Source organism: Actinoplanes sp. NPDC026619 (assembly GCF_040638295.1).
Classification (GTDB): Bacteria; Actinomycetota; Actinomycetes; order Mycobacteriales; family Micromonosporaceae; genus Actinoplanes.
Genome location: NZ_JBEZYA010000041.1, coordinates 1 through 57,671, shown reverse-complemented (window position 1 = coordinate 57,671; position 57,671 = coordinate 1). Strand labels below are relative to the sequence as shown.

At 68.2% G+C, this 57,671-nt stretch carries 46 protein-coding genes and 5 tRNA genes (1 of these 51 running past the window's edge); 33 read left to right on the top strand and 18 right to left on the bottom strand.

Translation table 11 applies throughout. The annotated features are described in order from the left end of the window. Positions 1-532: the 5' end (the start) of a hypothetical protein gene (locus tag AB0E90_RS47155; RefSeq protein ID WP_360419474.1), read on the bottom strand. 611 nt of this gene lie to the left of the window's left edge; the window shows 532 of its 1,143 coding nt (coding positions 1-532); it begins with the start codon at positions 530-532; its stop codon lies beyond the left edge, outside the window. A gap of 112 nt (positions 533-644) precedes the next feature. Here AB0E90_RS47155 and AB0E90_RS47150 point away from each other — a divergent pair, with 112 nt between their 5' ends. After that, positions 645-1,175: a hypothetical protein gene (locus tag AB0E90_RS47150; protein ID WP_360419472.1), complete on the top strand. Its 531-nt coding sequence runs from the start codon at positions 645-647 to the stop codon at positions 1,173-1,175. A 101-nt stretch (positions 1,176-1,276) separates the two neighbouring features. Further along, the gene (locus tag AB0E90_RS47145; protein ID WP_360419470.1) at positions 1,277-2,611 is read left to right on the top strand and encodes a lipase family protein; all 1,335 of its coding nucleotides are present in this window, start codon (positions 1,277-1,279) and stop codon (positions 2,609-2,611) included. Positions 2,612-2,870: 259 nt separating this feature from the next. On the opposite strand, the gene AB0E90_RS47140 is transcribed toward AB0E90_RS47145, so the two are convergent. The 4 genes from AB0E90_RS47140 to AB0E90_RS47125 all read right to left on the bottom strand — a co-directional run bounded on the left by AB0E90_RS47140 (position 2,871) and on the right by AB0E90_RS47125 (position 8,059). Further along, positions 2,871-5,339: an FtsX-like permease family protein gene (locus AB0E90_RS47140; protein ID WP_360419468.1), complete on the bottom strand. Its 2,469-nt coding sequence runs from the start codon at positions 5,337-5,339 to the stop codon at positions 2,871-2,873. Then, complete coding sequence (locus tag AB0E90_RS47135) at positions 5,336-6,097, bottom strand: ABC transporter ATP-binding protein (protein WP_360419466.1); 762 nt, start codon at positions 6,095-6,097, stop codon at positions 5,336-5,338. Before AB0E90_RS47135 ends, AB0E90_RS47140 begins: the two co-directional genes overlap by 4 nt. A 106-nt stretch (positions 6,098-6,203) precedes the next feature. Then, entirely contained in the window at positions 6,204-6,848 is a 645-nt protein-coding gene (locus AB0E90_RS47130) for a response regulator transcription factor (protein WP_360419464.1), read from the bottom strand. Further along, positions 6,836-8,059 carry a sensor histidine kinase gene (locus AB0E90_RS47125; RefSeq protein WP_360419462.1) on the bottom strand — a complete coding sequence of 408 codons (1,224 nt, stop codon included), beginning with the start codon at positions 8,057-8,059 and terminating at the stop codon, positions 6,836-6,838. Before AB0E90_RS47125 ends, AB0E90_RS47130 begins: the two co-directional genes overlap by 13 nt. Positions 8,060-8,226: 167 nt before the next feature. On the opposite strand from AB0E90_RS47125, the gene AB0E90_RS47120 reads away from it, so the two are divergent. The 8 genes from AB0E90_RS47120 (at position 8,227) to AB0E90_RS47085 (ending at position 11,464) form a co-directional block, all read left to right on the top strand. After that, entirely contained in the window at positions 8,227-8,451 is a 225-nt protein-coding gene (locus tag AB0E90_RS47120; RefSeq protein WP_360419460.1) for a hypothetical protein, read from the top strand. Positions 8,452-8,597: 146 nt separating this feature from the next. Continuing rightward, a complete protein-coding gene (locus tag AB0E90_RS47115; protein ID WP_360419458.1) occupies positions 8,598-8,924 on the top strand; it encodes a hypothetical protein in 327 nt (108 codons plus the stop codon). Between the two features lie 247 nt (positions 8,925-9,171). Continuing rightward, entirely contained in the window at positions 9,172-10,821 is a 1,650-nt protein-coding gene (locus tag AB0E90_RS47110; RefSeq protein ID WP_360419456.1) for a hypothetical protein, read from the top strand. A gap of 225 nt (positions 10,822-11,046) precedes the next feature. Continuing rightward, positions 11,047-11,120, top strand: a tRNA-Glu gene (locus AB0E90_RS47105). Between the two features lie 6 nt (positions 11,121-11,126). Next, positions 11,127-11,199: transfer RNA gene (locus AB0E90_RS47100), tRNA-Leu, on the top strand. 5 nt (positions 11,200-11,204) lie between these two features. Further along, positions 11,205-11,278: transfer RNA gene (locus tag AB0E90_RS47095), tRNA-Leu, on the top strand. 9 nt (positions 11,279-11,287) lie between these two features. Beyond that, a tRNA-Ser gene (locus AB0E90_RS47090) sits at positions 11,288-11,377 on the top strand. 4 nt (positions 11,378-11,381) lie between these two features. Further along, positions 11,382-11,464 (top strand) — tRNA-Tyr (locus AB0E90_RS47085). 56 nt (positions 11,465-11,520) lie between these two features. On the opposite strand, the gene AB0E90_RS47080 is transcribed toward AB0E90_RS47085, so the two are convergent. Next, positions 11,521-12,177 carry a collagen-like protein gene (locus AB0E90_RS47080; RefSeq protein WP_360419454.1) on the bottom strand — a complete coding sequence of 219 codons (657 nt, stop codon included), beginning with the start codon at positions 12,175-12,177 and terminating at the stop codon, positions 11,521-11,523. 652 nt (positions 12,178-12,829) lie between these two features. On the opposite strand from AB0E90_RS47080, the gene AB0E90_RS47075 reads away from it, so the two are divergent. Then, entirely contained in the window at positions 12,830-16,675 is a 3,846-nt protein-coding gene (locus AB0E90_RS47075; protein WP_360419452.1) for a helix-turn-helix domain-containing protein, read from the top strand. On the opposite strand, the gene AB0E90_RS47070 is transcribed toward AB0E90_RS47075, so the two are convergent. Beyond that, on the bottom strand, positions 16,654-17,505 hold the full coding sequence (locus AB0E90_RS47070) for a hypothetical protein (RefSeq protein WP_360419450.1): 852 nt from the start codon (positions 17,503-17,505) through the stop codon (positions 16,654-16,656). The two genes, AB0E90_RS47075 and AB0E90_RS47070, sit on opposite strands and share 22 nt — an antisense overlap. A gap of 274 nt (positions 17,506-17,779) precedes the next feature. Between AB0E90_RS47070 and AB0E90_RS47065 the strand changes: the two genes are divergently transcribed. Together AB0E90_RS47065 and AB0E90_RS47060 are read left to right on the top strand one after the other, a co-directional pair. Further along, positions 17,780-18,241: a carbohydrate ABC transporter permease gene (locus AB0E90_RS47065; protein WP_360419448.1), complete on the top strand. Its 462-nt coding sequence runs from the start codon at positions 17,780-17,782 to the stop codon at positions 18,239-18,241. Between the two features lie 146 nt (positions 18,242-18,387). Then, positions 18,388-20,250 (top strand): primary-amine oxidase, encoded by a 1,863-nt coding sequence (locus AB0E90_RS47060; protein ID WP_360419446.1) that lies wholly within the window; start codon positions 18,388-18,390, stop codon positions 20,248-20,250. Between the two features lie 18 nt (positions 20,251-20,268). Here AB0E90_RS47060 and AB0E90_RS47055 read toward each other — a convergent pair whose 3' ends face one another. Further along, complete coding sequence (locus AB0E90_RS47055; RefSeq protein ID WP_360419444.1) at positions 20,269-21,549, bottom strand: ThuA domain-containing protein; 1,281 nt, start codon at positions 21,547-21,549, stop codon at positions 20,269-20,271. Between the two features lie 196 nt (positions 21,550-21,745). On the opposite strand from AB0E90_RS47055, the gene AB0E90_RS47050 reads away from it, so the two are divergent. Both AB0E90_RS47050 and AB0E90_RS47045 read left to right on the top strand, forming a co-directional pair. Beyond that, positions 21,746-23,215 (top strand): glycoside hydrolase family 30 beta sandwich domain-containing protein, encoded by a 1,470-nt coding sequence (locus AB0E90_RS47050; RefSeq protein WP_360419441.1) that lies wholly within the window; start codon positions 21,746-21,748, stop codon positions 23,213-23,215. Between the two features lie 54 nt (positions 23,216-23,269). Then, positions 23,270-24,337 carry an acyltransferase gene (locus AB0E90_RS47045; protein WP_360419439.1) on the top strand — a complete coding sequence of 356 codons (1,068 nt, stop codon included), beginning with the start codon at positions 23,270-23,272 and terminating at the stop codon, positions 24,335-24,337. On the opposite strand, the gene AB0E90_RS47040 is transcribed toward AB0E90_RS47045, so the two are convergent. Further along, positions 24,312-25,001, bottom strand: a complete 690-nt coding sequence (locus AB0E90_RS47040) for an SDR family oxidoreductase (RefSeq protein ID WP_360419437.1) — start codon at positions 24,999-25,001, stop codon at positions 24,312-24,314. The genes AB0E90_RS47045 and AB0E90_RS47040 overlap by 26 nt on opposite strands. Positions 25,002-25,061: 60 nt before the next feature. Between AB0E90_RS47040 and AB0E90_RS47035 the strand changes: the two genes are divergently transcribed. Beyond that, on the top strand, positions 25,062-25,427 hold the full coding sequence (locus AB0E90_RS47035; protein WP_360419435.1) for a MerR family transcriptional regulator: 366 nt from the start codon (positions 25,062-25,064) through the stop codon (positions 25,425-25,427). On the opposite strand, the gene AB0E90_RS47030 is transcribed toward AB0E90_RS47035, so the two are convergent. Genes AB0E90_RS47030 through AB0E90_RS47015 form a run of 4 tightly spaced genes read right to left on the bottom strand, consistent with a single transcriptional unit; the run spans position 25,415 to position 33,111 of the window. Beyond that, entirely contained in the window at positions 25,415-25,744 is a 330-nt protein-coding gene (locus AB0E90_RS47030) for a cupin domain-containing protein (protein WP_360419433.1), read from the bottom strand. The two genes, AB0E90_RS47035 and AB0E90_RS47030, sit on opposite strands and share 13 nt — an antisense overlap. Then, the gene (locus AB0E90_RS47025; protein WP_360419431.1) at positions 25,722-30,551 is read right to left on the bottom strand and encodes a DNA repair ATPase; all 4,830 of its coding nucleotides are present in this window, start codon (positions 30,549-30,551) and stop codon (positions 25,722-25,724) included. The genes AB0E90_RS47030 and AB0E90_RS47025 overlap by 23 nt, the downstream gene beginning before the upstream one ends. After that, positions 30,548-32,545 carry a flotillin family protein gene (locus AB0E90_RS47020; protein ID WP_360419429.1) on the bottom strand — a complete coding sequence of 666 codons (1,998 nt, stop codon included), beginning with the start codon at positions 32,543-32,545 and terminating at the stop codon, positions 30,548-30,550. The genes AB0E90_RS47025 and AB0E90_RS47020 overlap by 4 nt, the downstream gene beginning before the upstream one ends. Further along, on the bottom strand, positions 32,545-33,111 hold the full coding sequence (locus AB0E90_RS47015; protein ID WP_360419427.1) for a hypothetical protein: 567 nt from the start codon (positions 33,109-33,111) through the stop codon (positions 32,545-32,547). The genes AB0E90_RS47020 and AB0E90_RS47015 overlap by 1 nt, the downstream gene beginning before the upstream one ends. Positions 33,112-33,284: 173 nt before the next feature. Between AB0E90_RS47015 and AB0E90_RS47010 the strand changes: the two genes are divergently transcribed. Together AB0E90_RS47010 and AB0E90_RS47005 are read left to right on the top strand one after the other, a co-directional pair. Next, the gene (locus AB0E90_RS47010) at positions 33,285-34,481 is read left to right on the top strand and encodes an acyltransferase (protein WP_360419425.1); all 1,197 of its coding nucleotides are present in this window, start codon (positions 33,285-33,287) and stop codon (positions 34,479-34,481) included. Beyond that, positions 34,474-35,436, top strand: a complete 963-nt coding sequence (locus AB0E90_RS47005) for an SGNH hydrolase domain-containing protein (RefSeq protein WP_360419423.1) — start codon at positions 34,474-34,476, stop codon at positions 35,434-35,436. Before AB0E90_RS47010 ends, AB0E90_RS47005 begins: the two co-directional genes overlap by 8 nt. A 37-nt stretch (positions 35,437-35,473) precedes the next feature. Here the strand turns inward: AB0E90_RS47005 and AB0E90_RS47000 are convergent, their stop codons facing one another. Both AB0E90_RS47000 and AB0E90_RS46995 read right to left on the bottom strand, forming a co-directional pair. After that, positions 35,474-36,010, bottom strand: coding sequence for a DUF3618 domain-containing protein (locus AB0E90_RS47000; protein ID WP_360419421.1), 537 nt, complete (start codon positions 36,008-36,010; stop codon positions 35,474-35,476). Further along, positions 36,007-36,414 carry a phage holin family protein gene (locus AB0E90_RS46995; RefSeq protein ID WP_360419418.1) on the bottom strand — a complete coding sequence of 136 codons (408 nt, stop codon included), beginning with the start codon at positions 36,412-36,414 and terminating at the stop codon, positions 36,007-36,009. Before AB0E90_RS46995 ends, AB0E90_RS47000 begins: the two co-directional genes overlap by 4 nt. Positions 36,415-36,636: 222 nt before the next feature. Between AB0E90_RS46995 and AB0E90_RS46990 the strand changes: the two genes are divergently transcribed. After that, positions 36,637-38,574: a carbohydrate-binding domain-containing protein gene (locus AB0E90_RS46990; protein WP_360419416.1), complete on the top strand. Its 1,938-nt coding sequence runs from the start codon at positions 36,637-36,639 to the stop codon at positions 38,572-38,574. A 45-nt stretch (positions 38,575-38,619) separates the two neighbouring features. Here AB0E90_RS46990 and AB0E90_RS46985 read toward each other — a convergent pair whose 3' ends face one another. Beyond that, positions 38,620-39,210 (bottom strand): DNA mismatch repair protein MutL, encoded by a 591-nt coding sequence (locus AB0E90_RS46985; protein WP_360419414.1) that lies wholly within the window; start codon positions 39,208-39,210, stop codon positions 38,620-38,622. 36 nt (positions 39,211-39,246) lie between these two features. Between AB0E90_RS46985 and AB0E90_RS46980 the strand changes: the two genes are divergently transcribed. From AB0E90_RS46980 to AB0E90_RS46955, 6 genes are all read left to right on the top strand, one after another. Beyond that, positions 39,247-39,933, top strand: coding sequence for a response regulator transcription factor (locus AB0E90_RS46980; RefSeq protein WP_360419412.1), 687 nt, complete (start codon positions 39,247-39,249; stop codon positions 39,931-39,933). After that, on the top strand, positions 39,930-41,198 hold the full coding sequence (locus AB0E90_RS46975) for a HAMP domain-containing sensor histidine kinase (RefSeq protein WP_360419410.1): 1,269 nt from the start codon (positions 39,930-39,932) through the stop codon (positions 41,196-41,198). Before AB0E90_RS46980 ends, AB0E90_RS46975 begins: the two co-directional genes overlap by 4 nt. Positions 41,199-41,253: 55 nt before the next feature. Then, entirely contained in the window at positions 41,254-42,042 is a 789-nt protein-coding gene (locus AB0E90_RS46970) for a lytic polysaccharide monooxygenase (protein ID WP_360419493.1), read from the top strand. Beyond that, positions 42,027-42,629, top strand: a complete 603-nt coding sequence (locus AB0E90_RS46965; protein ID WP_360419408.1) for a DUF305 domain-containing protein — start codon at positions 42,027-42,029, stop codon at positions 42,627-42,629. Before AB0E90_RS46970 ends, AB0E90_RS46965 begins: the two co-directional genes overlap by 16 nt. A 131-nt stretch (positions 42,630-42,760) precedes the next feature. Beyond that, positions 42,761-43,891, top strand: coding sequence for a PQQ-binding-like beta-propeller repeat protein (locus AB0E90_RS46960; RefSeq protein WP_360419406.1), 1,131 nt, complete (start codon positions 42,761-42,763; stop codon positions 43,889-43,891). Positions 43,892-43,974: 83 nt separating this feature from the next. Continuing rightward, positions 43,975-45,351 (top strand): helix-turn-helix transcriptional regulator, encoded by a 1,377-nt coding sequence (locus tag AB0E90_RS46955; protein ID WP_360419404.1) that lies wholly within the window; start codon positions 43,975-43,977, stop codon positions 45,349-45,351. On the opposite strand, the gene AB0E90_RS46950 is transcribed toward AB0E90_RS46955, so the two are convergent. Next, positions 45,348-45,911, bottom strand: a complete 564-nt coding sequence (locus AB0E90_RS46950; protein WP_360419403.1) for an NUDIX hydrolase — start codon at positions 45,909-45,911, stop codon at positions 45,348-45,350. The two genes, AB0E90_RS46955 and AB0E90_RS46950, sit on opposite strands and share 4 nt — an antisense overlap. Positions 45,912-46,327: 416 nt before the next feature. On the opposite strand from AB0E90_RS46950, the gene AB0E90_RS46945 reads away from it, so the two are divergent. The 8 genes from AB0E90_RS46945 to AB0E90_RS46910 all read left to right on the top strand — a co-directional run bounded on the left by AB0E90_RS46945 (position 46,328) and on the right by AB0E90_RS46910 (position 55,744). Then, positions 46,328-46,567 (top strand): hypothetical protein, encoded by a 240-nt coding sequence (locus AB0E90_RS46945; protein ID WP_360419401.1) that lies wholly within the window; start codon positions 46,328-46,330, stop codon positions 46,565-46,567. A 453-nt stretch (positions 46,568-47,020) separates the two neighbouring features. Next, positions 47,021-48,109 carry a DNA cytosine methyltransferase gene (locus tag AB0E90_RS46940; protein ID WP_360419399.1) on the top strand — a complete coding sequence of 363 codons (1,089 nt, stop codon included), beginning with the start codon at positions 47,021-47,023 and terminating at the stop codon, positions 48,107-48,109. 41 nt (positions 48,110-48,150) lie between these two features. Continuing rightward, on the top strand, positions 48,151-50,727 hold the full coding sequence (locus tag AB0E90_RS46935) for a Z1 domain-containing protein (protein WP_360419398.1): 2,577 nt from the start codon (positions 48,151-48,153) through the stop codon (positions 50,725-50,727). After that, the gene (locus AB0E90_RS46930; RefSeq protein ID WP_360419396.1) at positions 50,724-51,728 is read left to right on the top strand and encodes a PD-(D/E)XK motif protein; all 1,005 of its coding nucleotides are present in this window, start codon (positions 50,724-50,726) and stop codon (positions 51,726-51,728) included. Before AB0E90_RS46935 ends, AB0E90_RS46930 begins: the two co-directional genes overlap by 4 nt. Then, complete coding sequence (locus tag AB0E90_RS46925) at positions 51,725-53,566, top strand: hypothetical protein (RefSeq protein ID WP_360419394.1); 1,842 nt, start codon at positions 51,725-51,727, stop codon at positions 53,564-53,566. The genes AB0E90_RS46930 and AB0E90_RS46925 overlap by 4 nt, the downstream gene beginning before the upstream one ends. Further along, positions 53,563-54,474, top strand: a complete 912-nt coding sequence (locus AB0E90_RS46920) for a hypothetical protein (RefSeq protein ID WP_360419392.1) — start codon at positions 53,563-53,565, stop codon at positions 54,472-54,474. Before AB0E90_RS46925 ends, AB0E90_RS46920 begins: the two co-directional genes overlap by 4 nt. Then, positions 54,471-55,259, top strand: coding sequence for a DUF6339 family protein (locus AB0E90_RS46915; protein WP_360419390.1), 789 nt, complete (start codon positions 54,471-54,473; stop codon positions 55,257-55,259). Before AB0E90_RS46920 ends, AB0E90_RS46915 begins: the two co-directional genes overlap by 4 nt. Then, positions 55,256-55,744, top strand: coding sequence for a very short patch repair endonuclease (locus AB0E90_RS46910; protein ID WP_360419388.1), 489 nt, complete (start codon positions 55,256-55,258; stop codon positions 55,742-55,744). Before AB0E90_RS46915 ends, AB0E90_RS46910 begins: the two co-directional genes overlap by 4 nt. 401 nt (positions 55,745-56,145) lie before the next feature. On the opposite strand, the gene AB0E90_RS46905 is transcribed toward AB0E90_RS46910, so the two are convergent. Next, entirely contained in the window at positions 56,146-57,540 is a 1,395-nt protein-coding gene (locus tag AB0E90_RS46905) for a hypothetical protein (RefSeq protein WP_360419386.1), read from the bottom strand. Positions 57,541-57,671 lie beyond the last annotated feature (131 nt).

Sequence of the window (57,671 nt, the reverse complement as noted above, 5' to 3'; positions counted from 1 at the left end):
CCTGAAGCGGGGTGGTCGCGTAGTAGACCGTGGCGGGGTCGGTGCCCAGCTGCCCGAGCCGGTTGAAGCCCCAGCACCAGAGCGTGCCGTCGGTGCGGACGGCGCAGGTGTGGCTGTCGCCGGCGCTGACACTGGCCCAGGTCGTTGCGGTGCCGACCTGCACCGGTGCGGTCCGCCGGGTGGTGCTGCCGTCGCCGAGCTGACCTCTGGTGTTGCTGCCCCAGCACCACAGGGTCCCGCCGGTGCGGATCGCGCAGTTGTAGCTGGTGCCGGCATCGATGCCGGTCCAGGTGGTGGCGGTGCCGGCTTGCACCGGAGTGGTTCGGCTCGTGGTGGTGCCGTCGCCGAGCTGACCGCTGCCGTTGCTGCCCCAGCACCACAGCGTGCCGTCGGTGCGGATGGCGCAACTGTGTGCGTAGCCCGCGGCGACGGTGGCGGTCGCGGGCGGGGCCGCAGCGGCGGGGGCGGCCGTCGCAGCCAGGGAGAGTGCGGCGACCGCCGCGCCGATGAATGTGCGCCAGGCAAAGCTCATGGGGATGCTCCTCAGTCGGCGCGTTCGGTGGGAGGCGCCGCGATGCGAGCGTATGGGAGCGCTCCCACAAACTCAAGAATGTGAATATGCTGCGCTCTCCTACACTGCGGCTGTGCGTACCGTGACCGTGCAGGCGTCCGACGGTGTGACCTGGCGCGTGCGGGTGGTGTGGGAGCCGCGCTGGCGGGCGCTCGCCCGGCGTTTCGGCGGCTGGCGCCGGCGCCGCAAGGGCGATGACGGCGGCCCGGACCTGGGCGGGCTCGATCTGTCCAGCGGCGGCCACCACGGCGGGGGTGGCGGGGGTGGCTGGTCCGATCTCGGCGACGACATCGCGGTGCTGATCGCGGTCGTCATCGGCCTGATCGTCTTCGGGTTCGTCTTCTGGTGGCTGCTGCTGCCACTTCTGCTTCTCGTGCTGGACGTCGTGGTCGTCATCGTGCTGCTGATCGTCGGCGTGGTGGCCCGGGTGCTCTTCCGGCGCCCCTGGATCGTCGAGGCGACCGGCGGTTCGCCGGGCTCGCCGGTGACGGCCGAAGTGGTCGGCTGGCGGGCGGCGCTGCGCACCCGGGACGAGATGGCCGAGAAGCTGCGCCTGGGCTACCGGCCGGAAGACCTCGGTCTGACCGCTGTGAAACTTGCCTGAAACATAGTGATAGATCGAGCCCCTAGAATGTCTCATTTACCCTGGTTACCGTCCGGTAACTGCGGCTCCACCGCCGCAGGTAGAGCCGACGGAGGCCGGACATGGCCGTACGTATCCGTATCCCTGCCGCACTGTTCGCCGCATCGCTGATCGGCGTGAGTGTCGCCCCACTTCCCGCGCAGGCCGCCGCTGACGTCGTCACGTCCCGCGGCGTCACCATTCCCGCCTTCTACACGCCGCCGGCGACGTTGCCGGCCGCCAACGGCGCTCTGGTCCGCAGCGAACCTCTCCCGCTCGCCCTGTCGCTGCCGGGCATCGACTCCACCCTGCCGGGCACCGCGACCCGGATCATGTACCGGTCGACCGATTCGGACGGTCAGCCGGTCGCCGTGACCGGCGCCTACATCGAGCCGGCCGCCGCCTGGCGAGGGCCGGGCCCGCGCCCGCTCGTCGTCCTCGCGCCCGGCACGATGGGCCAGGGCGATCAGTGCTCCACCTCACTGGCTCTGCAGTACGGCCTGGTCCTGGGCGCGGACCAGGGCCAGACGACGGTGTCGATCGGGTACGAGGTGCTGGCGATGTACCAGCTGCTCGCCAAGGGCCTCGCGGTGGTCCAGACCGACTACGCCGGCCTGGGGACGACCGACCGGCTGCACACCTACGTCAACCGCGTCGACGAGGCGCACGCCGTGCTGGACGCGGCGCGGGCGGTCAAGGCGCTGGCCAACACGTCGGTCACTGCCAAGTCGGCCGTCGGGTTCTACGGCTACAGCCAGGGCGGCGGCGCGGTCGCCGCGGCCGCGGAACTGCAGTCGTCCTACGCACCCGACGTCCCGCTGAAGGCCACCTACTCGGGTGCGCCGCCGGCCAACCTGGCCGAGGTCACCGCCGGGATCGACGGCACCGAGCTGGTGGGCGCCCTGGGCTGGTCGGTGAACGGCTTCGCCCAGTCGGAACCGGACCTGAAGCCGCTGGTCGACCGCTACCTCAGCGACGCCGGCCAGGCAGCGCTGAAGGACCTGTCCACAATGTGCGTCGGTGACGCGATCTTCGGCTACGCCGGGCAGCGCACCACGGCCTGGACGAAGACCGGCCAGTCCCTGGCCGACATCATCAAGGCCGAGCCCGCCCTGCGAGCCTTCATCGACGACCAGCTCATCGGCGCCCGCAAGCCGACCGGAGTGGTCCGCGTGGCCACCGGCATAAGCGACAACCTCGTGCCACACGCCCAAGCGCGCACGATGGCAGTCGACTGGTGCCGCCTCGGCGGCAACGTCGTCTACGCCCCAATCCTCCTGCCCAGCGTCGGCGACCCCCTGCTGAACCACTTCGGACCCCTGCTGACCGACCAGGGCACAGCCGTGGGCTGGCTGAACGACCGCCTGGCCGGCTGGCCAACGATCTCCAACTGCGCAACCATGCCCCTCCAACCGTGACCGACAGCGGGGGCCCGCCGAGAGACTGCCGCTAGGGCCCTGCGTTTTCCCCGGCGCGCGGAGCCCGCGCGTCTCCCGGCACCCGAGGGTGGCGCGCGTCTCCCGGCGCGCGGAGCCCCGCGCGTCTCCCGGCGCGCGAGGGTGGCGCTGAGAACCGGGCGCGGGGCCGCGTGTCTACCGGCGCGCGAGGGCCGCATGGAGAGAACGGTCGAGTGGGCCGCGCGCCGGACGGCACGCGGCCCACTCGCGGTGGGGCGGCTTACTCCTTGATGCCGATGTTGTCGATCGGTGGGACGCGGAGGAGGCGCCGCACCGGCCAGATCGTGGTGACCAGGGCCAGCAGCGTCACTCCGCCCAGCACGGCGACCCAGCCCAGCGGCGGGACGTAGGGGATCGGACTTCCGGTCAGCGCCCGCACGATAGAACCCAGGGTGAGCGCCGCGATCGTCGCGCCGATCAGGACGGCCGTGCCCAGCAGGCCCGCCTGCTCGGCATTCACCATCCGGCGGATCTGCCGCCGGGTGACGCCGACCAGCTGCAGCAGGGCGAGTTCACGGCGGCGGGCCAGCGCGGCCATCACCATCGTCGTGGCCGCGGCCAGCGCCGAATATCCGACCATGACGCCGATCAGCATCTTGTTGAGCCAGGCGCCGATCGCGACGTCGGTGCTGATCTGTTTGGTGCGGGCAGCGGCGTCGATCGTGACGCTGCCCGGGTGCGCGGAGTTCCAGGCGGCCAGCGAGGCATCGGCGCCCGGGCCGGTGCGCACCAGCACCTCGTCGTCGGCGTTGCGCGGCAGATGCCCGGCCACGGTCGCCTTGGCCAGCGTGACATCGCCGAAGCCGAGACCCCGGCGATAGATCGCCACCACCCGCAGCTTGGCCGGGCTGCCGTCGCCGAGCCAAAGCTCGACCTGGTCACCGACGTGCCAGCCGGCCGACGAAGCTTGCATCGCGGACACTGCCACCGTGTCGGCGCGCAGGTCGGCGAGGTTGCCGTCGGTCACCCCGAGGTCCATCGTCGAGGCGAGGCCGGCCGGATCGACGGCCTGCGCTCCGGCGGTCTGGACGCCGTCGAAGGACGTCACGACCACTGACGTGTGGCGCAGGCCGGTGGCCGCCTGCACCCCGCCGAGCTCGCGGATCTCCGCCGCCGCGTCTCCGCCGGTCGGGATGATGACCCGGTCGGCCAGCGTGCCCGCCCTGCTCTGCGTGGTCGTCTGACGTTCCAGGTTGTTTTGCAGGAACCACACCGAGCCGCCGAAGCCGACCGACAGCACGAGCGCCGTCAGCACGGTGGCCATGCCCTGGGCGTTGGCTCGCAGGTTCTTCGCTGCCAGATATCCGCTGACCCGCCAGAGCCGGGACAGCATCGGGGTGAGCAGCCGGGCAGCGAACGCGTTGATCCAGGGCGCGAGCAGCGACACCGCGAGCACGAAGAGGTAAAGCATGCCGGTCGCGCCGGCGAGTGCCGCGGTGGCGCCGCTCATCGTGGCCGCGAATCCGCCGGCCGTCCCCGCACCGATCAGCGTGACCAGGCCGAACCCCAGCCGAACCTTGCCGCTGCGCTTCGGCTCGACCGCGATCTCGCCGAGCGCCTCGATCGGCTTGATCCGGGTGACCCGGCGCCCGGCGAGCAGAGCGGCGATCACCGCCACCAGCACCGCCACGCCGACTGCGGCCAGGCAGGCGATCCAGCCGGCGGCCATCGGGAAGCCGGCCGGGATGAACCCCCGGTCGATGAGCTCGCCATGCACCCAGCGGGCCGCGATCAGCCCGGTGGGCACGCCGAGAACCGCGGCGATCAGACTCAGCAGCGCGGTCTCGGCCATCAGCATCCGCCGCAGCTGGCCGGGGGTGGCCGCGACCGCCCGTAGCAGGGCCAGGTCGCGCCGGCGGTGCCGGACGGACAGCCCGATCGTGCCGGCCACCACGAAGACGATCAGCAAGATCACGTAGCCCCCGAACGCCGACCCGGCCTCGACCAGCAGACTTCGGGCGACCAGGCTCGCGGACTGCTCGGCCTCGCCGCGGTCCTTCCCCGCATAGATCGTGGCGCCCGCCGCCACCTGCCGGACCGCTTCGGCGACCGCCTTCTTGCTCGCGCCCGGCGCCGCGAGCACGCCGATCGTGTCGAACCGGCCGGGGTGCGCGGAGAGTCGAGCGGCCTGCGCATCGGTGAAGAACACCTGGGCCTCACCGGTGTCGGTGGTGCCGCTCACCCGGTAGGGCCGGGGCACGCCGGCGACCGTCAGGCTGATCTGGTTGCCGGGGGTCACGCCGAGCCGGACGTCGGCCACGACCTCGTCGGCGGCCTTCGGCGCGTTGCCCGCCGTGACGGCGCTGCCGGTGAAGGCGTGGACGCCCCAGCCGTGCCCGACGGCGGCGGGCGCGTCGACGATCACCCGATCGTCGCCGGCCACGGTCGCGACGCCCGGCACCTGCCGGATCCGGGCGACGAGCCCGGCATCGACCATGCCGCCGTCGGGCAGCGTGGCGGTGGTGGTCTCGGTGTCGCCGGTGAAGTCCTTGTTCGTGTAGCTGATCTCGCGGTGCGCGACGACCAGGTCGGCCGATCGGTAGAGCCGCGACTCGGGGTGGAAGCGCAGACCGGACTCGACGAGTGTGCCCATCGCGACCAGGATCATCACGCCGACGGCGAGGGCGATCAGGGTGGCGACGGCCGGGCCGGCACGGTGGCGCAGCAGCTTGGCGGCGAGCGCGGTCATCGGACGACCCGCCGATCGAGCGATGCCAGGTGCTCGGCGATGCGGGCGGCCCCGGGCTGCGGCATGTCGGCGACGATCCGGCCGTCGGCGAGCACCATCACCCGGTCCGCATATGACGCGGCGACCGGGTCGTGGGTGACCATCACGACGGTCTGGTGCTGCTCGTCGACCACCGCGCGCAGCAGCGTCAGCACGTCGGCGGCGGTCTGCGTGTCGAGCGCCCCGGTCGGCTCGTCGCAGAAGATCACCTCGGGCCGGGTGGCCAGCGCCCGGGCGATCGCCACCCGCTGCTGCTGGCCACCGGAGAGCGCGGCCGGCCGGTGGTGCAGCCGCTCGCCGAGCCCCACCCGCTGGACCACCTGGGCCAGCCAGGCACGGTCGGGGCGAGCGCCGGCCAGGCGCAGCGGCAGAACGATGTTTTCCTCGACGGTCAGCGCGCCCACCAGGTTGAACGCCTGGAAGACGAAGCCGATTCGGCTGCGCCGCAGCTCGGTCAGCTTGGTCTCGGACATCGTGGACAGGTCGGTGTCGCCGAGGAAGACGTGACCGGAGCTGGGCCGGTCGAGGCCGGCGGCGGTCTGCAGCAGGGTGCTCTTGCCCGAGCCGGACGGACCCATCACCGCGGTGAAGGTGCCCCGGTTGAACGCGGCGTCGACACCGTCGAGGGCGGTGACCGGGGTGCGGCCGGAGCCGTAGACCTTGGTTAGCTTTTCGACGCGAACCGCCGTGTCGACCGTGAGTCCTGGGTGGACGAACATCTCTCTGCCTCTCCGTGTGGTCTGTGTGGTGCGCGCACGGAGAACGCTATTGAGCTGCTGGTTCACCGACCATCCAGTGGGCTGCCCAACCGAGGTATAGCAGGCACTACTTCTCCAGGTAGCGGAGCACGGCGGTGACGCGGCGATCGGCCTGGTCGTCGGGGGAGAGGTGCAGCTTGGCGAAGATGTTGCGGATGTGCTTGTGCACGGCGCCCTCGGTGACGAAGAGCCGCTCGGCGATGGCGGTGTTGCCCAGACCCTCGGCCATCAGCTCCAGCACCCCGAGCTCGCGTGGCGACAGCTCGCTCAGCTCGGTGTCGGGCCGGGTGCGGGCCAGCAACTGGCCGACCACCTCGGGGTCGATCGCGGTGCCGCCGCCGGCGACCCGGTGCAGCGCGGCCAGGAACTCCTCGACCCGGCCGACCCGCTCCTTCAGCAGGTAACCCAGGCCAGTCGCGCCGACCGAGAACAGCTCGTTCGCGAAGGCCTGCTCGACGTAGGCCGAGAGGACCAGGACGGCCAGACCGGGCTGCCGTCGCCGAGCCTCGACCGCCGCGACGATGCCCTCGTCGGTGTGGGTCGGCGGCATCCGGACGTCCACGATGGCCACATCCGGCTGGTGGGCGTCGATCGCCACCAGGAAATCGCCCGGGTTGCCCGCCGTGGCGACGACCTCCAGCCCTTCCGCCCGCAACAGCAGCGCGAGCCCTTCGCGCAGCAGCGCGTCGTCCTCGGCGATCACAATCCGCACGGCAGCTCCACCAGCATCCTCGTCGGCCCGCCCGGCGGGCTGGTCAGCGTGAGCCGACCGTCGAGCGCCTCGACCCGGCGGCGGATGCCGGCGAGCCCGGAACCCTGCCCCTCGTCGGCGCCGCCGCGACCGTCGTCCTCGATGTCGACGTGCAGCCGGTCGCGCTCGCGCCGCACGCTGACCGTCACGCCGGTCGCGCCGCTGTGCTTGACCACGTTGGTCAGCGACTCGGCCACCACGAAATAGGCGGTGGCCTCGACCGAGGCGGCGCAGCGCGACTGCACGTCCACCTCGACTCGGCAGGGCACGGCGCAGTTCGCGGCGAGACCGTCGAGAGCACCGGACAGCCCGCGATCATCGAGCACCGGCGGCAAGATCCCGCGCACCACCGTACGCAATTCGGCCAGCGCCTGCTCCGCCGCGTCCTGCGCCCGCCCGAGGATCTCGTCAGCCAGCACCGGATCGCGTTGCAGCGCCCGTCGTGCCGCCCCGAGCAGCACGTTGACCGCGACCAGGCGGTTTTGAGTGCCGTCGTGCAGCGAACGCTCGATGCGCCGCAGCTCGACCGCGTGCGCGTCGAGCGCGGCGGCGCGGGTGGCGGTGAGCTCGGCGACCCGCATCGACAGGTCGATGCCCGGCGGCGGCGACAGCAACCACCGGCCGGACGCCGCCTGAATCCGGGCGAACATCGGGCCGGCCAGGATCGCAACGACCACCCATCCCAGGCCGAGCAGCGCGACCAGCAGCGCGTCGGGCATGCTCTCGGTCCGCCACCAGACGATGCCCGGGGCCGCGTCGGGCGGAAGTAGTCGGTAATAGAGCGGGAACGTGATGTCCTGCAACGCGTACAGCGGGATGGTCAGGCCGAAGACGCCGAGTAGGAACCCGCCGACCGCGTGCAGCGGCAGCCAGACGAGCTCGCGGTGGACGAACGGGTCTTTGATCGTGGCCTTCAACCCGGCCGGAACCGGGCCCGGCTCCAGCACCGGTGGCCCCCATCGGGTCAGTCGGCCGCGCTCCCGGTCGGCCACCGACCGCAGCGCCCGCAGGGCGTCGTGCGCCGCCGGCAGCCCGATCCCGACCAGCGACAGGATCGCGACGATCACCAGCCAGAACAGTGTGCCGAGCGCCAGCACCGCGGTGCCGAGCCCACCGACGACATGCTCGAGCGCGCCGACCGACGCGCGGAACCGCTTGCGCACCCACGTCATCGGCCACCTCCCGGCCGTGACGATAGGACATCGGCCGTGCTCGGCGTCAGCCTCCGAGCCAGAAAGTACAGCAGGCTATACCTCGATAGTCGTGCCTGCGGGATCGGCTGCGGCGCCCTCGCTGCCTAGCGTGGTGGGCATCGAAGAAACGACACCGGGAGGCAACGATGAACGACGACGAATACCGCATCACCCAGACCCATGTGGCTCCCGTGGAGACGCCGCGAGACATGTTGCGACCGGCACTGTGGTTCGCGCTGTTCTTCAGCGCCGCCGCCAACGCGGTGTTCTCGACGGCCATCGGCAATCCGATCGTCAGCTCCGTGTGCGGCGCGGCCGCCCTGACCTGCGCGATCACGCTGATCGTCCACCACTACCGCAACCGGGCCTGAGCCCCGCCGCGCTGGTCACACATATGCCAAATATACGACGGAGCTCGGGCAAAAGGTAAGGCCGGATGGCCCATCACGTTTGCGCTGGTCAGAGCCCATGATTCAGGTATCGGACGGGACGTGTTGGAGCCAAAGGAGGCGACATCATGTTGTTGCAAGGTAGTCGGACCGCTGAGCGGCCGAGCAAGGTCGTTACCACCCGCCATGAGCAGATCACGGTTCGCCCTGTTCAGCCTGGGGAAGAATCGGTTCCTGCTCCGACGCTTCCGCTGAGCCGCCGCACCTATGCGCCGATCACCTGGGAGCACCCCAGCCTGGGCAAGGTGGTGGTCGGCGGCATCGGCGAGATCACCCGCACGGCGGTGCTGTTCGTGCTGCTCGCGGCGGCTTTCGTCGGCACGGCGATGGGCATCGCGATCTTGGTGACCAGCATCATCCAGGGCCTGGGCGTCGACGCTTCGGCCCCCTACTAGGCGGCGCAGCCGCCGAGGCCCAGGAAGCCCTCGGCGGCGAAGAGCGGCGAGGAGCGAGAGGAGCGAGAGGAGCGAGAGGAGCGGCGAAGAACGGCGGGACGGGTCGGTTTCGGCCTTCCGGGCGATCGAGTGTCGGTGGATCAGGATCTATGCTTCGGCGCAGTCTTGATCACGGGGGACATTTTCGATGCGTACGTCTCGGGCCGTTCTTGCGGTCTCTGTTCTGCTTGGCTCTTCGATCGTCGGCGTGGCTCTTGCGACCATCCCGGCCTCGGCTGAGACGCAGGTTCAACTTCCGATCACCACGTTCGGCGACATCGCTGTCGACGGGGTGCACAAACGGGTCTTCATCAGTGATTCGGTGTCCGGGACGATCATCGCTACCGACTACGAGGGCAAGGTCGTCGGGCAGGCCACGGGGCTGGACAACGTTCAGCGTATTGCGCTCTCCGACGATGACAGCCGGCTCTACGCCACGCTGTACAGCGGGCACGCGATCGTGGCCCTGGCGACGGACACGCTGGGCGAAGCGGGCCGCTATCCGCTAGGCAGCAGCGTCTATCCGGACACGATCACTCCGGCCGGCGGCAAGCTCTGGTTCGGGTACATGGTCGGCGACGACGCCAACTTCGGGGCGGTGGACCCGGCCGACTCCAGCGTGTACCTGTACGACGGCAGCGACGCCAACCGGTTCGACTCGTCGCCGTATGTGGTGGCGAGCCCGGCCGCGCCCGGCAAGCTCGTGGTGGGCAGCCGCTGGGGCACCACGACCGGGGGCGCCACGGTCTACGACGTCTCCTCGGGCGTGGCCGTCGAGGACGTGAAACTGGCCGGGGCCCAGGCGGAGACGGACGAGTGGGCGCTCACTCCGGACGGAAGCCAGCTGATCACGGTCGGCCGCGGCGACGAGCGGCGGCGCCGGCTCAGCGACCTGGAGATCACCGCCACCTACCCGGCGCTGGACCGGGCCAACGGGGTCGACATCAACACCGACGGCCGGGTCGCGATCTCGATCGGGAACAAGGCCACCGGTGACGACATCTACGTCTTCAACGGTGACGAGACGGTCGCTTCGCAGACGATCCGCACGTCCGAGCCGGCCAGCCCCTACAGCGACGGGTCCGGCGCGCTCAGCCGGGACGGCATCCAGGCTCGGGGCATCGCCTGGGAGCCGGGCGGTTCGCGACTGTTCGCGGTCGGCCGCTACCGCAACGCGTACCGGCTGTGGGTGTTCAACGGACCGGACAAGCCGGTGCCGCTGACGCCGTCGCTCACGCTGAGCAGCAACAACGCGGTTTACGCGTACGGCACGACGGTCACGTTCACGGCGAAGCTGGGCACCACGTCCACGAATCGGACGCTGGAGATCTGGGCCGACCCGACGGGGGCCGACCAGCCCGGTCGAGTGCTCCGGAAGGGCACGGTCAACAGCGCGGGCGTGCTCACTGCGAGCTTCCGGCTGACCCGCAACACCACGGTGAGTGTGCGGTTCGCCGGCGACGACAAGTACGCGGCGAGGTCGGCATCGTCCGTTGTGTACACCAAGGTCGCGGTCAGCGCCGCGGTGACGAAGCAGTACAAGACCGGCAAGATCGGGTCGACGAAGTACGCCTACTTCCACCAGAAGACGACGCCGCAGTTCACGACGTCGATGACGTACTTCGCGGGCCGCAAGCAGCGGCTCACGGTCCAGTACTACTCCAAGGGCGCGTGGCGGACCCGGAGCACGGTCTACGTCAAGGTCGGCTCGAACGGCAAGTCGATCGCGAAGTTGACCGGATCGCGTCCGATCAACGGCAAGTTCCGGGTGGAGGCGGCGTATCTGCGGGGCACTTCCGGCGACAGCGCCAATTACACGACGTACGGCGCATGGCAGTACTTCACTTTCCGTAAGTAACACCAGCGCGGCCGCCGTCATCGATTTAATCGGTGGCGGCGGTTTGTTGTGCCCGCCAGAATTGTGGCTAACGCCGGACCAGTCGAGGGAGTTGAGTGCCATGTCGTATAGCTCCTCCCTGAGCCTCGAGCTCGAGCGATGGGGTGGCTAGCGCGTTACGTCCGCGTCGGCGCCGCCCACCTCGTACCTGAGGATCGGGCGGCTTTTTTGTTCGACAACTCCATGCGTCCGTGAGGCTGAGGCAGGTAGACCACTGGACTCTCAATCCGGAAGACCGGGTTCGACCCCCGGACGGACGACGCAACACCCTCGTGGCCCAACGGCAGAGGCACGACGTTGAGGACGTCGACGGTGCGGGTTCGAATCCCGCCGAGGGTACGCAAGCCCGGGTAGCCCAATTGGCAGAGGCGTCCGATTCAGGGTCGGAAGGTTGGGGGTTCGAATCCCTCGCCGGGCACGCAGTTCTGGAGGAGCCAGCCGACAGTCGGCGCCGGCCACCGTCCCGAAAACGGTTGGGGTGTGAAAGCCCGTGGCGGTTCGACCCCGCCCTCCTCCGCCTCGCGGTAGCGCCGACGCTGGAGAGTCGGGCCTGCCTGTAAAGCAGGTGCCTCGCGCTGAGGGGGTTCGAATCCCTCATACCGCACAAAAGCAGCGACGCCGCTCCCCGCCAGGTCAGGGGAGCGGCGTCAGCTGTTCAGATCAACGACGGGCCGGGTGAGCCTGCTGCGCGGGCTGAGCCGGCTGCACGGGCTGAACCGGCTGCCCCATGTGACCCGGCTGGCCCGGACGAACCGGCTGGCCAACGTGGCCCGGCAGGCCAACGTGGCCCGGCAGGCCCGGCTGGCCCATGTGACCCGGCAGGCCCGGCTGGCCCATGTGGCCCGGCAGGCCCTGCTGGCCCCAGCGGACGACCGGCAGCGCCAGGTTGGCGCGGGAGATCTGGACGCGAGCGTGCCGGCTGCAGTCCGTGTAGGACATGGTGGCGCGCAGGATCGAGACGCCGCTGTCCCGGCGGACCGGGGTCACCCGGATCGGGGTGACCGCGGTGCGGCCCGGGCGCAGCGAGTCGCCGGTGGAGAACGTGGTGAAGCGACGCATGCCCGGGCCCGGGTAGGCGACGGCAACCTGACGACCGCCGTCGATCGAGATCCGGGCCGAGCAGACCGGACGGTCGGTGCGCCAGAAGATGTTGACCCAGCTCGGGGTGTTCGCCTTCACCGTGGTGAGGCGGCTGGAGACCGGCTCCGGGCCGCGACCGGCGGCCGAAGCGGACGCGGCCGTGGTCAGCGTCACCGCGGTGGCAGCCGCACCGGCGACCGCGACCGCCGCCATCACTCGGATCATGGTGTTCTTCATGGGGAAACCTCCTGCATAAGTCGAGCGGAGGGGGATTCCGCTCTCGATGGGCCCGACATTACGGACGAAAAGCCGGATACCGTGACAGGAGAGTAGGGCGTTTCGCGCCTAACTTCCAAATACGGACAAAGCGTCGAGATGCCCCTGGCCGAACGGATGATCACTGGATGATCAGTGGATCAAGCAGAACTGCAGGTAGGCGCAATAGCGGCACCGGACCGTTGGCTTGGAAGCCAAATTCGTGTACGCCGGGAATTGCCCCCCCGGGATCAGCGGAACAGCCAGTGATTCCACCGGGAGATAGGAGTCCGCCGGCCGGAAGTGATCGCAGACTCGGGCGTAGCAGCCGGTGACACCCGCGTCGGCTTGCCCCCGGTACGCGATGCCGGTTGTCGCCGCCCTGACTGCCGGTATCGCGTACCTCTGGGATTGCGTCTCGGCCGTCTCTGAGCTGGGACTATCTGTGTAAACCCGGTTGTCCGAGGTTGTCCGAGGAATGCCCGGACCGGGCTTCTGGCCGCCTACGCTCGGTTGGCGTGGTCCGGCTCGGAAGATTTGGATCATGCATTTTGGGGGCACGCGCCGCTTCCCCGATGGCGGTCGGGGTGGCGGCGCGTCCGCCGGTGTGGGGCCGCCCGCCTTTTGTCCCTTGATGGCAGGCCGATTGACCTATCGTGGTCGCGGTGTCACTGCTCTAGCTTCGGTTGTCCGAAGGGGCGCGGCGACATCTGAAAGAGGCAGGCCGATTTCCGACACCACCGAAACCGAGCCCGATCGGATCGAGAGCCGCGACGAACTTGGCGCCGGCCTCACCACTCTCCGGCTCCGCGCCGGCCTCACGATCCGTGAGCTGGCCTCGCGGGCCGGGCTTCCGACCGCGACGGTCGGCGACTACGTCAAGGGCCGGCACCTGCCCGGCCCGGCGCAGAGCGCCCAGTTCCGCAAGCTGCTCGAGGCCAGCGGTGTCTCCGACCCGGACGAGCTGGCTCGCTGGCAGGACGCCCTCAACCGGGTGCGCGCCTCGACCGACGGCCGGCAGAGCCGCCGCGGTCCGGACGGTGCGCCCTACCCGGGCCTGCGGCCGTTCGAGGCCGCCGACGCCGCCCTGTTCTTCGGCCGGGAGGCCTTCCTCGCTGCGGTTCTCGAGCGACTGTCCGCGCTTCTCGAAAGCGACATCTCACACAAGCTGCTGTTCGTCGTCGGCGCCTCCGGCTCCGGCAAGTCCTCGCTGCTGCGCGCCGGCGTGCAGCCGGCCGTCCTGGACGGCGCGCTCGGCGACTCCTGGTCGGTGGCGATCATGGTGCCGGGCACGGATCCGGTGGCCGCCCTCGAGCAGGCGCTCGCCGGCGCCGAAGAGCCGCGGCTGCTGATCGTCGACCAGTTCGAGGAGCTCTACACCGAGGCCGGCGCCGACGAGGATTTCGTCGCGGCGCTGGCCGGGCTCGGGCCGCAGACTCTGGTCCTGGCCGGCATGCGCGCCGACTTCTTCCCCCGCGCCGCCGCCGACCCGCACCTGGTCCCGGCGCTGCAGGGGTGGCAGATGGTGGTGCCGCCGCTCACCGAGCAGGAGTTGCGCTCGGCCATCACCGACCCGGCCGACGCCTGGCAGGTCACCGTCGACGAGGCGCTGGTCGAGGTTCTGCTGGCCGAGATCCTGCCGGTGCGGCGCCCGGAGAACGCCCTGCCGCTGCTCTCGCACGCGCTGCTCACGGCGTGGGGGCAGCGCACGAAGGGGCGGCTCACCCTCAACCACTACCGGGCGGCGGGCGGGCTCGGCGGCGCGGTTCAGCAGAGCGCCGAGCAGGCGTACGCCGAACTGAGCGCCGAGGAGCAGGAGCTGGCCCGACGGCTCTTCCTGCGCCTGGTGACGATCGACGACGACCATGTCACCACCAAGCGCCGGATCACCCGCAGCGAGCTGCCGGCCAGCGGCGACGACGTCGAGCCGGTGATCGAGCGGTTCGTGGCCCGGCGCCTGATCACGGTCGACGAGCACAACCTCGAGATCAGCCACGACGCGCTGCTCACCGCGTGGCCGCGGCTGGCCGACTGGATCGCGGCCGACCACGCCGGCCTGCTGCTGCACCGCCGGCTCACCGGGGCGGCCAAGGCCTGGCAGGAGGAGAGCGCCGACGACCTGCTGATGCGCGGCAACATCCTCTCCGACGTGACCGAGTGGGCCGGCGACGCCGACCACCGGGCCTCGATGAACGCCCTCGAACTGGACTATCTGGACCGCAGCGCCGCCGCCCGGGATGCCGAACAGCGGGTCGAGCGCCGCCGGATCGTGGTGCTGCGCCGCCTGGTCGCGGCACTGATGGTGCTGGTCGTGGTGTCGGCCGGCTCGGCCGGTTACGCGTTCCGGGCCAGCCACGTCGCCGCCACCCAGCGCAAGGCCGCCGACGTGGCCCGCGACGAGGCGCTCTCCCGGCAGGTGGCGATCGAGTCGACCCGGGCGGCCGAGTTCGACCCGGCGCTGGCCGAGCAGTTGGCGCTCACCGCGTACCGGATCTCGCCGACCGTGGACGCCCGGTCGGCGCTGTTCGACGCGATCTCGGACGGTTACGTGCACCGGCTGGTCGGCGCGTCCGGCCCGACCATGCTGCGGATCAATCCCGACGCCAACCTGGTGGCGATCAGCAACGCCAAGGACGGCAGCGTCGACCTGCGCCGCTACGCCAATGGCCGGCCGGGCGACAAGGTCGCCACGGTGCCGGCCGCCAGCCCGGGTAAGTCGGTCTTCGCGCTGGCCTTCAGCCCCGACGGCAACGTCCTCGCCATCGGCGGCGAAGGCGGCGTGGTGCACCTCGTCGACGTGCACGACCCGGCCCGGCCGGAGGCGGTCGCGGATGCGCCCGGCACCCAGGACGCGGTCGAGTCGATCGCCTTCTCGCCGGACGGGAACCGCCTGGTCGCGGCGGGCACCAACCCGGCGCTGCGCGCCTGGTCATGGACCGCCGGCGCATGGAAGGAACAGCCGATCAAGGGCGGGGCGACCGTCATGCAGACGGTGGCATTCAGCCCCGACGGCAGGACGCTGGTGGGCGGCGGCACCGACGGCAAGGTGGTGTTCTGGGCCCCCGACCACCTCGGCACCGCGCCGGTCGCGGTCCCGATCGCCGGCACCACGGTCAACGTCACCGGCTGGTCACCCGACGGCCGCAGCCTGGTCGCCGGGGCAAAGGACGGCACCGCCTCGATCATCGACGTGGCCACGCGGAAGGTGCGGGCGAAACTCGACACCGGCTTCACCTCCTGGGTCAACGCCGTCGCCTACTCGCCCGCCGGTGACCTGCTCGCGGTCGGCGGCTCGAACAACACGATCGCCGTCTTCGACGTCAAGACCAACGCGCGCCTCGCCACCGTCGCCAGCGCCGCCCAGGTCACCGCGATCGCGTACGCCCCGGACGGCAAACAGCTGAACGTGGCCGCCGCCGACGGCACCGTGCGTACGTTCCCGGTGCTCCCGCGCAGCGTGGACCCCGGCTCCGGCGCCCTGTTCGCGCTCGGCATCGACCACTCCGGCCAGCGGCTCGCGGTCGCCTCCACCGGCCCCGCCGGCCAGGTCTCGCTCTGGTCGCTGACCGGCGCCACGCCGCAGCGGCAGGCGTCCCCGGCGAACCCGGCGTCGTTCGGCGCGTCGGCCGGCTCGGTGGCCATCTCCGCCGACGGCACGAAGTACGCCACCGGCAACCGGGCCGGCCAGGTGCTGCTGGTCGCGGCGGGCAAGAGCGTCGTGCTGACCGGCGCCACCGCGCTGATCGAGTCGGTCCAGTTCAACCCGGCCGGCAACCTGGTCGCGGCCAGCTCCGACGACGGTTTCGTGCACGTCTGGGACGTCACTGACCCGGCCGCGCCGCGCGCGCTCCCCAAGCTCGACTCGGGTGGCCTGGCGTCGTCGATCGCGTTCAGCCCCGACGGCCGCTACCTGGCCGCGGGCAGCGTCGACCGCACCGTGCACTGGTGGAACGTGGCGAACCCGGCGGCCGCGGAGGAGATGCCGGCACTGTCCGGATTCGACAACTACGCCTTCTCGGTCACCTTCTCGCCGGACTCGCGCACCATCGCCGCGGGCGGTGCCGACGACACGATCCGCCTCTGGGACATCACCGACCCGCGGCTCCCCACGCCCAAGGGCACCATGCTCACCGGGCCGACCCACTACGTCTTCAGCCTGGCCTTCAGCCCGGACGGCAAGACCCTGGCCGGCTCCGGCGGCGACGGCTCGGTCTGGACGTGGAAGCTCGGCGCCGGCGGCGCGGCGCAGACCAGGACGGCGCTGCACGCGGCCAACTCCAACGGCAAGACGTACGCCATCGCCTACACCCCCGACGGCTCGACACTGCTGGCCGTCGGCAGCCTCGGCCGGGTCACCCAGTGGCCCACCGACGAACAGCAGGTCGTCACGTCGCTGTGCACCTCCGGCGGCGATCCGCTGACCACCTCGGAGTGGGCCAAGTACGTGCCCGGCGTCGCCTACCGCGCGGTCTGCCCCTGAACCAGCGGAATTGGGTTGTCCGCCGGAAGCAGGGGCCAGATGCGCGCGGCGATCGGCTCGAGCAGAGTCGCGCAACGCTCGGTGACATCCGGCCCCAGCTTCCGCCACGGCCGGCCGGCCAGACGGTCGGTGACGGCTTCCACCTCGGCGTACGCCTCCTCGCCGGCAATCGTGGCCGAGCCGTCCGCGGCGAGCCAGCCCCGCTCTCGCAGGCGGCCGGCGGCCGCGTCCCATTCGTCGTCACTCCACCCGCGGGCCGGCTGCATGCCTTCCCGGAGCCCGCCGAGCCCGCACCGCCAGACCAGCGACTCGCAGCCGTCGACACCGGCGGTGAGCAGCGCCGCCACGTGTCCGTCGCCCCGGTGCTCCCGCAGGATCGTCGCGGCCTGCCAGAGCCGGTCGACCGGCTCCTCGGGCCACTCCAGGTCGGCGTTGGCCGAGCCGAGAATCCGCCCGGGCCGGTCGATCTCGCGGGCGGCCGCCTCGAGCAGGTCGGCGGCCTCGTCGATCGGCAGGCCGTCGAGCACCGCTTCCAGCGCGACATGCGCTCCGGCCCGGCGGGCGTCGAGCGCGGCCGACGGCGTGATCCGGGTCCAGATGTCCGGCAGCGCCCGCTCCACCATCCCCGGCGCAAAACCGAAGAACGCGGCGACGACCGGCCCGGCCCCGACCGCCCCGAGCGGCGCCACCCGCCCGGCGAAGTAGCGCCGCCAGAATCCGCGCAGCCCAGCGGCTTCGAATGCGGCTCCACCGTCGGCCGCGAAGTAGGTCACCGCGTGCACCGGCTCGAACAGGGTCCACATCCGCCGCTCAACGCTGAGTTCACTCATGCCCGGCAGCAAACGCCCCCGCCGCCCCCCGGTCAAGAACCCGACCCTCAGCCGGCGGGTGGTGACGAATCTCGATCTTCGAGGCAGAATATGACCCGAGGTGCAGTACGAGGGTGGTCCCGCTTCGGCGGGGCCACCCTTTTTGGGACGCGGAGTTGACCTCCGGTCGGCACCTACTGCGAGGATGCCTGGCTGACCACGGCCGCCCTGCTGCGCGAGACCCGGAACCGCGCTGGTCGGCCTGCCGGCCAGCCCGACCCTGCACAACTACTACGTGGCGCTGAAGGAGCAGAACCTGCTGCGGGTGCTGGTCAACAGCATCGCGGTGGTCGCGGTCTCGGTGCCGGTCACGCTGCCGGTGGCGGTGTTCATCCTGACCGGCTTCATGCGCACCCTGCCGCCGGAGCTCTACGAGGCCGCCGACCTGGACGGGGCCGGCGAGTGGAAGTCCTGCCAGCGGATCGCGATCCCGCTGTCCTACCCGTCGCTGGCGGCCACGTCGATCTTCCTGGTCGTCATGCACTGGAACGACCTGCTCTACCCGCTGCTGTTCATCGACGATCCGGCCAAGCGGACCCTGCCGCTGGCCCTGCTCGACTTCCAGGGCGAATACCTGACCGACTACCCACTGCTGTTCACCGGCGTGGTGGTCGCCTCGGTGCCGATGGTGCTGGCGTACGCGTTCCTGCAGCGCCACTTCGTCGCCGGCATCACGGCCGGCTCGATCAAGGGCTGACTTATGGCTCCTTGACGACGACCGTGTTCAGGACCATGTCGGCGAACGACCCACCAGTCCAGTCCAGTAACAAACCGATCTTCCGGGCGCGGCCGTCGGAGCGATAGGTTGACGCAGCTCACTGCCCACACTGGAGGTAGCGCGTGATGAGTTCCCACCCCCTCGCCCGGCTCACCGCCGCGGAGATCGACCGGACCCGCGAGGTGCTCGCCGAGGCCGGCGTGCTGGCCGAGAGCACCCGGTTCGCCTACGTCGGGCTCGCCGAGCCGGACAAGAAGCTGGTTCTGGCAGGCACGGTGGCGCCGCGCCAGGTGCGGGTGCTGCTGCTCGACCGGGCCACCGGCCTCGGCCGGGATTGCCTGGTTGACCTCACCGCCGGTGCGATCGCGGCGATCACCGAGGCGGACGCCACGCTCGGTGGTCAGATGCCGATCCTCGACGAAGAGTTCATGGTGATCGAGGAGATCCTGGCCGAGTCGCCGGAGTGGCTGGCCGCCCTGGCCAAGCGCGGCCTGCCGGTCGAGGAGGTGCGCGCCTGTCCGCTGTCGGCCGGCAACTTCGACTACGAGGACGAGGCCGGCAAGCGGATGATCCGCGTGCTCGCCTTCCACCAGCCCGATCCGGCGGCACTGGTGTGGGCGTACCCGATCGATGGTCTGGTTGCGTATGTGAATTTGACCGAGCGCACCGCGCACGCGGTCTACGACCACCAGGTCCACCCGATTCCGCAGGAGAAGGCGGAGTGGGAGGTGCCGGCCCGCAACACCCTCAAGGCGATCGAGATCACCCAGCCGGACGGGCCCAGCTTCGCGGTCGACGACGACGTGGTGACCTGGGAGAAGTGGCAATTCCGGATCGGTTTCGACATGCGCGAGGGGCTGATCCTCAACCAGATCTCGTTCGACGGCCGGCCGATCGTCTACCGCGCCTCGATCGCCGAGATGGTGGTGCCGTACGCCGACCCGTCGCCCGCCCGGTTCTGGCAGAACTACTTCGACACCGGCGAGTACCTGTTCGCCCGCTACACCAACTCGCTCGAGCTCGGCTGCGACTGCCTCGGCGAGATCCACTACTTCGACGCCACGCTTGCCGACGAGCAGGGCGCGCCGCGGAACATCGGCAACGCGATCTGCATGCACGAGGAGGACTACGGGGTGCTGTGGAAGCACACCGACCTCTTCAACGAGATGGCCGAGACCCGGCGGCAGCGACGTCTGGTGATCTCGTTCTTCGTCACTATCGGCAACTACGACTACGGCTTCTACTGGTACCTCTACCTCGACGGCACCATCCAGCTCGAGTGCAAGGCGACCGGCGTGGTGTTCACCTCGGCCTATCCGGGGGCGGATTACCCGTACGCCACCGAGATCGCGCCCGGTCTCGGGGCGCCGTTCCACCAGCACCTGTTCTCGGCCCGCCTGGACATGACGGTGGACGGCGCCGTGAATTCCGTGGACGAGGTCGACGCGGTGCGGGTGCCGGTCGGGCCGGACAATCCTTACGGCAATGCGTTCGGCCGCCGGACGACGCGGCTCAAAACCGAACTGGAGGCGCAGCGGCTTGCCGATCCGGCGGCCGGCCGGGTCTGGCACATCGTCAACCCGGAGGTCACCAACCGGCTCGGCCGGCCGGTCGGTTATGCCCTGCACCCGGCCGGGCTGCCGACGCTGCTGGCCGACGAGTCGTCGTCGATCCACTCCCGGGCGACCTTCGCGACCAAGCACCTGTGGGTCACCCAGTATTCGCCGGACGAGCGCTACCCGGCCGGTGACCTGGTCAATCAGAGCCCCGCGGGGGCCGGGCTGCCGGCCTGGACGGCGGCCGACCGGCCGATCGACGGCGCGGACATCGTCATCTGGCACACGTTCGGGCTGACGCATTTCCCGCGGCCGGAGGACTGGCCGATCATGCCGGTCGACTACGCCGGGTTCACCCTCAAGCCGTACGGCTTCTTCGATCGCAACCCCGCGCTCGACGTGCCGAAGTCGGCGGCCCGGCACTGTCACTGACCGGGCCGCCGACCCGCCTCACTGGAGCTTGAAGCTCTGGGCGGCGGTGCCGTTGCAGGTGTACTGCACCAACTGGACGCTGTCGGCCGTGCTCGCGGCCGGCACGTCCAGGCACTTGCCGCTGTTGCGGTTGACCAGGTGGAAGTAGCCGTCGGTCTCGGGGACGGACTGCCACTGCTGGTTCAGGCCACCGCCGTAGGTCCAAGTCTGGATCTTGGCATTGTCGGCGGTGGAGACGTCGGTGACGTCGAGGGCCTGGGCGTTGTTGGCCTGGTTGTTGACCCGCACGTAGCTACCGGTCGTGGTCACGAGCTGGTATTTCTGCGCGGTCGACCCGTTGCAGGTGTACTGCTGGATCGCGGTGCCGCTGACGGTGCCGGCCGAGCGAGCGTCCACGCACTTACCGCTGTTCTTGTTGATGATCGACTGGTAGCCGGTGGCGGGCGGCGTAGTGGTCGGCGCGGTCGTGGGCGGGATGACGCCACCGCCCAGCCACAGCAGGCCGTTGATCAGCCACTGGTTCTGCTGCGCGCTCGCGAACGTCGACGACGTCCGCGTGTTGGTGGAGTAGTTCATGCCGTTGTGGCCGAAATTGGCGTACAGCATCTTGTAGTTCTTGTTGGTCCACATGATCGGGTAGAACCCGCTCTGCCACTGCTGGTTGGGGTCGTCGCCGACCGGGAAGGTCGACGCGTCCAGCGAGGCCAGGATGTCGATGTTCGCGTTGTTCCGCAGGTCGTTGCTCCACGAGTACCACTCGCTGACCGACGACTGGATGGTGGTCGGCAGGCCCGCGGTGGACGGGTGGTTGCGGTCCTCGATCTTCAGCGTCTCGGCGGTCGGCCCCCACGTGTTGGAGACGAAGTTTCCGGAGCCGAGGAACGTGTTGTAGTACCAGCTCCAGTCGGTCGCGCTGGTGGTGAACGCGCTCACGTGGAAGCCGAGGAAGCCGCCGCCGTTCTGCATGTAGGTCTGGAACGCGGCGCGCCGCTCGGCCGGCGGGCCGTCGTCGAGGAACATCACGACCTGGACGCCGGCGAGACCGCTGGCGCTGAGCCGGCTCCAGTCGGTGGTGGCCTCCCAGCTGAAGCCGTACTGCGCGCCGGCCTGCGGGAACCACTCCTTTGCTTCCTTGTCGAAGTCGATGTGTGCGGCGTCCCACGTTCCGTTGTAGAACGCGAGCACCTTGAAGGCGGGCGCCACGGCGGCGTCGGCCGAGCTGATGGCAAGCCCGGTGGCAGCGGTCGTGAGCAGGGCAATCGTCGCCACGAGGGCGCGTCTGAGCAGCTTTCGAGCCACGGTGGGAACCTCGGGGATGAGTAGCGGTTGGGGACGCGGCGCCGCTGGTCCACATCCTTGGGCATCGATGTCTCCGGCCGCAAGGTTAAGAGAACTAATAGTTAAATTAACTTCCGAAGGATGGACCCTGGCGCTCACCGGCATCGACTGGTAGCAATATCCAAAGGTTTCTTGCGTGTTAACCGCGGGGAGAGCCATGGTCAGCTTCGGAACCGCCGCCCTAACCGCCCTGGTCCTTGCGGCCACCCCGGCCGTGGTGCACGAGAGGAGTGCACACGTCTGGATCACCTCGCCGGACGGCGTCTACAAGATGGCTGACCTCGGGACTGTCCGATTTGGGAAGGCCGCCGACACGGCACTGCCCCTGATTGAGATCAACCCTCGGCAGAAATTTCAGACTATGTCCGGTTTCGGAGCCTCCATCACCGACTCGTCGGCGGCCGTGCTCTACCGCCTGCCCGCGGAGGCGCGGAACGAGACGATGGTCGACCTGTTCGCCAGGGACAAGCTCAACTTCCTGCGGCAGCCGATCGGCGCCTCCGACTTCACCGACGAGCCGGCCTACACCTACGACGACGTGCCGGCCGGCCAGACCGATTACGCGCTGCGGCACTTCAGCATCGCCCACGATCGGTCCCAGATCCTCCCACTGCTGCGTCAGGCCAAACACCTGAACCCATCACTGCAGGTCATGGGTACGCCGTGGTCACCGCCCGCCTGGATGAAGACCAACGGCTCGCTGGTCGGCGGCCGGCTGATCGACAGCCCCGCCATCTACCGGGCTTACGCCGCCTACCTGGCCAAATTCGTCGACGCCTACCGATCCGAGGGCGTCCGCGTCGATTACCTCACGCTGCAGAACGAGCCGCAGAACCGCGCGCCTTCCGGCTACCCCGGCATGGACCTGCCGTCCTGGCAGGCGGCCAAGGTGATCGAGCAACTCGGCCCCATGCTTCGTCATGAAAAGACCAAGATTCTTGGGTACGACCACAACTGGACCGAGCACCCGAACGACGCCGCCAACACCCCGCCGGACGAGACCGCCGACATCAACCACTACCCGCAGGCGCTGCTGTCGACCGCGGCCGCCCGCTGGGTGTCCGGCACTGCCTACCACTGCTATTCCGGCGACCCGGCCGCGATGACCACCCTGCACGACGAGTTCCCGGCCAAGGACATCTACTTCACCGAGTGCTCCGGCAGTCAGTCCGGCGATCCGACGCTGACCTTCTCCGACACGCTCAAGTGGCACGCCCGCAACCTGATCGTCGGCAACACCCGGAACTGGGCGAAGACGGTGGTCAACTGGAACCTGGCGCTCGACGAGACGAACGGCCCGCACACCGGCGGCTGCGGCACCTGCACCGGCGTGGTGACGGTGCGCAGCGACGGTACCGTGACGCGTAACGCCGAGTACTACACGCTCGGGCACCTGGCCCGCTTCGTCCGGCCCGGCGCGGTCCGGGTGGCGAGCACGTCGTTCGGCACCACCGACTGGAACGGGCAGGTCATGGACGTAGCGTTCGTGAACCCGGACGGCAGCAAGGTCCTGGTCGCGCACAACGAGAACGACAACCCGCAGGCCGTCGCGGTCCGGATCGGCAACCGCCAGTTCAGTTACACGCTCCCGGGCGGCTCGCTGGCGACGTTCGTGTGGGATCGATAAGTCCGTAGACCATGCTCTATCCTTCGCGGACAGCACGAGTGACGCGGGGGAAAGATGTCAGTCGGAGAACGCCTGCCGGCCACCGGCGAGAGCGGCCAGGTCGGCGCGGCCGGAGTGGTCAACCGATCGAGGCGCATCACTTTCCTCGAGGGTGTGCGTGGCGTCGCGGCCAGCATCGTCGTCATCCAGCACCTGTTCGCCGAGAACTTCCCGGGTTACGCCGAGTGGACCCACGACCACCTCGACTTCGGCCGGGTCGGTGTGGTGGCGTTCTTCCTGGTCAGCGGTTATGTGATTCCGCTGAGCCTGGCCGGGCAGACGCTGCCCGGCTTCGCCACCCGGCGGTTCTTCCGGCTCTACCCGGTCTACTGGCTGGCGTTCGCCGCGTTCGCCGTGGTCGAGCTGATCGTCCGCGGCTCGCTGGAGGGCGCCACCCTCCCGGTGGTCGTGCTCAACATCCTGATGCTGCACGGGCTGATCGGCGCGGTCAGCCTGCTGCCGCCGGCCTGGACGCTGAGCATCGAGCTTCTCTACTACGTGCAGTCGGCCGCGGCCAAGTCCCGCCGGCTGCTCGACCAGTCGGTCCACTTCGGCTGGTTCTGGCTCGGCTTCTACGTGCTGCTCTGCGTCGGCGAGCGGATCACCGGCAAGGACCTCCCGACCACGCTGCCGATGCTGCTGTTCCTGGCGAGCCTGGGCCACGCCATCCACCTGCGCGACGCCGCCGGCCGCCGGATCTGGGCCGTGATGCTGGCCGCCGGCGCGGTCTTCGTCCCGCTGGGCGCCTACATCGGAGTGGACGGCGACGGTGAATGGCCGCCGTTCACCTACTCCTTCTCGTTCCTGGTCGGCATCGCGCTGTTCTTCGCGTTCTACCTGCTGCGCAACCGTGGCATGGCCCGCCCGCTGATCTTCCTGGGCGCGATCAGCTACGCGGTCTACCTGATGCACCCGATCCTGATGGAGGCCTTCCACGACCTCCACGGCTACACCAGCGTCGTGGTCGTCGGAGCGTCGACTCTGCTCCTGGGCTACCTGGTGCACCGTTTCGTGGAGAAGCCGAGCATCGAGGTGGGCCGGCGGGCCAGCGCGCGGTTCAAGACAGCTGGTAGAACTCGCTAGGGTCGGCCGCCAGCGACGCCTTGACGTGGGCGCTCCACTCGTCGGCGACGACCTCGAGCCGGTTCGCCTCGATGCCGTCCAGGGCGGCCTTGACCACGGCGGCCGGCGCGATCTTCGGGCCGGTGTAGTCGGCCATCATGTCGGTGTCGGCGGCACCCAGGTGCAGGCCGGTGACCAGCGTTTTCTGGGCCGCGAGCTCAAGGCGTACGCCATTGGTCAGGTTCCAGGTCGCGGCCTTGGCCGCGCCGTAGGCCCCGGCGCCGTCATAGGCGAACCAGGAGAGCGCGGAGAGCACGTTGAGGATCGCGCCGCCGCCCAGTCGCGGCGCGAACGCCCGGATCATGTGCAGCGTGCCCCAGAAGTTGGTGTCCATCTCGCGGCGGATCACGTCGAGGTCGCCGGACACCAGGTTCGCCCCGGTGGAGATGCCGGCGTTGTTGATCAGCAGGGTGATGTCGCTCGCGGTCGACGCGGCGGCCGCGATCGAGGCTGGGTCGGTGATGTCGAGCTGCAGCGGCTCCACGCCGGGGATGTCGATCAGCTCGGGGCGGCGGGCGGCCGCGTAGACCTTGGTGGCGCCGCGCTCGAGAAGCTGAACGGCGAATTCGCGGCCGAGGCCGCGGTTGGCCCCGGTGACCAGGGCAATTGCTCCGGAAATCTGCATAACGGCTACGCTAGAACCTGACGTTGACGTCAGAGGCAAGAACTGCGACGGGAGTCACCCATGCGGATCGGCGAGCTGGCCACGAAGGTGGACGTGAGCGTCCGGGCGCTGCGCTACTACGAGGAGCAGGGCCTGCTCCGGTCGGAGCGGAGCGCGAGCGGTCAGCGGCATTTCGCCGAGGCGGCCGCCGACCGGGTGCAGCTGATCCAGAATCTGTACGCGGCCGGCCTGTCCAGCCGCACGATCGCCGAGCTGCTCCCGTGCGTCGATGCCAAGGTCAGCACCCCGGAGTCGCAGGCCCGCCTGGCCGCCGAGCGCGACCGCATCGACCGCCAGATCGCCGAGCTGATCGACACCCGGGACCGCCTGGACGCGATCATCGAGCACACGAAGAGCCCGGACAACGGCTGCGTTCAGGCCACGTAGAGCTTCCGCAGCGGCGCGGAAACCTCCCACACCGTCTTCGTCCCGGCGTCGAGCCGCACGAGGTCGCCGACCGCGATCGCCACCGGCGCACCACCGTCAACGGTGATCGTCGCGGCCCCCGCCAGCACCAGGAACACCTCGTCGACCTCGACGTCCCGCACCGCCCCGACGCTCATCTCCCACACGCCCACCTCGACCTCGGTGTCACCGAGCGTGGTGATCGGTGTGGTGCCGAGTGTCGGCGCCCCCGACACCACCTCGTCGGCCCCGGCCGGTGAGTGTTCCACGGCAACGTCAGCCAGGCGAATGATCTTCATTCCGGGAGCCTAGCTGCTCGATCGCCGAGGACACGTCGCTCACCCGGTCGGCGAGCAGGCCGACCGCGCCCACCGCGCGACTGAGCGGGTCGTCGCCCGCGCCGCCCAGCGCCTTCGTCCGCAGGTAGGCCTCCTTGACCTCGGCCCACCGGGACGCCTGCGCCGGGGTCAGCCGGCCGCGCAGCTCGGCCAGCTTGAGCAGGTTCGCCTCGGCGCCGGTGGTCAGCGTCTGGGCCTCGCCCGCGTAGTGGTCGTCGAGAACCGCCTCGACCTCGTCGTCGTTCATCGCCGGCACGATGCGTTCGGCCAGCTTGTTCATGTTGCGGTAGGAGCCCTGCAGGCGGAACGGCGGCTCATTGCGCGAATCGTCCGACTTGCCGGCGGAAGCGATGTATTCCTGGTTGTTGCGCAGCACCACCTGCTGCACCCGCCGCAGCTTCGCCAGCACCGACAGGACCTGTGAAAGCTCGGCGGCGGAGTAGGCGTAGGAAAGCCGGTCCGGCCGCACCGTCTCGTCTCCGGCCGCGAGCCGCACCAGCAGCGGCAGGTCGTCCCGCGAACGGTTGGCGAGCGGGGCGAGCACCGGGTTGGAGGTGAGCGCGTTCTCCAGATAGGACATCTCAAAGGCGTCGGCACGGCCGCTCAGCACATCGCCGAGGTTCCACACGTCGGCCCGGTTGGCGAGCATGTCGGGGATCCGGAAGCGCTGCCCGCTCTCGGTGTAGGGGTTGCCGGCCATGCACACCGCGAACCGCTTCCCGCGCAGGTCGTAGCGCTTGGCGGCGCCGTCCCAGACGCCCTCCATCTGCCGTTGCGCGTCGCAGAGCGAGATGAACTTCTGCAGCAGCTCCGGGGAGGTGTGCTGGATGTCGTCGAGATAGAGCAGCACGTTGTTGCCCATCTCCAGCGCGAACGAGATCTTCTCGATCTCCTGCCGCGCGGTGGCATTGGGTGCCGACAACGGGTCGATCGAGGTCACGTCGTGGCCCAGCGCCGGGCCGTTGACCTTGACGAAGACCAGGCCGAGCCGGTTCGCGACGTACTCCATCAGGGTCGTCTTGCCGTAGCCGGGCGGCGAGATGAGCAGCAGGAGGCCGGACTGGTCGGTGCGTTTCGCGTCGCCGGCCGCGCCGAGCTGGCGGGCCAGGTTGTCGCCGATCAACGGCAGATAGACCTCGTCGAGCAGCCGGTTCCGGACGAAGGAGGTCATCACCGCCGGCTGATATTCGTCGAGCCGCAGGCGAGCGCGTTCGGCTGCGGCCAGAGCGGTCCGCCTCTTCTGGTAGGACCGGAAGACCGGCACCGCGTCTTCGCGGAACGACCTGGTCGCGGCCAGGAAGCGGTCGAGCCGGAGCGCCAGCCGGCCACCGTCGACGCGCGGGTGCACGCCGAGCAGACCCTCGACGGTGGCGTCCAGCGCGGCCGCCGAGTCGTAGCGGGTCAGTTCCGATCCGGTGAGTTCGATGGCGACCGCTTCGGCGAGGTCGTCGGCGCTGCCGGCATCCGGCCGGGCCGACCGGAAGGCGGTCAGCCAGCCGGTGATGAGCTGCCGTCGCTCGGCCATCGTCGACAGGCCGGCTAGGTCGTCGAGATAGCCGCGGCCGGCCCGATGGAACTTGTCGAGGAAGGCCCGCGCCCCGGCCGCGGTGACGAACCCGGCCGTCCCGCCGGCGAGCTCTTCGACGAGATATGCGCCGACGGCCGGTGCCGAAGCGGCTGCGGCGGAGATCTCGGCGGCCAGTTCGGCGAGCGGCCCCGCGAAGCCGAACACCTCCCGGGCCCGGGCCAGCGACACCGCCCGCAGCGTCCAGGCCGCTCGCTGCTCGGCCGTCGCGGTGAACGCCCAGAACAACTGGGCTGCCACCCGCACCGACGGCTCGAATCGCAGCAGCCCGGCGCCGGCGTGCAGGCGAATGACCGCGGCCAGGATCAGGGCGGCGTCGGCGTCGTGGACGCCCCGTTCGTAGCCCTCGTCGATGCGGGACTCGGCTTCTCGCCGTACGAAATCGGGTAAAGAACCGTCGGCGAGCGCGGTCGCCGCACCGGCCGGATCGGCCGCGAAGATCGCGGCGGCGAGGAATTCGGCCCGGTAGACCGACGCGTTCTCGGACGGCAGCGACTGCGACCAGAACGGGCGGGTGTCGGCGATGAAGGACGCGTCCCGGATTGGCGCGCGGTAGTCGGTGCCGGTGATCGTGAAGGCCAGGTCGGCGCCGTCCGGCACCAGCGTCAGGTCGGTGGCCTGGGTGTTCACCGCGAAGGTGTGCCGCCCCAGGCGAATCGTGTTGCCGTCGGCGCCGTAGAGATCGAGGCGGTCGCGTAGAGCCCGGCCGGCCTCCTGCCGAGCCGCCTTGATCCGCCCGCCCAGCTCTTCGGCGCGGACCGTGTCGCCGAGGGCGCGCAGCTCGGCCGCCACCGACCGCAGCTTGCCGACCATCGGATCGGTGGCGAAGTACGTGTTGACCTCGTCCAGCGTGGACAGCCCGGTGACCCGCCGCTGCACGCTGACCAGGGTGCGCTGCGCCGAGGCGACGAGCCGGTCGGCCCGCCGCTGCCGCTCGTCGATCAGCCCCTGCCGCCGCCCGGCGAACGCTTCGTAGAGCTCCGACCGCTTGGCCGCGAGCTGATCGACGAAGTCGTCGAAGTCGCCGAACCGCGATTCGAGCGCCTCCACCTGCAACATCAGCTTCGCCGACTGCTCGTCGCAGCGATCGGGCGTGTCCGCGGCCGCCAGCCCGGCCGTGACAGCCTGCCCGAGCAGCGCGAACTCGGCCGCGAAAGCGGCCCGCCCTTCGACCGCGGCCAGCTCACGGCGGCGCCCGTCGAGGGTGGCCCGGGCCCGGTTGACCCCGCCGAGCACCTCGCCGATGCGCTCCAGGATGGCCACTCGCACGGTGGCGTCGGCGATGTCCAGCCCGCCGACCACGTCAATGACCACTTGGAGGCCGTCGGCCTGCTCCCCGAGCCGGTCCGCGACCGGTTTCGCTTCGGCCACCGTGGCGATCGATGATGCCGCGGTGACCAGCGACTCGACCGACTGCTGGTAGCCGGCGAATGCCTCCTCCTGGCGGAGATATTCGACGGCCCGGCGTGCGGTTTCCGCCACCTCTTCCGCGATGGAGCGTTGCAGCGCGTCGAGCCGGGCGAGATCGGCGTAGCGCATCTCGCGCAGCGTGACCGCGTGTCCCTGCTGCTGGCGCAGCGCCGCGAGCAGCCCGATCCAGCCGTCGGTGCCGGCCGGAACCTCACCCCGGGCGCGCCGGATCAGGGCGGTCGCCTCGGTTTCCGCGAGATCGACCGCCGCCGTGGCCTGCGCGGTGAGCTGCTGCACCGACTCGAACTCGTCGAGCACCTGCTCAGCCGTGGCCCGCATCTCGGACAGCGGCGCGGCCAGGTTGTCGAGCTCGGCCTCGCCCAGCCAGAAGTAGTTGTCGAACAACCGCCCGCAGGCCGCGATGATCGCCTCGAAGACCGGCCCGGACGGCGACATCTCGTCGACCATGCGGGCCACCGACAGCGCGTCGGCAATGCCCCGCACCAGGTCGGCGTTGCCGATCCGGTCGAGCGGCCCGGTGCCCAGCGGCTGCGCGGCCGCGAACGTGTCGGAGACGAACGGCGTCTGCCAGATCTGCATCGGGTGGACCCGGGTGGGTTCGTCCGAGTCGTGCCGGAAGGCGATGAGCGTGCCGTCGTCGAAGAGCGACCAGCCGTGACAGGTGATCGGCGTGGCCACCTCCTTGCGGATCACGTTGTAGGGCAACAGAAGGTAACGGCCGGCCGCCCGCGCGTGGAAGACGTAGAGCACGTCCTCGCCGTTGACCGACCGCACCACCCGCTCGAATTCGAGGTCGTCAGTCTCCGCGTCGAACGTCCGCGCCACGCCGGTGGCCAGGTAATACCCGCCCGGGAAGATGATCCCCTGGTCCTCGGGCAGCCGCTGGCAGGCCTGCCCGATCCCGTCGAGCCGCCGCACGTCCCGCGTCCGTGTGTTGAAGACCAGGTAACGGTGCGTGACTTCCTTGTAGGGCAAGACCTTGATCAAGATCAACGGCCCGATGCGTGCGTACGCGATGGAAGCGTCGGCCAGGCTCTGGAGCGGCTCGTCCACCGGCTCGCGGAAGATGCCCTCGCCGTCCTCGGTGTTGTTCTCCACCTTGACCGTGAGGTTGCCACCGACCGTCTCGATGAAGACCGCGTCCTCGATCGAGACGTGCGGGTGCCGCCCGAGCACGTGGTTGTCACGGGTGGTCGTGGTCCACTCGAAGTCCCACGCGGCCGGGAAGACGTGGTCGCGTTCGCCCCGGTTGTCGAGGTAGGACATCGCGCCGTCGGTCCCCACCCGCCAGCGCAGCACCTTGAGGTCGTCGGCGCGCCCGCCGGTCTGGAAAACCGCCAGCAGCAGACCTTCGAGCCTTCTCAGTTGCAGAAGCCGGGTGTCGCGGTAATACCGATACAGCTCGGCGAAGTCTTTCCGGAAACGCTCATCGTTGATCTTTGAAAGATCGGCCGGGATCAGCTTGCCGTCGGCGAACTCGTGCACCGCGAAGACGTCGGCCGCCGAGGTCTCCGCCTTGAGCCCGATGAAGACGTTGTAGCCGAACAGCATCGACCCGCCGACCTGGGCGATGTCCCGTGGCACGCAGTTGTTCTCGGTGCGCACCCGCTCGGTGCCGAGCAGCGTCATCGCCCGGCCACCGAACGTCTCGATCCGCTTGTCGTTCAGCGTCTCGGCGCGACTGGCCAATTCCTTGGCCTGCGCGCCCAGCCGGGCGCGCAGGACCTCATAAGTTCCCGCGTCGAGCGTCACCGGGCAGCCGGAACCTTCGCGTCGGCGATGCCCATCTTCTCCGCCGTAGCGAGCAGCTCACGAAGCTTGCTGGTGTCGCCGTTGCCGGCCTTGATCTGAGAAGTGAGGAACGCGGCCAGGCTGACGTTGGCGAGATCGCCGGTGGAAAGGCCGCCGATCGCCCGGGTCAGGTCGCCCATGAAGTCGCCCTCGCCGTCGAAGTAACGTGAGCCGAGCGCCTGCGCCACGGTCGAGTTCTCCACGAAGCCGTCCACGCTCTTGCCGAGCGTGATCGAGCCGATCAGCTTGTCGAAGAAGATCGAATCACCACCGACGATGTCGATGTCGGCCTTGGCGAGGCCGACCGACAGGACCTGGGCCTGCGCCTCGGCGACCTGCTTGTGCACCTCGATGCCGGCCAGCCGGACCTCTTTCTCCATCTCCAGCCGCAGGCGGTATTCCTCGTGGCCGCGGGTGGCGGCGTCCATGGCGGCCATCGCGCCCGCCTTGTCCTGCAGACCCTCGGCCTCGGCCAGCAGCTTTGCCTTGATCGACTCGGCCACGATGAGCACCCGCTCGCGCTCGACCACGTTTTCCGCCTTGCCGGTCTTCTCGACCACCTCGGCGTTGCGCTCACGCACCTGCACGTCGGCCAGCCCGGCCGCGGCCGCCTCGGCCTGCGTGCCTTCGGCCAACCGGATCTTGGCGCGGGCGTCCAGCTCGGCGGTCTGCTGCCGGGCCTCGGCCAGCAACAGCTCCTCGCGGGCCTTGAACTTGGCTGCGGTCTCGGCCGCCTCGGCCGCCTTGATGTCCTTGACCAGGTGCTCCTGCGCCTCGGCCTCGGCCGCGATGATCACGGCTTGACGCGTACGTTCGGCCTCCTCGACCACCCGCAGGCGCTTGATGTTCTCCTCCTGCTCGGCGACCGTCTTCTCGACCGCGATCCGCTCCCGGATCAGCTCGGCGATCGAGCGCCGCTCGCCCTCGATTTCCTTGTCCTTGCTGATCGTGCTCAGCTCGGTCTCCCGCTGGCGGGAGATGACCTCGAGCATCCGGTCCTTCTCGATGCGCTCGGTCTCGATCGCGATGACCCGCTCGCGGTTCTTCTCGGCGACCGCGATCTCGCGCGCCTTGTTCTCCGACTGCACGCCGAGCTGCTGCTGCGTCTTGAGCTTGGCGCCCTCGGACTTCAGCATCTCCTCGGCCTGGGCGAGCGCGATCTCGGCCTCCTCACGGGCCCGCATCGTCTCGATCTCGCGGCGCTGCTTGATCTCCGCGTCCGCCTGCCGGCGCTGCAGTTCGAGGATGGCCTCCTTGGCCTCCACGTTCTGCCGGGTGATTTCCTTTTCCTCGTTACGCCGGTAGTCGTTGGTGCGCACCGCCTCGATCGCGGTCAGCTCGGTGATCTTCCGGATGCCTTGCGCGTCGAGGATGTTCTTGGAGTCCAGCGACATCAGCGGCGTCTGCTCGAGGAAGTCGATGGCCGCGTCCTCGAGGCTGTAACCGTTGAGGTCGGTGCCGATCACCTCGATGATCTGGTCGCGGAAGTCGTGCCGCTTCGTGTAGAGATCGACGAAGTCGAGCTGCTTGCCGACCGTCTTGAGCGCTTCGGAGAACTTCGCGCTGAACAGTTCCTGCAGCGTGATCTCGTTGCTGGCGCGGGCCGTGCCGATCGCCTGGGCGACCTTGATGACGTCCTCGGTGGTCTTGTTGACCCGCACGAAGAACGTGATCCGGATGTCGGCGCGGATGTTGTCCCGGCAGATGAGGCCCTCTCGGCCGGTCCGGGCGATCTCGATCGTCTTCACCGAGATGTCCATGATCTCGGATTTGTGCAGCACCGGCAGCACGACGGCGCCGGTGAACGTGACATCGACCCGGCGCACCTTCGAGATGATCAGCGCCTTGCCCTGTTCCACTTTGCGGAACATCCGGCTCAGGAAGAACAGCACACCGATAGCGATCAGAACGATTACAGCGACGAGAATGCCCAGTCCGGTCGAGATAACGGCCATTAACTGTCCTTTGTGGCTATGTCGGCGGGGACTACCCAGAAAAATTCGCCGGCAGCGTCGAAGTCATAAAGCACCGCGACCGTTCCGGCCCGCAGTTCGTCGTGGCCCGCTTGGCGGACCTGGACTATCGCGGAAGAACCGTCGCCGGCGCGAACTTCGGCCTGGCCGAACGTGGTGGTGACTCGGCCGGTGCGAATGACACACGTCCGGCCGAGGAAATCGTTGCGGGACGGATCGGTGCCGGTCGGACCGAACCGTCTGATGAGGACGATCGCGATGCGGGTGAGCAGCCCGGCGAGGATCAGGGCGGCGATCAGGGCCACCCAGCCCGGCAGGAACTGCGCGCCGGAGAGACTGCCGAACCAGGCGAGAACCACCAGGAGCGACGCCGGAACGGAGATCGGAACACCGCCGAGGCCGGCGAAACTCAGCAGATCGCCGCTGTCCCCGGCATCCGGGTCGGCGCCACCGGCGACCACCACCACCCAGAACCCGATCACCACGATCAGTAGGGGGGTGAAAAGGACGGTGGGGAAACTCAGCGCAGCCCCGATGAATCCGCCCATCGCCTTGTCGCGCCCCCCGTTTCACGTTTCTGAAGCCATGGTGACAGGCGCAGTCAATGCGCTTAACAGAAGGGTCGGACTTCCGTCTCGAGTTCGGCCAAACTCCCGCTGAACGCGTGGTCCGTACCTGTTTGGGCGCTTTAAGCCGCTAAGCGCGAATAGCGTCATTCTCGATGACGCCGACGACAACCGAGGTTCGCCCGGCCGCGACACGCGCGGCCGGGCCGTGGATCCGGTTCCGGCCCGACATCGAAGGGCTGCGCGCGGTCGCGATCGCGGCGGTCGTGCTCTTCCACGCCGGGGTGCCCGGCATCGGCGGCGGCTTCATCGGGATCGACGTCTTCTTCGTCATCTCCGGCTTCCTGATCACCGCGCTGATGATGCGCGAGCTCGCCGACACCGGCACCCTGTCGCTGCTGCGCTTCTACGGCCGCCGCGCCCGCCGCATCCTGCCCGCGTCCACTTTCGTGCTGGTCACCGTCGTGCTGGCCGGTTACCACTGGCTCGGCTTCCTGCGCGGCGACGAGATCGGCGCCGACGCCCGGTGGGCGGCGCTGTTCGCCTCCAACTTCAACTTCGCGGCCCAGGGCATCGACTACCTCCAGTCGCAGTCCGCGCCCTCGCCGCTGCAGCACTTCTGGTCGCTCGCCGTCGAGGAGCAGTTCTACCTCGTCTGGCCGGCCGCGCTCGGGCTGCTGATCTGGCTCGGCCTGCGCCACGCCACACCGCTGGTGCTCGGCCTCGCCGTCGCCGCGTCGCTGACCTGGTCGGTCGGCCACACCGGCACCTGGTCGTACTTCTCGCCGGCCACCCGCGCCTGGGAACTCGGCGCCGGCTGCCTGCTCGCGCTCGTCGCCGACCGCCTCGACCGGATCCCGGCCGCGGTCGCCACCGCGATGGCCGGCGCCGGCCTCGGCGGCATCGTGGTCGCCGCGCTCAGCTTCGACGACAGCACCCCGTTCCCCGGTTACACGGCAGTGCTCCCGGTCGCGGCCACCCTGCTGGTGCTGGCCGGGCGCGGCGACGCGGTGCTCGGGCTGGCGCCGCTGCGCTGGCTCGGCCGGATCTCGTACTCGCTCTACCTCTGGCACTGGCCGGTGCTGGTCATCGGCGAGCAGGCCTACGGCCCGCTACCGGGACGGACAAGACTCGGATTGGTGCTGCTCAGCGTCGTTTTGGCGATCATCACGTACGCCGTGGTGGAGAACCCGATCCGACGCAGCCCGCGTCTGCGGCGCTCGCATCTGCTCACGGCGGCGATGGCCGTGCTGCTCATCGCGGCGCCGGTCCTGGTCGCCGAATGGAAGAAGAGCACCCCACCCGGTGCCGAATTTCAACCCCGGTTAGGGGCGTCGGTTCCGCATGCGTAGTCTCCTGCTCTTCGTGCTGGTCTCGGCCTTGCTTACCGGGTGCGGCGGTGGCACGCCCGCCGAGCCGCAGCCGTCCGAGCGGCTCGCGCCGCCGGCCGCGCTGGCCGGCGTGGTGGCGGCGGTCCAGGCGGCCACGGCGATCCGCGCGGTGCCGTCCGACCTGAGCCCGGCGATGGCCACGGCCGGCGACGACCTCGGCTTCGACCAGGCGAAATGCGAGGCCGCTCCGGCCGCCGACCGACTCGACGAACCGTGCGTCTTCGGCGACCCGGCCGGGACGAAACGCGTCTTCCTGTACGGCGATTCGCACGCCGGCATGTGGCTGCCCGCGATGCGGATGATCGCCGAGCAGGAGCACTGGCGCCTCGAGTTCTTCGGCAAGCCGGCCTGCCCGGCGCCGCGGCTCACCTTCTGGAATCAGCAGGAGTCACGGCCGTTCACCGAGTGCGATCGCTTCCGGGACTTCGTGCTGGCCCGGGTGCAGCAGGCCCGGCCCGACCTGGTCGTGGTCACCAACGAGAGCTATTCGCAGAAGCTCGATCGCGGCGTGCTGATCACCCCGGGGCAGTGGCAGGCCGGGCTGACCGCGACGCTGACGACGCTGGTCGGCTCGGCCTCCCGGGTGATCGTGCTGGGGGACACCCCGGTGCTGGATCAGAGCGCGCCGGACTGCCTGGCCGCACACGCCTCGAACGTGTCCTCGTGCTCCACCAGCACGACCAAGGCGACCGCGCGGGTGTGGAACGCCGCCGACGAGGCGGCGGCGAGGGCTTCCGGCGCCGGGTACGTCTCGGTGCTGCCATGGCTGTGCAGCACGATCTGCACGCCGGTGATCGGGAACGTGCTGGTTTACCAAAACCAGTTCCACCTCACCGCGACGTACGCCCGGATGATGCACGGCGTCCTCGAAGAGGCCCTGGCCAGGGCCGGTACAGCGAGCGACGGCACGCCCTAGCCGGGCGTGCCGCCTTCTCCTCCGGTTTCCCGGCTTCTCAGCGGCGGCGCCGAAGCACCGCCACCACGACTGCAGCCGCGCCGAGCACCACCGCGGCGAGCGCGGCAATCGGCACCGGCCGGCGAACTACCTCGGCCGGCGAGCCGTCGGTGAACTGGTGCTTGGCGCGATCGCCGGCCTCGCCCGCTTGGCTCGCGACCCGGACGGCCGTCTGTGCGGTGGCCTGCTGGACCCCCTTGACCTGCGCGGTCTTCTCCGCGGCCGCCTCCTTGACCTGGGCGGTCTTCTCGGCGGCGGTGTCCTTGAGCTCGGTGGCCTTCACGGCGGCCGCGTCCTTGAGTTCGGTGGCCTTCTCCGCAGCGGTCGCCCCGAGCTCGGCCGTGCTGCGCCGGATCTCCTGGGTCTTGTCCGTCGCGGCCTGCTTGATCTCGGCCTTCTTGTCGGTCGCGGCCTGCTTCACCCGCGCCTTGACGTCGGCCTTCGCCGCGAGCGCGGCGGCCGTGTCACCCAGGTCGGCCCGTGTCTCTTCGATCGACTCGCGGAGTTCGTCCGCGGTGCGGTTGTCGCCGCTCATGCCCGTCCCTCCCGGATAGCGTCCTTGACCGTCTCGACGTCACGCCGGCCGCTGGCCATCGCGGCCTCGGGCTCCGGCGGCAACGCCTGGCTGACCTGCTTCTTTCCGACCAGGGCGGCCACGCCGGCGGTGGCGAACAGCGCCACGGTCACGATCAGGGCGGCCAGCCAGGCGGGCATCACCAGGGCGAGCAGGGCGCCCACCGTGAAGAAGAGCGCGCCGACTCCGTAGAGAGCCAGCGTTCCGGCCGCGCCGAACAGCCCGGCGCCGATACCGGCACGCTTACCCTTCTCCACCATTTCGATCTTGGCGAGCGTCAGCTCTTCCCGTACGAGCGTCGAAACCTGCTCGCTCATCTGGCGGACCAGGTCAGCGGTCGGCTGTTGATCGGTTTGCGTCGTCATGCGCACTTCCCTCCTCGTCCGAAGCACATACCCCCTGCTGGCGGACGTAATCGGGGGACCAGGGAATTCACCGTCGGCAGCGCTGGATCGAACACAGTCAATTCATAGGAGTTTCCCGGGAAACCCTGAGCTTCCGGCTCGGCGGTATCCGTCACCTGCATTGATAGGTTTCGATTTCAACTACGAGTAACTCCGCGTTCACCAGCCGGAAGGGCATCGTCCATGACACCCAAGATCCCGCGGGCCGCCATACCCGCGGCGGCCGCGGCGTTCACCATCACCCTGGTGACCGCCTCGGCGGTAGCGATGGCAGCCGCACCAGGCGCCATCGCGACCGCGTCGACCAAAGCCACGGCCCATGCCCCCGGCACCGCCGCCGCGGCCGCCCGGGCGCTCAACCGCCCCGACCACGACAGCGCCCGCCCCGACCGGCATCCGCGGCCACAGCCCGAACGGCGTATCCGGCTGGCCGGACACACGGCCCGCGCTTTCGGCCCGGGCGTCACCGTGGCCGGCGCGACCGTCACGATCGGCTCGCCCGGCACCTACCGGATCAGCGGCGGACTGACCGACGGCCAGCTCGTGGTCGACAGCGCCGGCGCCGACGCGGTCCGGCTGATCCTGGACGGGGTGCGCATCAGCAGCTCGACCAGCGCCCCGATCCTCATCGCCGCGGCCGGCGAGGCCGAGGTCGTGCTCGCGCCCGGCTCGCAGAACTTCCTCGCCGACGCCGCCGGCCACGAGGACCCGGGCGCCGCTCTCTACAGCGCCGCCGACCTGACCATCGGCGGGCCGGGGGCGCTGACCGTCACCGGCAACGCCTACGACGGCATCGCCAGCAAGGACGGCCTGGTCATCAACGGTGGCTCGATCACCGTGCAGGCCGTCGACGAAGGCATCCGGGGCAAGGACTACCTGGTCGTCAACGGCGGCACGCTGGCCGTGACGGCCGGCGGCGACGCGCTGAAGTCGACCAACGACGAGGACGCCACCGCGGGCTACGTCGCGGTCAACGGCGGCACCGTCACCGCGACCTCGACCGGCGGGGACGGCCTCTCCGCGGAGACTGACGTGCTCGTCGGCGGCGGCGCCATCGCGGTCAGCGCCGGCGGCGGCAGCGCAACCGCCAAGACTGACGTCTCCACCAAGGGCCTCAAGGCCGGCAAGTCGGTGGTGATCAGCGACGGCACGATCACCGTCGACACCGCTGACGACGGGGTGAACTCCGACGACACGGTCACCGTCGACGGCGGGAAGCTCACCGTGGCCAGCGGCGACGACGGCGTACACGCCGAGGGGGTGGTTTCGATCAGCGCCGGCGAGGTCTCCGTGAACCGCTCCTACGAGGGGATCGAAGGCCTGAAGATCCTGGTCAGCGGCGGTACGGTGCAGGCCACCTCGCAGACCGACGACGCGTTCAACGCGACCGAGGAGGGCGTCCCGGAGATGGACCCGGCGCCGAACGCCCTCATCGAGATCACCGGCGGCACGGTGGTCGTCGACGGTGGCACCGACGGCCTCGACTCGAACGGCGCCCTGACCATCGCCGGTGGCGTGGTCGTGGTGAAGGGGTCGTCGACCCGTGGTGGCGGTGAGGGCGGCCTCGACTCCAACGGCGCCCTCCAGTTCACCGGCGGCACCGTCGTCTCGGTCGGCGTGAGTGCCGTGACCAGCCGACTGCCCACCACCGGACAGGGATGGGTGCTCTACGGCTTCGCCGCCGCTCAACCGGTCAGCACCCTGGTGCAGCTGGCCACCGCCGACGGCACTCCGCTGCTGGCCTACCAGACCACGAAGGCCTTCCAGGCGGTGCTCTTCTCCTCGCCGGACGTGGTGACCGGCACCCACTACCTGCTCTACACCGGTGGCACCGCCGGCACGCCCCTCGGCGAAGGGTTGTCCGCGGGCGGCGACCTGACCGGCGCGACTGCGGTCATCGAGCTCACCTCCGGCACGGCGGCGGGCAACACCGGCGGCGGTGGCGGTCCCGGCGGTGGTGGCGGTCCGCGGCCGAGTGGCCCGTGGCCGAGCGGTCCCCGGCCGAGCGGTCCGTTCCCCAGTGGCCCGCCGCTTCCCTCGGATTCGGCCTTCCCCACTCCGAGCGACTCGGTGCCTTCGTCAGCTGACCCGGTCCCGTCGTCAGCCGACCCGACTTCCTAGGTCCCTCGAACGACCCCGGCCGGGCTTCCCGGTCGGGGTCGGAAACTACTGGCCGACCTCGCTGACCTCGGCAAACGGCTTATCGTCCCACCAGACGGCGTGAATGATGAAGCTGTGGTTCGTCTCGTTGAAGTAGACGGCCATGTTGTCCGGCGAGTCCTGGACCTTCTGCACCGCGTACCCCTGGGCTGGTGTTGCCGTGACCAGCGTGACCACGCCGTCGGAGGTCATCTTGATGACCGCCTGGCCGCCCTCCACCTGGAATGACCGCACGTAGGTGCGCCGGCCGTCGCCGGCCGTGGTGACCGTCCAGCCGTCCTCGGTCTTCGTCGGGGGCAGCGACGTCGCTTTCGTCGTCGGCGTCGTGCCGGCGGTGGTCGGCTTACCGGTCTTGACCGGGGCCGTCGTGCGCGAATGCTCGCTGCTCGGCGGGGGCGACGAAGGGGCAGCCGAGTTGGTCACCGCGGGCAATGGCGCCGGGAAGGTGTCGGTCTTGCCGGCCGGCAACTGCGCCAGGGCGCCGTCCTGCGGCGCGGTGGTGCGCAGCACCGGAAGGATGGCCACGCTGGCCAGGACGATGCTCGTCGCCGTCGCCGCAGCCCAGCCCGCGATCGGAGCTAACCGGGAAGATCGCACGCGGCAATAATTGCACCTGGACCTATGCTGCACCGCATGGCGTTGATCCTGCTGGTCGAGGACGACCGCATCATCACGGCTGCACTGTCCCGCGCGCTCACCGACGCCGGGCACGTGGTGCGGCCGGTGGGCCGGGCCGCCGACGCCCTGAAGATTGTCACCGAGGAGCAGCCTGACCTGGTCATTCTCGACCTCGGGCTGCCCGACATCGACGGCACCGACGCGCTGCGGATGATGCGATCGGTGTCCGATGTGCCGGTTATCGTGGCGACCGCGCGTCGCTCCGAGTCCGACATCATCGCCCTGCTCAGCGCGGGCGCCGACGATTACGTGACCAAACCGTTCTCCGGCGGCCACATCCTGGCCCGGATCAACGCGGTGCTGCGGCGCGCCCGCACCGCTCCGGAACAGGCCACCCAGGAGATCACCGTCGGCGAACTGGTGATCAGCCCGCGCCAGCGCCGGGCCGAACTGCGCGGCGAGCCCCTGCAACTCACCCGCCGCGAGTTCGACGTGCTCGCCTACCTGGCCGAACGCGTCGGCCAGGTGATCAGCCGGCGGGAACTGATGAACGAGGTGTGGAACCAGGCCCGGATCGGCGAGGAACAGACCATCGACGTACACATCTCGTGGTTGCGTCGAAAGCTCGGCGAGACCGCGGCGCAGCCACGATTCCTGCACACGGTGCGTGGGGTCGGCGTGATGATGGTCGACCCGCGGTGAGGTGGGCGCTCAACCGGCTGGCCCTCGCGATCACGTCGATGGTCGCCCTGGCCTTCCTCGTGCCGCTGGCCGTCGCCACCCGGCAGATCGCCCATGATCGCGCCGTCAGCGACGCCCGCCAGCAGGCAACGTCGCTGGTCACGGTGCTGGGCGTGGACGCCGACCCGACCCTGCTGACCAACGCGGTAGCCAGCACCACGGCCGGCAGCGCGGGCCGGCTCGCCGTCCACCTGCCCGACACCGCCCCGATCGGCGTCGCACATGCCGACGCCGCGCAGATCTCCCTGGCCGGCCAGGAGCGCCGGTCGGTGCTGGCGCCCGCCCCCGACGGCGTTGCGTATTTGCAGCCCACGGTGCTCACCGACGGCCGTACCGTGGTGGTCGAGGTTTATGTCCCTGATTCCGAGATGCACCGCGGCGTCCTCACCGCGTGGCTCGTGCTCGGCGGGCTGGCGATCGTCCTGGTGGCAGGCTCGGTGGTGCTGGCCGACCGGCTCGGCAGCAAGATGGTCAAGGCCACCCGCCAGCTGGCCGGCTCCACCCGCCGCCTTGGCGGCGGCGATCTGGCGACGCGGGTCGAGCCGATCGGCCCGCGCGAGCTGCGCGACGCGGCGAACGCTTTCAACACCATGGCCGACGACCTCCACGGCCTGCTGGAACGCGAACGCGAGCTCGCGGCCGATCTTTCCCACCGATTGCGTACGCCGCTGACAGCGCTCCGCCTCGACGCCGAAGCCCTCCCCGCCGGCCCGGTCGCCGACCGCATGCGACAGGCCTGCGACCTGCTCGACTCCGAGCTCGACGCGATCATCACCGGCACCCGGCGCGGCTCCCAGGCACGCGGCCCCGAAGAGGCCGACCTGGTCGAGGTGCTCGCCGACCGGCTGGCCTTCTGGTCGGTGCTGGCCGAGGACCAGGAACGCCCGTGGGAGGTGATCGGCGGCGACGTGCCGGTGATGCTGCCGATGTCGCACAGCGACCTGATCCTGGTGGTCGACGCGATGCTCGGCAACGTCTTCTCGCACACGCCCGAACGAACCGCGTTCCGCGTGCACATCTCGCCCGACGGCCTGCTGGTCGACGACGCCGGCCCGGGCATCCCCGACCCGTCCTGGTCGGTGCAGCGCGGGGTCAGCGGGGCCGGCTCGACCGGACTCGGCCTCGACATCGTGCGCCGGGCCGCCTCGGAGACCGGCGGAGAGTTGGTAGTCGCCCGCTCACCCCTCGGCGGCGCCCGGGTGGGCATCCTGTTCCCGGTTTCATGATCCCTTCCGGGTTCGTTAAGGAGCCTTTATGGTCCGGCTCCCTACGGTGCTCGGCATGCGCAGGAAAATTGCTTATCCGCTGGTAGCTCTCGGCATGACGATCGGCTCGAGTCTGGCGGTCGCGTCGCCGGCCCTGGCCCACGGCTACGTCTCGACACCGCCCTCACGGCAGGCGTTGTGCGCGTCCGGGGCGGTCGCCGACTGCGGGCAGATCCAGTTCGAGCCGCAGAGCGTGGAGGCGCCGAAGGGCCGGCAGTCCTGCGACGGTGGGGTTTCGACGTGGTCAGTGCTGTCCGACGAGTCGCGGAACTGGCCGGCCAAGTCGGTCGGCACCTCGGTGAACTTCACGTGGGTGATGACGGCCCGGCACCGGACCGCGGACTGGACCTATTACGTCGGCGGGACGAAGGTCGCTTCGATCTCCGGCGGCAACGCCCAGCCGGATGCGGTGGTGTCGCACACGATCGACCTGAGCAAGTTCCCGGGGAAGCACACGGTGCTGGCGGTGTGGAACATCGGGGACACGGCGAACGCCTTCTACAGCTGCGTGGACCTGAACATCGGCGGCGGGTCGGCTTCGTCCTCTCCCACTACGGCCCCGACCACGAGCGCTCCCGCCACGACCGCTCCTACCGCGGCCCCGACCACGAGCGCTCCGGGCGCCGCGCCGACGACCACTGCTCCGCCGGCTGCCGCGGGCTCGGCGTGGGCCGCAGGTGTCTCGTACAAGACTGGTGATGTCGTTACTTATCAGGGCGTCCGCTATCAATGCCGGCAGTCACACAGCTCGATCAACAGCTGGGAGCCGTCGATCTACACGCTCGCCCTGTGGCTCCCGCTGTGAAGCGCCGGGTTGTTCTCTCCCTGCTCGTTCCGCTGGCGCTGGGCGCCTGTGGCACGGCTGCAACCCCCGCACCCACGGCAACCGTCTCGGCGAATGCCGTCGCCGAAATCCAGGCCGGGTCCCAGTTCAACGACACCGACGTGATGTTCCTGCAGATGCTGGCCTACCACCAGAAGCAGGGCCTGGAGATGACCGCAACAGCGGCGTCGCGTTCCAAGAACCCGCAGCTGAAAACGCTGGCCGAGGCGGTACAGGCCACGGAGAAGGACGAGCTGTCGATGATGCAGGCGTGGCTGACCCAGTGGGGCAAGCCCACCACGGCAGACACCGCTGCCAGCCTGCACGCCGACCACGGCGGCCTGCCGGCAACCGGCCCCGCCGAGATCAAGGCCCTGAAAACGGTGTCGGCAGCGACCTTCGACACGGCGTTCCTGAACCTGTTCCTGGCCCACCAGCACAACGCCATCGAGATGGCCCACCTGGAGACCGCGGACGGCTCGAACCCCGAGGCGAAGGCCTTCGCCGACCGAGTGCGCGAGTCCCGCCAGGGCGAGGTCCAGCAGATGCTGAAGCTGATGAACAGCTGATTCACCGATCGCTCGTTCGTTCGTCCGAGGGCGGCCCCATCCGTTGGGCCGCCCTTTCGGCGTTTCCACCACCAGCCCCTGCATCACGGGCATAGGTTACGTGCGCAAATCACCACAAAAGGGGCTGTGCCGTGACCGCTTTGCGCCGTACTCAAGCAGTGGTTCTGTCTGTTGCTCTGGCCGTTGTCGCCCCGGCGGTCCCGGCTGCGGCCGCCGGACCCGCCGGCTGGGACCATCCCGGCTTCGACGCCGAGGACAGCTACTACAACCCGGGTGAGAACGCCGTCAACGCAACCACGATCGCCAAGCTTAGCCAGCGGTGGTCGGTGGCGTTGCGCAAGCACGAGGGTTCGTGCGGCGGCTTCGGTGCGCCAGTGATCGCGGGCGGACGCGTGGTCACCACCGACCAGCTGGGAATCTCGGCGTTCCAGGCACTGACGGGCGCCCCGGCATGGCACTTCAACTGGGTGGACCCGGGCGACTCGGACACGGCGGTGCTCGCAGCCTCGGGCAACACGATGATCGCCACCAACGGCGACTGCAACTCCAACAGCGACCCGGACGGCACGTTGGTGGCCCTCGACCTGGCGACGGGCAAGCGGCGCTGGTGGGTGGACTCCGACATGCCCATCTACACGGTCGTGGTCGACAAGGGCATGATCGTGGTTTCCGGCGAATCCCCGTCGGACGCGCAGGCCGTGGTCGCCTACCGGGTGTCGGACGGCAAACAGGCCTGGAAGCGTGTCGACTACGAGGGCTCGAGCGTCTGCGCCGATGGCCGCGTCCTGGTGAACAAGGGGACGACAACGTCGGCCCTGTCCATCACTACGGGCGCTCTGTTGTGGACCAAGCCGGGATATTGGCAGGCCAAGGCGGCGACCCCGGCCGCCGACCGCTTCCTGGTGACCAACGGCGCCGCGATGTCCGCGATCAACGCCGCCAATGGGGCCGTTATGTGGACCGCTCCGAACAAGGCATCCGACTTGCTGGCCACCGACGGCCGCCGCATCTACCGGGTGGATGACCATACGGTGGAGGCCTTGGACGTCAACAGCGGTCGCTCGCTGTGGTCCCGCGGCCTGCCCAGCGAGGGCGGCCAGCCGGTCCGGGCCGGCGGCCTCCTCTACACGGGCGGCCCGGTCTTGTCGCCTACCTCTGGCGCCATCGTGGCTCAAGCAAAGGTGCTGACCGGACGTCCGGTCATTACTGGTGGCCGGCTCTACACCGTGAACGACGGAATGCTGTCGAACCTCGCGCCCTAGATTCGCGGCCCGCTGTCAGCCGACAGTATTGACGCCGTGCCCGGGTATTGATTCGTCGTCTCGGCATGGGGCAGCCTTGCCGCATGCCGAGACGAACGGTCGTTGCGGATCCCGGCTTCGGACGCAAGCTCAAGGAGTTGCGCGAGCAGAGTGGCATGTCCTTACGACGCCTCGGCCAAGCGATTCACTGCTCACACGGCTATCTGTGGGACCTGGAGACAGGAACCAAACGGCCGAGCATCTCGGTCGCCGTGCTGCTCGACCACGCGCTGGCAGCCGGAGGTCAAATCTCCGCCATGGTGCACGAGTTGTCAGCCGACACCGCCCCGTTGCCGGTCGACATCGGCCCGAAGACCTCCGCAGAACGAAGCGGGCTTGAGTTCGCGTCGGGCTGGCGGCTCGGCGTAAACCTCGCCGTCGACCTCTGGCAAGGCGATATGCAGCGACGAGTCTCCCTCCGCGACATCGGCTTCAGCGCGCCAGCCTTCCTCCCGTCAGCCATGCGTTGGCTGATGTCGTCATTCGATGAGCGGCCCGTCGGCGATGGAGAACGGCTGGTCGGATTGCCCGACGTCGAAACGGTCCGTCAGATGACAGCTACATACCGGAAGCTGGACAACCAGTTCGGTGGCGGGCAGGTCCGTAGCAGCCTGGTGCGCTTTCTGAACGGAGACGTCACCGAATTGATCAACGGTCGCTATGACGCGGCAACCGGTCGCCAACTCCTGTCCGCCGTTGCTGAGATGATGCAATTGGCCGGCTGGACGTCTTACGACGCAGGGCTGCACGGGTTGGCGCAGCGCTACCTCATCCAGGCCCTGCGGTTTGCCGCCGGCGCCGGTGACCGCGCCCTAGGAGCGGAAATCATGGCCGCGATGAGCCATCAGGCAGTCCATTTGCGAGCCCCGACCGAGGCAGTCGACTTGGCGCGAGCCGCAGGTAGAGCGGCCGAGGAAGCTGGCGTTGCCGCGATTCGAGCGGAATCGGCAGTTCTCGAAGCGCAAGGTCACGCGGTCGGCGGCGACGGCGCGGCATGTGCCGACGCCCTGAGCAGGGCCGAGATCATCTTCGACAAGGCGGATCGGACCAGCGAACCGCAGTGGATCGGCTACTTCGACGAGTCGTACCTGGCTGCCAAGTTCGGCCACTGCTTCACGGCGCTCGGCCGGGGCGACATCGCTCGAAGGTTCGCCACTCGATCCCTCGAGATGGACGGTTGCGCGTACGCGCGCGGTCGGCAATTCAACCTTGTCCTGCTAGCGGTGGCTCAAGCCCAGGCAGGCGAACTTGAGGAGGCTGCGCGGGTTGGCATCGAGGCCGTCGATGCGGCCGAAGGTCTGCGATCCGCGCGCGCCCACGACTACTTGGCGGACCTGGCCGACCGCCTGTCCAAGCACGTCGGTCTTCCGGCCGTGCGTGACTTCGCCGAGCGAGCGCGTCCCGTGCTGGAGACCGCCTAGAGCTTTCCGGTCGCCTTCAGCAGGAGCACGGCCAGCAGCCCGGAGATCGATCCGGCGCCGACGATTGATCCGCTCTCCATGAGGCCTTGAACGTCGGCGAGCGGAATCCAACCGATCCGTTCCGCTTCATTGATGTCTGGGGCCGAACCCGTGTGGTCGGCTCCCCGCGCGAGGAAGACAACGTTCTCCTGGTCGACGGTGCCCACCATCGGTTGGAAGGTGACCAACTCTTCGATGTTGCGCGGACGCCAGCCTGTCTCCTCCTCGACCTCCCGGCCCGCGCATGCGGCGGGATCCTCTGCCGGATCGAGGTAGCCGCCGGGCAGCTCCCAGACCCAGCGATCCAGGATGAAGCGGTGCCGCCACATCATCAGGACCCGCTCGTCATCGTCGACAACGATGACCATCGCAGCCCCCGGCACCCGAAGGACGTACTGCTCGAACCGGACACCGTCCGGCAACTCGACGTCGGCGATGCTGAGAACCGCGCGCCGCGTGTCGTCGATGACACGCTCCCCGTGAATGGTCCATTCGCTGGCTCGTTTCGGCTGCGCGGTCATGACCGCACCCTAGCCGGATCGATCGGTCGCATGTACCTCCGAGCGCCGGCTGTCGGCTGACAGCGGCATACACCCGCCACCTTCTGCCGGAGTCACGAACCCGTCACGCTATTCCTCGACACAGGTGCAGCGACGGACTCTCCAGCCCCGAGAAAGGCGCGAGATGGCGGGAAATACGTATTATGCGATCTCAGCCGAGCAGCTATTAACCGATGCGCAATCGATCCTGGATGAGCACCTCACTTCGCGCGCAACAGGCCGCTGCTTGGCGTGCGGCTCGAACGGACCATGCTGGCGGCGTGAGAGCGCGGTAGCCATCTTCTCGCGGAGCCTCCGCCTGCCGTGCCGTTGGCCCGGCGCAAGTCGGCCAGAGCCGAAAAAACCGCGCCTTGCGATCCCAACACTTCGCTAGCGAGATGGACGGCGTACTGGCCACCCTCGACCATCTGCCGGAGCGGCCGAGCTGGGAATGCAAGTCCTGCAGCATGGATTGGCCATGTGCCCCGGCACGCAACGCGCTGGCCGACGAATATGCGGCCGACCAGCTCGCCCTCGCCATGCTGATGTGGAGCTACTTCGAAGACTTCATCACGGATGCTGGCCCAGGTCCGCAGCCAGAGGCATGGAACCGATTCCTAGGTTGGACGCGACGGTGAGGACCTTTCAAGGCGAACCACAGCCCACGTTCGGTCAGTCCATCAGGATCGAGCTGGCCATCGAGAACCGCTACGAGGATGGCCTGTCGATGGTCACCAGGTCGGGCGATTATTCCAGCACCGCCGGAGTGCGGAGACGCTCAGGCTCTGGACGAGTGGACTCCGTTTCAGACTACGGCGACTGAGTGTGACAGCCTCGGCGATGTGCAGCACTGTCCGTAGCGTCGACAAGCCGCCCTATAAGCGCCGTCTGCCAACCAGCCGCCGACGTCATGGTGGGCCCGAGCGAACGAAGAGCCCCTCACTTGATTGAGGAAGTTCGGCGAAGCTGGCTCGTCGGGATAGGTTCATGAGGATGCGATGGTGCGGCCTCGGCAGTGTCCGCAGGGTGATCCTCAGGTTGAGCCGGCGGGTCTATGTACGTGGACGCCAGCCGCCGGCTATCGTTTACCCATGCCTAGCCCGTACCGCGTTGTCGATCTTTTCGCCGGGTGCGGCGGCATCACTGAGGGTTTCCACCTCACTGGACGCTATGTGAACGTCGCCGCGGTGGAGCTCGAGGTCGATGCCGCGTCGACGTACGCCGAGAACTTCGGTGAGGACCATATCTATCAAGGCAGTATCGTGGACTGGCTCAGGGCTGGGGAGGACGTACCGGAGGCGGACGTCGTCGTCGGCGGCCCACCATGCCAGGGCTTCTCGAACCTCGGCGCCAAGCTCGAGGACGATCCGCGCAATGAGCTGTGGCGCGAATATGTGCGGGTGCTGGCTCTGATCCGCCCGAAGGCGTTTCTGATCGAAAACGTGCCTCGATTTTTGAAGAGCCGACAGTTCACCGACCTTGAGTCCGAGACCGAAGAGGGAGGATCACTAGCCGATTACGTCCTGGAGAAGGATGTTCTCGTCGCGGCCGACTTTGGGTCGGCTCAGGTCCGGCGTCGCGCAATCGTCATCGGTACACGCCGCGACCTCCTCAAGCCGATCGAAATCCCGAGCGGGTCGGTGGCCGTCGAGAACAGGAAGACCGTCCGCCAGGCCCTTCGGAACGTACGTAGACACGTGCCCGAAGACCGCTGGAATCTGCCAAAGAGGACGACCCGGCACTTCAAGACGACTCTTCCCGGCCCCTTCAACGGCCGAGAGCTGCACGTAACGCGGTTCTACGAGGGTCGTTCCCTAGAGCGCTTCGCGGAGATCCCCCCAGGCGGTAACCGCTTCGACCTGCCGGAGCGCCTGAAGGCGCCGTGCTGGATCAAACATACGTCCGGGGCCGGGGACGTCATGGGAAGGCTGTGGTGGGATAGGCCTTCGGTGACCATCCGCACCGAGTTCCACAAGCCTGAAAAGGGCCGCTACCTCCATCCCACAGAAGACCGCGCCATCACCCATCTCGAAGCAGCGCGGCTGCAGGGATTCCCGCCGGACTTCAAGTGGTGCGGCACAAAAGACCAGATTGCTCGACAGATCGGCAACGCCGTGCCCGTCGAGTTTGCCCAGGCGTTAGGTGACTACATCGCAGATGCTCTCGACGATCGCGCCTGACAGTCACCTGTTGCCGCAGGGCTCGGATAGGCTTACCGACCGTGGACGAGGCACTCTTCGAGATGTTCCTGGATGTGACGTATCGGCGCAGTCGTGACGTCGCCGTCGAAACTTTCCGCAAGCTCCATCCCGATGTGGTGGACGAGGTGATCGCGGAATTCGATCGGAGAACCGCCAAGGTCAAGAACGGGTATCCGCCGAAGATTCTCGCCGCACCGGGTAAACGCGACGGCGGTTGGTACGCGGGTCCTCAGCCGAACGACGTCTTCTGGCCGCCGTTCAAGAGATTCCTGCTCGACGAGAAGGAGTGGCCGGCGGACCGGGTCGACGTACTCGACGAGATCTCATCGAAGATTATCGGTTTCGCCGACGACCCCGCCGAATTGAAGTTCCAGACCAAAGGCCTCGTGGTCGGTCACGTACAGAGCGGGAAGACCACCAACTTCACGGCTGTGGTTGGCAAGGCTGCCGACGTCACGTACCGCGTCGTGATCATCCTATCCGGCATCCATAATGGGCTACGAATGCAGACTCAGCAGCGGCTCAAGGAGCAGCTGTTCGACCTGAACGCGGGCGGTTGGATCGAAATGACCGACGTCGAACGCGATTTTCGGCGACCTACTCAGAGCGCGGTGTCACTACTGCAACCCAACGGTCAGAAGGTGGCCGTGTTTGTGGTCAAGAAGTGGCACACCGTCCTGGCGAAACTGATCCTCTGGCTGAAGACCGCTCGTCCGACGCTGGCAAACATCCCGGCCCTGATCATCGACGACGAGGCCGACCAGGCCAGCGTCGACACGAAGCAGATCAACCCCAAGATCCGCGAACTGCTCGCGTTGTTCCCTCGCGCGACGTATCTGGGTTACACGGCGACTCCGTTCGCGAACGTGCTCATCGATCCGAACGTCGACGACCTCTACCCGGAGTCATTCATCGTCAGTCTGCCGAAGCCGGACGGTTATTTCGGAGCTGAGACGATCTTCGGGCGTGACGCCGTCGAGGGAGAGGCTCGAGGGGCGGACCTTGACGGCAATGACATGGTACGCATCATCGACGACGACGAAGTGTCGTCGTTGCGGCCGGCCAGTAGGGCCGCGACCGCGGGGTTCGCGCCTGACCTGACCGACTCGCTCCGCGAAGCCGTTCAGTACTTCTGGCTGGCCACCGCGGTTCGTCGTTCTCGTGGCGACGTAGGCCACTCCACCATGCTGGTGCACACGAGCATGACGACCGCGGTCCACGAGGCGTTCCGCCCGGTGCTCGAAACTTTCAAGAAACGTGTACTGGAGGGGCTTGCCGCACAGGATCCGACGGTGATCGAGTCCCTGCGGGCGCAGTGGCGGGACGAAGCCGACCGCGTAACGTTGGGCGGGCACCCGTCTGTCGACTTCGAGGTGCTGAATCCGCTATTGCGGCAGGTTGTGCAGGACACCACGATTGTGCTCGACAACTGCCGCAGCAAGGATCGATTGGACTACACGGGCGCTCCCGTAACAGCGATCGCGGTCGGCGGGAATACCCTGTCTCGGGGCCTGACCCTTGAGGGTCTGGTCACGAGCTTTTTCGTGCGGTCCGCGTCGACGTACGACACGCTGCTTCAGATGGGCCGTTGGTTCGGCTTCCGTCCCGGTTACGAGGACCTCCCCCGCATCTGGATGACCGAGCGGCTGCGATCGTGGTTCCGGCATCTGGCCGCTGTAGAGCACGAGATTCGCCTGGACATCGAACGCTATGAAGAGCAGGACCTCAGCCCTCGCGACGTGGGCGTGCGGATTCGCACTCACCCGGTCCTCAACGTGACAGCGAAGATGGGTGCCCATCGGATCGCCTACGCCTCCTACGGAGGGCGTCGTGTCCAAACCCGATACTTTCCTGAGGACGATGTTGCCTGGCTTGAGGAGAACCTGTTCGCAGGGCGATCCCTCGTCGAGGCGGCTGTCAGCGACGGCGTCATCGTGGAGGAAGTCGACGGCGTGCTGCTGTTGCGCGAAGTCGACGTCGCGCACATTTTTGCATTCCTTGCCGGCTATCAGGTCCATGAGGACTCAGCGGACCTCAGGACCGACTTGATCACCAAGTACATCCGTAAGGAGAACAAGCAGAGCGACTCGTCGCTGCTGACCTGGAGCGTCGCAGTGGTCGGGTCTCCGCCGGAGAAGGTAGACGAGGACCACAGGATTACCTTCACCGACGGGTTCACCGTCGGAACGGTCAACCGATCCAAGCTCAAGGAAAGCGGCGGCGCAAAAGCCGACATCAAGACGCTGATGAGCAAGGAGCATCGCGTCATCGACCTCGACATCGCACCGGCGGCCGCCCGGCGTATGCCGGAGGCCGAACTGATCGACAGCCGCGATCGGGATCCGGGCCATCGTCGCCAAGGCTTGCTGCTGCTCTACCCGATTGCCAAGGACTCCCCGCCGGATCCGGGCAACGAACTTACCCGCGCGCCTCTGCAGGCCGCTGCTCACGTGCTGGGCATGGCATTGGTCTTCCCCGGCACTGCCGACGACTGGGTGCCGAACGTCAGCTACATCCAGGTGGACCTGCGAGACCAGGCCATCGACGCCACTGACATCGAGGAGGAGCGCGCCGTACTGTCTGAGGACGACTCGTGACGGACGGTCTGTCGTCAACCGTGCGTACCGGCTGGCGTCTCGCGGCTGCGCGGCGGGCCGAGGGCGCGGTGGCAACCCTCGATCTGCCTGTGTCCACCTACGCTGGTCCAACTGCGCTTGGGCTCGACGGTCGCGGCGATCATCACCTACTGCTGCCAATCGACAAGGACCACGCCGTTGTCGAGGACGCCAGGTCGGCACACGTGCGCGTCGACACCCGTCTGCTGGTGGTCGACGGCCGCCGCCGCCGCTTCGTCGACGTCGTTTGTCACCGTCACGATCTCTTCGACGTGTTCGACGAGATGGTGGAGGCTCTCCTGCAAGGCATCAACGAGACGCCCGGAGAGGTGGGCGAGGTCGTCGAACGGATACTTCAGCAGTGGCGAGAGCTGCTGCGTCCCAGCTCCGGCATCCTCGGCGAACGTGAGCTGCGAGGGCTGATCGGGGAACTCCTCGTCCTGGAGCTACTTGCCGAAGCGGGCCTAGTGGGTGCGGTCGAGCGGATCTGGACCGGCCCGGACAGAGCAGCTCACGACTTTACCCTCGGCACGCGCAGAAGAGTCGAGGTCAAAACCGTCGGTGTACGCGGCTCCACGGTGACAATCCATGGTCTCGATCAGCTGCACCCGAGCCCCGACCGCGACCTCGTCCTCGCGCTGGTGCGCCTCGAGAAAACAGCGGACGGCCGTTCGCTGCCGGATTTGGTCGAGGCGCTGAGTACTTCGATCGGTGACAGATCGGGTTTGCGCCGTCAGCTGGCGAAGGCTGGGTACGCAGAGACGGATGCCGATCGTTATAGCGACCGCAGATACGCCCAGTCGAGCCTTTACGCCTGGAGCGTGGGTGCAGAGTTCCCTCGGCTGGACGTCGACTCGTTCAAGTCCGTCGTCCCGGACGAGGTGGTTGGCGTCGAGTACGAACTCGACCTCGTCAGTCTGACGCCTTACGCGGCCACCGACCGGTGTGCCGGGCAGTTGATCTGTACGGGATCGGTGCAGTGACGACAAGCTGGTGGTCACAGCGGTTCCCGCCGGAGGGGTCGACGGCATCTGAAGGTATCCGCAGGCAGCTCGGGACCCCGCGTCTCGATCCGCTTGCCGTCCTGGTGCGTGAGGCCGCCCAGAACAGTGCCGACGCACGTAGCGGCGAGCGGCCAGTCGACTTCAGCGTCTTCCTTGGGCGTCTCGGCCCCGACACCCGCCGGCGCTGGAGCGACGTTCTTCTGCCCGAGCCCACCGGTGGGGGCTCGCTGGGTCTGGCCGCATGCCTGGCCGACGAGTCGTCGATCATGTTGACCGTCTCTGACCGCAACACGACTGGGCTAGGTGGCCCGCTGCGTGCGGACGAGGTCGGCGACGATCCGGACTTCGTCAACCTCGTCCGGAACGTCGGAGAACCCCGCGACAAGGAGTTCGGCGGGGGAACCTACGGATTTGGCAAGGGAATTCTATTCACCACTAGTTCGGTCGGCGTCGTCATCGTTCGATCCCGCTGTATATGGCAAGGCAAGATCCAGAGTCGTCTCATCGGCGTCGCGCTGGGCCACAGCTTTCAGGCCGAGGGCGTGCCGTTCACCGGACGCCACTGGTGGGGGACCACGGGTGGCGATGGCGTCGCCGACCCCCTTCTTGACGAAGAAGCGGATCAGGCAGCCTATGACCTCGGCCTTCCATCCTTTGAAGGACCGGAAGCCCTCGGTACCGACGTGGTCATACTCGGGGCTAACCTCGGCCGACGTCTCAGCGAAGCAACCGACGAAGAACCTCGAGACATCGACGAAGCAGCCGATTACATCGCTTCGGCGATGCTGTGGAACCTATGGCCGCTGTTGTCCACCAGCGACGGCAGTCGACCAGCCATGACGTGTCGTGTCGTCACGGAGACCCGAACTGTGGAGATTCCCGACCCGGTCAAAACGCCGCGTCTGTGGCCCTTCGTCACCGCGCTGCGGGCCATCGACGTCGGCGACGCCAAGGAGATCGTGCGACGCCAGCCAACACAACTCACCACAGGTTCCTTCTTCGCCGTGACCAGTGTGTCTTCTAGTAAACGCGACTGGCGTGACCTCGCAGCGCCGTTTACCGGCCCGGCCCGGCATTGCGCGCTAATGAGACAGGCTGGCCTGGTCGTGACCTACCTTGAAGGTCCCGCATTGCCCAGCGACGACCAGCAGTACGGGGCAGTTTTCCGAAGCAGCCGCGACGCCGACGAGTCTTTTGCCGCCGCCGAACCACCCACCCATGACGCCTGGGTGACCCACGGCCTCGCCGAACTCGACCGCCGCACCGTCGAGACGGCCGTCAGGGGCATACGTACACGGCTTGCCGATATCGCCGCCGTCGCATCTGATGGAACGAACTCGGTCGCGACGCAACCCCCGCTTGGTCACCTTGCGCAGCGACTCGGCCACCTCGTAGCCCCCACAGCTGTATCTCAGCCCGACGGCGGACGGCCGGGAGTGAACACTTCCGATGGAGATGGGGCGGGGCGGCGCCGTCGATCCACGGCCTCGTTCATCCAGCCACCTCTGCTGACGATCGTCGACGGCGAACCGCTCATCGTGACCACAGTCGAGGTCGGCGACAGCGTCGAAACGCTGTGGTTGACCGCCGAGGCTGTCGTAGCCCTCGACGTCGGCAACGAAGCGGAACCGCCGACTGGTGCCGCCAGCCCTCAAGTAATCGAAATGCGATCTGCTGACGTCCATCTTCCTGGAGGCCGCGTCCGTGTCCGTCCGTCGGATCCCCGCCGGTGGACAATTCTCGTCAGGCCCGTCGCTGATGCCGCCACGCAGGTCTCGGTTCACGTCGACCGTGTCGCGGACGGAGAAAGCGCGTGACAGCATCCGTCTATCCCTACTTGCGGCCAAAGGCCGAATGCCTGACCGTGACTCCCTGGCTGTCAGCCGCTCCTGACGGCACGCCAATCGCTCTTCCTCCGACGGTCGCAGCCTGGGACTACCAGACTGACCTACAGCTGAGCAGAGAGATCAAAGTAGACATCGCCGTCCTGCGCCAGCAGGCCGATCTCCCCGCAGATGTGCCGCTGCTGTGCGTATGCGAGTGGACCGCATCCAACTCATTGCTCTCCGGCATCCTCGACCACGTCGAGATCCTCTCCCCGGCGGCCCACATTCTGAAGGGCCGCATAGCCGGAACCGACCTCGGCGGCTCGCTGACACTACGCACCGCCGTCGTCGTCGGGGCGGACACGACCGACCCGCGACCGTTCGTCGCCGCCCGTGCTGGCGAAGTACTGCTCGATGACATCGTCACGACCCGTCTCGACGGCGACGACGCGATGTTCCCCGTCAGTGTTTGCGACTTCCGCGCAGCGGGCATCGACGCGCACGCCCGCTGGTACTTGCAGACCCCAGCTGACCCGTACGCCCCCGCTATGGGCGGACTTCGGCTGTACCTCAACGTCGAGGACAGAGAACTCGTCAACGCCGCGGTCCGAGCGGCCACTCCGTCCGCGGCCCAGCAACGACTCATCGACGACATGCGTGACGATGTAACGCGACAGCTCGTTGATCTGGTCCTGCTGCGACAGGACTGGCTCGAGGCCCTCCTGTCCTGCACTGTCGACCCCGAGAGTTTTGGCGCCAGCCTCGCGACTATCCTCGACACACTATTTCCCGGCGAACCTCATCAGACACTTGCCGCGCAACGCGTGGAACGGCCCGGAGATTTTGCCGCCAGACTTCAAGGTGCAGTTCGCCGCGCCACGGCCGATGGTGCAATATGACCCTTCTGCTCTATCCCAGACTCACACCCCTGGCCGCGCGGACTGGGTTGACCGAACACGCCGGCAAGACACTCGCTGCCTTACGGCGCAGCGCTGGCCCACGGCATCCCGATATGTACTACGCGGCTACCGGCGGCGAGCCCGCCAGCGTAGAGCACCTCACTCGCCTTGCCGACAAGCTGAGGGAGTCTGTAGCAAATCAGGGCTATCCCGACGACGGGACCGATGCCGCCCACATAGCCGCGGACCGCGCGCTGGCGTCCACGATGATCGACACCATGCGCCTGCGGCCGGCAGAAGCCGCCGCCAAGGACCTTTGGACCTTCCTCGCTATCCAACTCGTTCCCGACGTTGTCGCCTGGCGGTGGCAGGGCCCCACCAGCGAGCAGAGGTGGATCTGCTCAGACATCACTCGCCACGCCCTCGGCCGGCTCTGGTGGCAGGCATACACGCTCGGCACGACAACGGCCGACGGCAGTACGGACACCGCCCTATTGCAACGGCTGAGCGAATCCGACCTCAACCAGATCTTCGAACGCCGCGCCATCGGCGGACGCCCCGCGCTCGCACGGGCCATTGCCCGTGCTGTTACAGATCCGGACCTCGCATCGCCGCACATCGCACGGCGCCGAGTCATCCGCGACGTCACCAAACGAGTTCGGCGCCTGCTGCCCTTTACTCTCTTTCTCACGCTGCACGACGAACGCCTTCAAGCCAGGGTCGACGACCTGGTGAGGCAGTCCGTCAAAGCGCTCGAACAGACGCCCAGGACCAGAGGGCAATGAAAAGCGAGTCGAGTTCCTCCTGGGCCTCCAGCCCCGGCAATCGGGCCAGCATGCGGGCCAACAAATCCCGCGACACCAAGCCGGAACTCGCCCTCCGACGCGCAGTTCACGCCCTGGGCATGCGCTACCGGGTCGGTATTCGACCTGTAGTAAACCTTCCTCGGACCGCCGATATCGTCTTCACCAAAGCGCGCGTAGCGGTGTTCCTCGACGGATGCTTCTGGCACGGCTGCCCGCAGCACCACAGCGTCGCGAAGACGAACGCGACGTTCTGGGCCGAAAAGGTCCGCCGAAACCGCGAACGTGATGCGGAAACGAATCGGCTTCTCGCCGAACATGGTTGGACAGTGGTGCGAATCTGGGAGCACGACGACTCTGGTGCAGCGGCCGTGAGGATCCAGAGCCTGCTGCCCGGGCACTCCTCACGTCCGACGACGCACAGCCGTAGCCGCTCCGATCGACAGAAAGCAGTCGATCCTGCATAGAGAACCTAGCAGGGTTCCGTAGCCTGTGCCGCAGCCGTCGTTCCGCCAAAGGGAACCGTCGCAGACGAAACAAGCGGCCGAATTGCCAACGCTGCGGTGATTGCGTCTTGTCGCCGAACTCCATAAAACGGCACTTGATGGTTTGACAGATGTGCTGAAGCCAAGCAGATCAATTGCCTCGATCTGCATCGGCCCTTGGCTAGAGCTATGCGAGCCGAGTGGGGGCATCGCCGAATCCAGGGAATATCAGAACGTGAATGGTTCCGCGCTTCCGCAGGTCAGAAGACCGTTTCCTCGTCGACCTCCTCCTTGTGCCAGAAATTTAGAGTATGGACCATTGGCGCATGCCGTGCGTCATTTAGGTGCCGCCATCCTGGAATTCCGCTCTGGTGCAGTGAGCATCACGAGTCAATACCGCTGGTCGGATAGTCTAGATCTTGGTTTCCAAGGCCTGCGCTTCTGACGTCTGATCCCCTGTAGGCGCCGCTCGCTAGCACGTTGCGAGTTCGGGCGATCTCACTTGCCTTTCTCCCGAAGCCCGAGTCGTCCACGTCGCCTTCGAGGACTGCTCGATAATGTTCGTAGAAGGACTTGGCCCGGGCATGGATTTCTGCCCAGGTGAGTAACTCGATATCATCACGTTCCTGCCAGCCCTTCCGTGCCGTGCCCGACAGCGTGTATCCGCTCCCGGTGATGACGGCCATCGAGACCTCGCCCTTCTCGGCCTGACGCAGTTTCTCTGCGTATCGATCTATCTGGTGGAGATCGTCGATAGATACCGGATGTCCGGAGCGCTTAATCTCTATGACAACCAACCTGCCTTCGCCTCGCAAGGCGAGGAAGTCATATCGTGTGCGATCGTCCGGGTTAATGTCTGTGAAGCCCCATTCGCGCAGTTGGCTAGTGATGCGTCTTTCTTCGGCCAGGACCTGCCATTCCGGGTTAATCAACCAGGGGAAGTCGGCGATGAGGTCGTGCATATTGTCGCGCCCCACGCGTGGTGCAGTTTCCGGTGCATCGTCGACGATCATCGAATAAAACTTGTCGACGATGTCGAGTCGTCCCTTGACCACCTCCAGCACGGCGCGGCTCTCGAGCACCCGCCAGCCGCGCAACAGATCCACTGTCTGCTCGAACTTCTCGGGATCCTCTATCACCTCGTCCAACTGCTCGATGTAGTCGTGGAATTGTCGATATTCATATGCTCGAAGGATCGTGTCCGCAAGTGCTTCGAGTCGTTCCGGGTCAGTGTTCGAGGCACCGAGCGCACCTATGAACTTCTTGGCCTGCTCTTGGGATTTTTTATCGAGTTTGTCGAGTCTTTTGGCCAGAGTGGGGTTGTCCTGGACCCGCCTCTTGGCCTGATCACCTTTGCGCGTGCTGTGCTCGCGCAGCAGCCTTCTGACAATTGTTTCTCCCCACTGCCGAAGCGCTGAAACCGACTCGTCAGACCAATCAACCTCCTGCCGGTCAGTTGAAATGTGGTCGCTGTCGTCGTCGGAGCCGTCGTCAAGGAAGTCGGCTTCAATGACGCCGGTCAGATACTTGGTGCCGTGCTGGCCCGAGGCCCTACTTTCTACTCCGAAGAAGAATGGGGGTGCCTGAGCCGTCTTGCCGCGGACGATGACGACGAAACCCTGCATCTCGGTGGAGAGAGTCTTCTCGCTGAAACCGGCCCACCACGTGATGCGATTGCCGTCCGTCAGTTCTTCCTCTATTTCGCCCTGTTCGGGTTCCCGGTGCGTCAATATCATCGGTGCGTCATCGATTGCCGTACCGTTGACCCGGACAGACATTCGGCCGCGAACGGATCGGCTGAAGCGGCGCGCCAGGGTAACTAATCAGGTCGGCTGTTTCGGGCCGGTTTGATCTTGCCGGGGTTGTTCGGCAGGATGTCCGGGTGCCTGAGATGCCGTCCATCGTGGAG

Coding starts and splice junctions, on each gene's coding strand:
- AB0E90_RS47020 (WP_360419429.1), bottom strand. CDS start 32,545: ATGGCCGTTATCTCGACCGGACTGGGCATTCTCGTCGCTGTAATCGTT.
- AB0E90_RS46955 (WP_360419404.1), top strand. CDS start 43,975: ATGCCGAGACGAACGGTCGTTGCGGATCCCGGCTTCGGACGCAAGCTC.
- AB0E90_RS46915 (WP_360419390.1), top strand. CDS start 54,471: ATGACCCTTCTGCTCTATCCCAGACTCACACCCCTGGCCGCGCGGACT.
- AB0E90_RS46905 (WP_360419386.1), bottom strand. CDS start 57,540: ATGTCTGTCCGGGTCAACGGTACGGCAATCGATGACGCACCGATGATA.
- AB0E90_RS46970 (WP_360419493.1), top strand. CDS start 41,254: ATGCGCAGGAAAATTGCTTATCCGCTGGTAGCTCTCGGCATGACGATC.
- AB0E90_RS47120 (WP_360419460.1), top strand. CDS start 8,227: ATGAACGACGACGAATACCGCATCACCCAGACCCATGTGGCTCCCGTG.
- AB0E90_RS47040 (WP_360419437.1), bottom strand. CDS start 25,001: ATGCAGATTTCCGGAGCAATTGCCCTGGTCACCGGGGCCAACCGCGGC.
- AB0E90_RS47145 (WP_360419470.1), top strand. CDS start 1,277: ATGGCCGTACGTATCCGTATCCCTGCCGCACTGTTCGCCGCATCGCTG.
- AB0E90_RS47045 (WP_360419439.1), top strand. CDS start 23,270: ATGTCAGTCGGAGAACGCCTGCCGGCCACCGGCGAGAGCGGCCAGGTC.
- AB0E90_RS46940 (WP_360419399.1), top strand. CDS start 47,021: ATGCCTAGCCCGTACCGCGTTGTCGATCTTTTCGCCGGGTGCGGCGGC.
- AB0E90_RS46980 (WP_360419412.1), top strand. CDS start 39,247: ATGGCGTTGATCCTGCTGGTCGAGGACGACCGCATCATCACGGCTGCA.
- AB0E90_RS47030 (WP_360419433.1), bottom strand. CDS start 25,744: ATGAAGATCATTCGCCTGGCTGACGTTGCCGTGGAACACTCACCGGCC.
- AB0E90_RS46910 (WP_360419388.1), top strand. CDS start 55,256: ATGAAAAGCGAGTCGAGTTCCTCCTGGGCCTCCAGCCCCGGCAATCGG.
- AB0E90_RS47035 (WP_360419435.1), top strand. CDS start 25,062: ATGCGGATCGGCGAGCTGGCCACGAAGGTGGACGTGAGCGTCCGGGCG.
- AB0E90_RS47000 (WP_360419421.1), bottom strand. CDS start 36,010: ATGAGCGGCGACAACCGCACCGCGGACGAACTCCGCGAGTCGATCGAA.
- AB0E90_RS47015 (WP_360419427.1), bottom strand. CDS start 33,111: ATGGGCGGATTCATCGGGGCTGCGCTGAGTTTCCCCACCGTCCTTTTC.
- AB0E90_RS47140 (WP_360419468.1), bottom strand. CDS start 5,339: ATGACCGCGCTCGCCGCCAAGCTGCTGCGCCACCGTGCCGGCCCGGCC.
- AB0E90_RS47075 (WP_360419452.1), top strand. CDS start 12,830: ATGGCAGGCCGATTGACCTATCGTGGTCGCGGTGTCACTGCTCTAGCT.
- AB0E90_RS47135 (WP_360419466.1), bottom strand. CDS start 6,097: ATGTTCGTCCACCCAGGACTCACGGTCGACACGGCGGTTCGCGTCGAA.
- AB0E90_RS47060 (WP_360419446.1), top strand. CDS start 18,388: ATGAGTTCCCACCCCCTCGCCCGGCTCACCGCCGCGGAGATCGACCGG.
- AB0E90_RS47115 (WP_360419458.1), top strand. CDS start 8,598: ATGTTGTTGCAAGGTAGTCGGACCGCTGAGCGGCCGAGCAAGGTCGTT.
- AB0E90_RS46945 (WP_360419401.1), top strand. CDS start 46,328: ATGGACGGCGTACTGGCCACCCTCGACCATCTGCCGGAGCGGCCGAGC.
- AB0E90_RS47050 (WP_360419441.1), top strand. CDS start 21,746: ATGGTCAGCTTCGGAACCGCCGCCCTAACCGCCCTGGTCCTTGCGGCC.
- AB0E90_RS47005 (WP_360419423.1), top strand. CDS start 34,474: ATGCGTAGTCTCCTGCTCTTCGTGCTGGTCTCGGCCTTGCTTACCGGG.
- AB0E90_RS46950 (WP_360419403.1), bottom strand. CDS start 45,911: ATGACCGCGCAGCCGAAACGAGCCAGCGAATGGACCATTCACGGGGAG.
- AB0E90_RS47010 (WP_360419425.1), top strand. CDS start 33,285: ATGACGCCGACGACAACCGAGGTTCGCCCGGCCGCGACACGCGCGGCC.
- AB0E90_RS46990 (WP_360419416.1), top strand. CDS start 36,637: ATGACACCCAAGATCCCGCGGGCCGCCATACCCGCGGCGGCCGCGGCG.
- AB0E90_RS47080 (WP_360419454.1), bottom strand. CDS start 12,177: ATGAAGAACACCATGATCCGAGTGATGGCGGCGGTCGCGGTCGCCGGT.
- AB0E90_RS46995 (WP_360419418.1), bottom strand. CDS start 36,414: ATGACGACGCAAACCGATCAACAGCCGACCGCTGACCTGGTCCGCCAG.
- AB0E90_RS47125 (WP_360419462.1), bottom strand. CDS start 8,059: ATGACGTGGGTGCGCAAGCGGTTCCGCGCGTCGGTCGGCGCGCTCGAG.
- AB0E90_RS47070 (WP_360419450.1), bottom strand. CDS start 17,505: ATGAGTGAACTCAGCGTTGAGCGGCGGATGTGGACCCTGTTCGAGCCG.